This is a genomic window from Streptomyces sp. NPDC104307 (assembly GCF_055584045.1).
On the sequence record NZ_JBVJMU010000002.1, the window covers coordinates 513,627 to 569,514 of the forward strand.

54 protein-coding genes, 1 tRNA gene and 1 pseudogene (2 of these 56 only partly in view) are annotated in these 55,888 nt (G+C 70.0%); 18 read left to right on the forward strand and 38 right to left on the reverse strand.

Translation table 11 applies throughout. The features are described from left to right. Positions 1–415, forward strand: partial view of an MFS transporter gene (locus ACZ601_RS08925; protein WP_469534831.1) — the final stretch only. It extends 1,091 nt beyond the left edge of the window; only the last 415 of its 1,506 coding nucleotides appear in the window; its start codon lies off the left edge, out of view; the stop codon is at positions 413–415. Here the strand turns inward: ACZ601_RS08925 and ACZ601_RS08930 are convergent. From ACZ601_RS08930 to ACZ601_RS08945, 4 genes are all read right to left on the reverse strand, one after another. Next, positions 392–2,068, reverse strand: a complete 1,677-nt coding sequence (locus ACZ601_RS08930; RefSeq protein WP_469534834.1) for an AMP-binding protein — start codon at positions 2,066–2,068, stop codon at positions 392–394. The genes ACZ601_RS08925 and ACZ601_RS08930 overlap by 24 nt on opposite strands. A 26-nt stretch (positions 2,069–2,094) precedes the next feature. Then, complete coding sequence (locus ACZ601_RS08935) at positions 2,095–2,685, reverse strand: lytic polysaccharide monooxygenase auxiliary activity family 9 protein (RefSeq protein WP_469534837.1); 591 nt, start codon at positions 2,683–2,685, stop codon at positions 2,095–2,097. Positions 2,686–2,845: 160 nt separating this feature from the next. Then, positions 2,846–4,519 carry an SPFH domain-containing protein gene (locus ACZ601_RS08940; protein WP_469534840.1) on the reverse strand — a complete coding sequence of 558 codons (1,674 nt, stop codon included), beginning with the start codon at positions 4,517–4,519 and terminating at the stop codon, positions 2,846–2,848. Positions 4,520–4,544: 25 nt separating this feature from the next. Further along, the gene (locus ACZ601_RS08945) at positions 4,545–5,870 is read right to left on the reverse strand and encodes a peptidoglycan-binding protein (RefSeq protein WP_469534844.1); all 1,326 of its coding nucleotides are present in this window, start codon (positions 5,868–5,870) and stop codon (positions 4,545–4,547) included. A 183-nt stretch (positions 5,871–6,053) separates the two neighbouring features. Here ACZ601_RS08945 and ACZ601_RS08950 point away from each other — a divergent pair. From ACZ601_RS08950 to ACZ601_RS08960, 3 genes and pseudogenes are all read left to right on the forward strand, one after another. Then, positions 6,054–6,127: transfer RNA gene (locus tag ACZ601_RS08950), tRNA-Lys, on the forward strand. 245 nt (positions 6,128–6,372) lie between these two features. Next, positions 6,373–6,585: a hypothetical protein gene (locus ACZ601_RS08955; RefSeq protein WP_469534847.1), complete on the forward strand. Its 213-nt coding sequence runs from the start codon at positions 6,373–6,375 to the stop codon at positions 6,583–6,585. After that, positions 6,540–6,635, forward strand: a pseudogene (locus tag ACZ601_RS08960) (hypothetical protein); the annotation flags it as partial. The gene ACZ601_RS08955 and the pseudogene ACZ601_RS08960, both read left to right, overlap by 46 nt. Before the next feature lie 614 nt (positions 6,636–7,249). Here ACZ601_RS08960 and ACZ601_RS08965 read toward each other — a convergent pair. The 12 genes from ACZ601_RS08965 to ACZ601_RS09020 all read right to left on the reverse strand — a co-directional run bounded on the left by ACZ601_RS08965 (position 7,250) and on the right by ACZ601_RS09020 (position 17,922). Further along, complete coding sequence (locus ACZ601_RS08965; protein WP_469534850.1) at positions 7,250–7,960, reverse strand: class F sortase; 711 nt, start codon at positions 7,958–7,960, stop codon at positions 7,250–7,252. 1 nt (position 7,961) lies between these two features. Next, positions 7,962–8,525: a hypothetical protein gene (locus ACZ601_RS08970; RefSeq protein ID WP_469534852.1), complete on the reverse strand. Its 564-nt coding sequence runs from the start codon at positions 8,523–8,525 to the stop codon at positions 7,962–7,964. Positions 8,526–8,658: 133 nt separating this feature from the next. Then, positions 8,659–9,447: an HAD-IIA family hydrolase gene (locus tag ACZ601_RS08975; RefSeq protein ID WP_073738285.1), complete on the reverse strand. Its 789-nt coding sequence runs from the start codon at positions 9,445–9,447 to the stop codon at positions 8,659–8,661. A 117-nt stretch (positions 9,448–9,564) separates the two neighbouring features. Next, entirely contained in the window at positions 9,565–11,052 is a 1,488-nt protein-coding gene (locus ACZ601_RS08980) for an alkaline phosphatase family protein (protein WP_469535291.1), read from the reverse strand. Between the two features lie 162 nt (positions 11,053–11,214). After that, positions 11,215–12,276, reverse strand: coding sequence for a 2-aminoethylphosphonate ABC transporter substrate-binding protein (locus ACZ601_RS08985; protein WP_469534855.1), 1,062 nt, complete (start codon positions 12,274–12,276; stop codon positions 11,215–11,217). A 41-nt stretch (positions 12,277–12,317) separates the two neighbouring features. Then, on the reverse strand, positions 12,318–13,115 hold the full coding sequence (locus tag ACZ601_RS08990) for an ABC transporter permease (protein WP_440575379.1): 798 nt from the start codon (positions 13,113–13,115) through the stop codon (positions 12,318–12,320). Beyond that, positions 13,102–13,986: a 2-aminoethylphosphonate ABC transporter permease subunit gene (locus ACZ601_RS08995; RefSeq protein ID WP_469534859.1), complete on the reverse strand. Its 885-nt coding sequence runs from the start codon at positions 13,984–13,986 to the stop codon at positions 13,102–13,104. Before ACZ601_RS08995 ends, ACZ601_RS08990 begins: the two co-directional genes overlap by 14 nt. Beyond that, on the reverse strand, positions 13,979–15,064 hold the full coding sequence (locus ACZ601_RS09000) for an ABC transporter ATP-binding protein (RefSeq protein ID WP_440575381.1): 1,086 nt from the start codon (positions 15,062–15,064) through the stop codon (positions 13,979–13,981). Before ACZ601_RS09000 ends, ACZ601_RS08995 begins: the two co-directional genes overlap by 8 nt. Beyond that, on the reverse strand, positions 15,061–15,735 hold the full coding sequence (locus ACZ601_RS09005; RefSeq protein WP_469535294.1) for a phosphonatase-like hydrolase: 675 nt from the start codon (positions 15,733–15,735) through the stop codon (positions 15,061–15,063). The genes ACZ601_RS09000 and ACZ601_RS09005 overlap by 4 nt, the downstream gene beginning before the upstream one ends. A gap of 71 nt (positions 15,736–15,806) precedes the next feature. Continuing rightward, positions 15,807–16,931 carry a TIGR03364 family FAD-dependent oxidoreductase gene (locus ACZ601_RS09010; RefSeq protein WP_469534862.1) on the reverse strand — a complete coding sequence of 375 codons (1,125 nt, stop codon included), beginning with the start codon at positions 16,929–16,931 and terminating at the stop codon, positions 15,807–15,809. A 151-nt stretch (positions 16,932–17,082) separates the two neighbouring features. Beyond that, a complete protein-coding gene (locus ACZ601_RS09015; RefSeq protein WP_469534864.1) occupies positions 17,083–17,511 on the reverse strand; it encodes a DUF4267 domain-containing protein in 429 nt (142 codons plus the stop codon). A 60-nt stretch (positions 17,512–17,571) separates the two neighbouring features. Continuing rightward, positions 17,572–17,922, reverse strand: coding sequence for an antibiotic biosynthesis monooxygenase family protein (locus ACZ601_RS09020; RefSeq protein ID WP_469534867.1), 351 nt, complete (start codon positions 17,920–17,922; stop codon positions 17,572–17,574). 178 nt (positions 17,923–18,100) lie between these two features. Between ACZ601_RS09020 and ACZ601_RS09025 the strand changes: the two genes are divergently transcribed. Next, positions 18,101–18,682 (forward strand): TetR/AcrR family transcriptional regulator, encoded by a 582-nt coding sequence (locus tag ACZ601_RS09025; protein WP_440575386.1) that lies wholly within the window; start codon positions 18,101–18,103, stop codon positions 18,680–18,682. A gap of 105 nt (positions 18,683–18,787) precedes the next feature. On the opposite strand, the gene ACZ601_RS09030 is transcribed toward ACZ601_RS09025, so the two are convergent. From ACZ601_RS09030 to ACZ601_RS09040, 3 genes are all read right to left on the reverse strand, one after another. Continuing rightward, on the reverse strand, positions 18,788–19,552 hold the full coding sequence (locus tag ACZ601_RS09030) for a GntR family transcriptional regulator (protein ID WP_469534871.1): 765 nt from the start codon (positions 19,550–19,552) through the stop codon (positions 18,788–18,790). Positions 19,553–19,771: 219 nt separating this feature from the next. Beyond that, positions 19,772–21,010: a hypothetical protein gene (locus ACZ601_RS09035; protein WP_469534872.1), complete on the reverse strand. Its 1,239-nt coding sequence runs from the start codon at positions 21,008–21,010 to the stop codon at positions 19,772–19,774. A 304-nt stretch (positions 21,011–21,314) separates the two neighbouring features. Then, on the reverse strand, positions 21,315–22,481 hold the full coding sequence (locus ACZ601_RS09040; RefSeq protein WP_469534875.1) for an ROK family transcriptional regulator: 1,167 nt from the start codon (positions 22,479–22,481) through the stop codon (positions 21,315–21,317). Positions 22,482–22,537: 56 nt separating this feature from the next. On the opposite strand from ACZ601_RS09040, the gene ACZ601_RS09045 reads away from it, so the two are divergent. Then, positions 22,538–23,695 (forward strand): Gfo/Idh/MocA family oxidoreductase, encoded by a 1,158-nt coding sequence (locus ACZ601_RS09045; protein ID WP_469534877.1) that lies wholly within the window; start codon positions 22,538–22,540, stop codon positions 23,693–23,695. Then, on the forward strand, positions 23,692–24,171 hold the full coding sequence (locus ACZ601_RS09050; protein WP_440579543.1) for a heme-degrading domain-containing protein: 480 nt from the start codon (positions 23,692–23,694) through the stop codon (positions 24,169–24,171). Before ACZ601_RS09045 ends, ACZ601_RS09050 begins: the two co-directional genes overlap by 4 nt. Positions 24,172–24,415: 244 nt before the next feature. On the opposite strand, the gene ACZ601_RS09055 is transcribed toward ACZ601_RS09050, so the two are convergent. From ACZ601_RS09055 to ACZ601_RS09100, 10 genes are all read right to left on the reverse strand, one after another. Further along, positions 24,416–25,276 (reverse strand): fumarylacetoacetate hydrolase family protein, encoded by an 861-nt coding sequence (locus tag ACZ601_RS09055; RefSeq protein WP_469534879.1) that lies wholly within the window; start codon positions 25,274–25,276, stop codon positions 24,416–24,418. A 136-nt stretch (positions 25,277–25,412) separates the two neighbouring features. Then, positions 25,413–26,183: a YidC/Oxa1 family membrane protein insertase gene (locus tag ACZ601_RS09060; protein ID WP_469534882.1), complete on the reverse strand. Its 771-nt coding sequence runs from the start codon at positions 26,181–26,183 to the stop codon at positions 25,413–25,415. Positions 26,184–26,335: 152 nt separating this feature from the next. Then, positions 26,336–26,671: a DUF6412 domain-containing protein gene (locus tag ACZ601_RS09065; RefSeq protein WP_073738273.1), complete on the reverse strand. Its 336-nt coding sequence runs from the start codon at positions 26,669–26,671 to the stop codon at positions 26,336–26,338. Between the two features lie 62 nt (positions 26,672–26,733). Then, a complete protein-coding gene (locus ACZ601_RS09070; RefSeq protein WP_469534885.1) occupies positions 26,734–28,254 on the reverse strand; it encodes a sodium:solute symporter family protein in 1,521 nt (506 codons plus the stop codon). Next, the gene (locus ACZ601_RS09075) at positions 28,251–28,409 is read right to left on the reverse strand and encodes a DUF3311 domain-containing protein (protein WP_078617706.1); all 159 of its coding nucleotides are present in this window, start codon (positions 28,407–28,409) and stop codon (positions 28,251–28,253) included. The genes ACZ601_RS09070 and ACZ601_RS09075 overlap by 4 nt, the downstream gene beginning before the upstream one ends. Positions 28,410–28,515: 106 nt before the next feature. Then, entirely contained in the window at positions 28,516–29,220 is a 705-nt protein-coding gene (locus tag ACZ601_RS09080; RefSeq protein ID WP_469534886.1) for an ABC transporter, read from the reverse strand. Next, the gene (locus ACZ601_RS09085; protein ID WP_469534888.1) at positions 29,214–30,842 is read right to left on the reverse strand and encodes a hypothetical protein; all 1,629 of its coding nucleotides are present in this window, start codon (positions 30,840–30,842) and stop codon (positions 29,214–29,216) included. Before ACZ601_RS09085 ends, ACZ601_RS09080 begins: the two co-directional genes overlap by 7 nt. After that, positions 30,839–31,717, reverse strand: coding sequence for an ABC transporter ATP-binding protein (locus tag ACZ601_RS09090; protein ID WP_440577581.1), 879 nt, complete (start codon positions 31,715–31,717; stop codon positions 30,839–30,841). Before ACZ601_RS09090 ends, ACZ601_RS09085 begins: the two co-directional genes overlap by 4 nt. 85 nt (positions 31,718–31,802) lie before the next feature. After that, positions 31,803–32,765, reverse strand: coding sequence for a zf-HC2 domain-containing protein (locus ACZ601_RS09095; RefSeq protein ID WP_469534890.1), 963 nt, complete (start codon positions 32,763–32,765; stop codon positions 31,803–31,805). Beyond that, entirely contained in the window at positions 32,762–33,322 is a 561-nt protein-coding gene (locus ACZ601_RS09100; RefSeq protein WP_469534892.1) for an RNA polymerase sigma factor, read from the reverse strand. Before ACZ601_RS09100 ends, ACZ601_RS09095 begins: the two co-directional genes overlap by 4 nt. Positions 33,323–33,442: 120 nt before the next feature. On the opposite strand from ACZ601_RS09100, the gene ACZ601_RS09105 reads away from it, so the two are divergent. Further along, positions 33,443–33,628: a hypothetical protein gene (locus ACZ601_RS09105; protein ID WP_469534893.1), complete on the forward strand. Its 186-nt coding sequence runs from the start codon at positions 33,443–33,445 to the stop codon at positions 33,626–33,628. Positions 33,629–33,746: 118 nt separating this feature from the next. Here the strand turns inward: ACZ601_RS09105 and ACZ601_RS09110 are convergent, their stop codons facing one another. After that, on the reverse strand, positions 33,747–34,538 hold the full coding sequence (locus tag ACZ601_RS09110) for a class E sortase (RefSeq protein ID WP_469534895.1): 792 nt from the start codon (positions 34,536–34,538) through the stop codon (positions 33,747–33,749). 78 nt (positions 34,539–34,616) lie between these two features. Here ACZ601_RS09110 and ACZ601_RS09115 point away from each other — a divergent pair, with 78 nt between their 5' ends. The 6 genes from ACZ601_RS09115 (at position 34,617) to ACZ601_RS09140 (ending at position 42,282) form a co-directional block, all read left to right on the forward strand. Beyond that, positions 34,617–35,621: an SEC-C metal-binding domain-containing protein gene (locus ACZ601_RS09115; RefSeq protein WP_440577584.1), complete on the forward strand. Its 1,005-nt coding sequence runs from the start codon at positions 34,617–34,619 to the stop codon at positions 35,619–35,621. 80 nt (positions 35,622–35,701) lie between these two features. Continuing rightward, positions 35,702–36,190: a GNAT family N-acetyltransferase gene (locus tag ACZ601_RS09120; RefSeq protein ID WP_469534897.1), complete on the forward strand. Its 489-nt coding sequence runs from the start codon at positions 35,702–35,704 to the stop codon at positions 36,188–36,190. A gap of 121 nt (positions 36,191–36,311) precedes the next feature. Then, a complete protein-coding gene (locus ACZ601_RS09125; protein ID WP_469534899.1) occupies positions 36,312–37,178 on the forward strand; it encodes a methyltransferase domain-containing protein in 867 nt (288 codons plus the stop codon). Between the two features lie 118 nt (positions 37,179–37,296). Beyond that, on the forward strand, positions 37,297–38,826 hold the full coding sequence (locus tag ACZ601_RS09130) for an ATP-binding protein (protein ID WP_469534901.1): 1,530 nt from the start codon (positions 37,297–37,299) through the stop codon (positions 38,824–38,826). A gap of 44 nt (positions 38,827–38,870) precedes the next feature. Next, positions 38,871–41,804 (forward strand): Z1 domain-containing protein, encoded by a 2,934-nt coding sequence (locus ACZ601_RS09135; RefSeq protein WP_469534903.1) that lies wholly within the window; start codon positions 38,871–38,873, stop codon positions 41,802–41,804. A gap of 88 nt (positions 41,805–41,892) precedes the next feature. Further along, positions 41,893–42,282 (forward strand): very short patch repair endonuclease, encoded by a 390-nt coding sequence (locus tag ACZ601_RS09140; RefSeq protein WP_469534905.1) that lies wholly within the window; start codon positions 41,893–41,895, stop codon positions 42,280–42,282. Here the strand turns inward: ACZ601_RS09140 and ACZ601_RS09145 are convergent. The 5 genes from ACZ601_RS09145 to ACZ601_RS09165 form a co-directional block, all read right to left on the reverse strand. Then, positions 42,217–43,509, reverse strand: coding sequence for a DNA cytosine methyltransferase (locus tag ACZ601_RS09145; RefSeq protein ID WP_469534907.1), 1,293 nt, complete (start codon positions 43,507–43,509; stop codon positions 42,217–42,219). The two genes, ACZ601_RS09140 and ACZ601_RS09145, sit on opposite strands and share 66 nt — an antisense overlap. Positions 43,510–43,778: 269 nt before the next feature. Further along, complete coding sequence (locus ACZ601_RS09150) at positions 43,779–44,432, reverse strand: protein NO VEIN domain-containing protein (protein ID WP_469534908.1); 654 nt, start codon at positions 44,430–44,432, stop codon at positions 43,779–43,781. 151 nt (positions 44,433–44,583) lie between these two features. Beyond that, the gene (locus ACZ601_RS09155; RefSeq protein ID WP_469534911.1) at positions 44,584–46,410 is read right to left on the reverse strand and encodes a DEAD/DEAH box helicase; all 1,827 of its coding nucleotides are present in this window, start codon (positions 46,408–46,410) and stop codon (positions 44,584–44,586) included. Positions 46,411–46,412: 2 nt separating this feature from the next. Further along, the gene (locus ACZ601_RS09160) at positions 46,413–47,840 is read right to left on the reverse strand and encodes a ParB N-terminal domain-containing protein (protein ID WP_469534914.1); all 1,428 of its coding nucleotides are present in this window, start codon (positions 47,838–47,840) and stop codon (positions 46,413–46,415) included. Between the two features lie 92 nt (positions 47,841–47,932). Then, positions 47,933–48,616: a hypothetical protein gene (locus tag ACZ601_RS09165; RefSeq protein ID WP_469534916.1), complete on the reverse strand. Its 684-nt coding sequence runs from the start codon at positions 48,614–48,616 to the stop codon at positions 47,933–47,935. A 217-nt stretch (positions 48,617–48,833) separates the two neighbouring features. On the opposite strand from ACZ601_RS09165, the gene ACZ601_RS09170 reads away from it, so the two are divergent. Next, the gene (locus ACZ601_RS09170; protein ID WP_469534919.1) at positions 48,834–49,652 is read left to right on the forward strand and encodes a hypothetical protein; all 819 of its coding nucleotides are present in this window, start codon (positions 48,834–48,836) and stop codon (positions 49,650–49,652) included. A 248-nt stretch (positions 49,653–49,900) separates the two neighbouring features. Here ACZ601_RS09170 and ACZ601_RS09175 read toward each other — a convergent pair whose 3' ends face one another. Next, complete coding sequence (locus ACZ601_RS09175) at positions 49,901–50,632, reverse strand: DUF5919 domain-containing protein (protein ID WP_469534921.1); 732 nt, start codon at positions 50,630–50,632, stop codon at positions 49,901–49,903. A gap of 923 nt (positions 50,633–51,555) precedes the next feature. Here ACZ601_RS09175 and ACZ601_RS09180 point away from each other — a divergent pair. From ACZ601_RS09180 to ACZ601_RS09190, 3 genes are all read left to right on the forward strand, one after another. Next, entirely contained in the window at positions 51,556–51,825 is a 270-nt protein-coding gene (locus ACZ601_RS09180; RefSeq protein ID WP_469534924.1) for a hypothetical protein, read from the forward strand. Next, entirely contained in the window at positions 51,818–52,441 is a 624-nt protein-coding gene (locus ACZ601_RS09185; protein WP_469534926.1) for a DUF6879 family protein, read from the forward strand. Before ACZ601_RS09180 ends, ACZ601_RS09185 begins: the two co-directional genes overlap by 8 nt. Positions 52,442–52,523: 82 nt before the next feature. After that, positions 52,524–53,375 (forward strand): methionyl-tRNA formyltransferase, encoded by an 852-nt coding sequence (locus ACZ601_RS09190; RefSeq protein ID WP_469534929.1) that lies wholly within the window; start codon positions 52,524–52,526, stop codon positions 53,373–53,375. 22 nt (positions 53,376–53,397) lie between these two features. Here ACZ601_RS09190 and ACZ601_RS09195 read toward each other — a convergent pair whose 3' ends face one another. Both ACZ601_RS09195 and ACZ601_RS09200 read right to left on the reverse strand, forming a co-directional pair. Beyond that, the gene (locus ACZ601_RS09195; protein WP_469534932.1) at positions 53,398–55,554 is read right to left on the reverse strand and encodes a tetratricopeptide repeat protein; all 2,157 of its coding nucleotides are present in this window, start codon (positions 55,552–55,554) and stop codon (positions 53,398–53,400) included. Next, positions 55,551–55,888: the 3' portion of a hypothetical protein gene (locus ACZ601_RS09200; protein WP_469534934.1), read on the reverse strand. The gene runs 73 nt beyond the window's last position; the window shows 338 of its 411 coding nt (coding positions 74–411); its start codon lies beyond the right edge, outside the window — the gene reads right to left on this strand; it ends in the stop codon at positions 55,551–55,553. The genes ACZ601_RS09195 and ACZ601_RS09200 overlap by 4 nt, the downstream gene beginning before the upstream one ends.

Below are 55,888 nucleotides of genomic sequence, written 5' to 3' on the forward strand. Positions count from 1 at the left end.
GTGGGTGCTGCTCGGCGGATCGGCCGTGATGAGCAGCGGCATCGTGACCGTCATGGCGCTCGTATCGGACCTGGCGATGTCCACCAGCCCGCCGGAGAAGGCGAGCTCGGCCGCCTCCCTGCTGGAGACCGGGCAGGAGTTCGGCGGGGCGATGGGGATGGCGCTGCTGGGCGCGGTGGGGACCGCGGTGTACACCGCCCAGATGCCGGACTCGGCGCCCGCCGTGGCCCGCAAGACGCTGCCGGGGGCGCTGTCCACGGGCGACGGTTCGCTGATCTCGCTCGGCCGGGAGGCCTTCGTGCACAGCATGAGCTACGCGTCGGTGGCCGGGGCACTGCTCCTGCTGGTGGGGGCGGTCCTGGCGGTGACGCGGCTGCGGCAGGCGGCGCTCTCACGCCCGTCCGGCGTCCGATGACAGCAGACCGGCCCGGCCGTGCTCCTCGAACTCAGCCGTGAGAGAGATCAGTTGTTCCTCCCCGAACGGTACGTACGTGCCCTCCTGGTCCCGGTGCCACACAGCGGTCCCGGCCCGGAATCCCTCCCGGCGCAGCCCGGCCCGGTGCACCTTGTTCGTCGCGGTCACCGGCATCGTGGGCACGATCCGCACGAACCGGGGCGCCATCTTCGTGCCCAGGTCGGGCTGGTCCCGGAGGAAGGCGGCGAAGGCGGCCGGATCGAACCCGGCCCCTTCGCGCAGCGCCAGCGCGGCCATGACCTGGTCCCCCGCGACCGGGTCGGGCACCGCGTAGACCGCGACGGCGGCCGCGTCCGCCCAGCGGGCGAGGATGTTCTCGATCATCGCGGCGGCCAGGTTCTCGCTGTCGACCCGGAGCCGGTCCTCGGTGCGGCCGGCGAAGTAGAGGAAGCCGTCGGGGTCGCGGAAGAAGAGGTCGCCGGTCCAGTACCAGCCGTGACGCAGCCGGGCGGCGTCCGCCTCCTCGTTGCGCCAGTAGCCCTCGAACGGGGTCCGGCCCCGGTTGACCAGCTCCCCTATCGCGGCGGCGCCGTTGAGCAGCTTCCCGCCCTCGTCGAGGACGGCGGCGACCCGCTCGCGGCCCGTCTCGGGGTCGACGACCGCGAGGTCGTCGCGGTCCGCGGCCCGGCCGATCGCGCCGGGCGGGGTGTCCGGGGTCCGCTGGACCGCGGCGCCGCCCTCGGAGGAGCCGTAGCCCTCGACCAGCCGCACCCCGAACCGCTCGCGGAAGCGGGCCGCGTCCACCGCGCCCGCCTCGGTGCCGAAGCCGATCCGCAGCGGGTGGTCCCGGTCGTCGGGGCGCTCCGGGGTGGCCAGCAGGTACTGCACGGCACGGCCGACGTAGGTGAAGTAGGTGGCCCCGTGGGCGCGTACGTCGGAGAGGAATCCGGAGGCGGAGAAGCGGCGGCGCAGCGCCACGGCGGCGCCCCCGGCCAGCGCCGGGGCCCAGTCAGCGATCACCGCGTTGCCGTGGAACATCGGCATGCAGATGTAGTGGACGTCCTCGCGGCCGGTGCCGAAGTGCTCGACGAGCGAGTGACCGGCCGCGGCGAGGCGGCCCTGGGTGCAGAGCGCGGCCTTGGGGGCGCCGGTGGAGCCGGAGGTGAAGTAGAGCAGCATCCGGGTTCCGGGCCCTGGGCGGGCGATGACCGTGTCACCCGGCTCGGCCCCGGCGTAGGGGGCGAGCAGTGCGGCGTACGCCTCGGTGTCGGTGACCAGCACCCGGACGCCGGGCAGTTCCAGGCCGTCGAGCAGCGGCAGATGGGCGCGCTCGGTGATCAGCACCCGGCATTCGGTGTGCGTGATGTCGCGGGCCAGTTCGGCACCGCGACGGGTGGGGTTGAGGCCGGCGACGGCGGCCCCGGCCAGGGCCGCCGCGCTCAACCACAGCGGGAATTCAGGGGTGTTGTCGAGCAGCACCCCGAGGTGCGGTTCGCCGCCCGCCGGCAGCAGATCCGCCAGGAGCGCCGCCCGTGCGGCAGCGCCCGAGGCGGCCTGATGGTGGCTGAGAACAGTGTCCTCGTGCCGCAATCCCGGCCGGTGGTCGCCCCATTGGCGCTGTACGAGCTCCGCGACGGTGCCTGCGCTCCTCATGGCGCCGCACGGTAACTGACTACGCGTCAGAACTGAACATCGGAGCACGAGTAGAACGCGTTGGCCGTGTCCGCGATGTTCCAGACGCTCAGGATGATGTGCTTCCCGGTCTTCTGGGTGGGGATGGTGCCCTGCTGGGTCAGCGTGGCGGGGGGCTGCTGGTTGTTGTACGGCACCGTCATGAAGGGCTGCGCCTCCAGGTCGGACCGCTTGAGCGGCTTGGTGGGGTCCCAGCCGTTCTTGGTGATGTAGTAGCGGAAGTCCGTGGTGGCGTGCCGGGCGGTGAACTGCCAGCGGAAGCTGAAGCCCTGACCCGCGGTGACCTTGGTGGCGGGCCAGTTGCCGCCGCGCGGGTCGTCGAGCTGCGCGAACTCACCGTGACCGCCGGAACAGATCGCACCGTCGGCGGGGCCGGCCGCCGGGAAGCCCTTGGGACCCTCCACGCTCTGCGGCTCCCACTGGATGTTGCCGCAACCGGTGACCGTGCCGTTGGCGCACAGCTTCTGACGGCTGATGGGGTTGTCGGTGTAGCCGTGGCTGTTGGCACTGCTGGTCGCGAACATCGAGACGCCCGCCACTGCCAGGCCCACCAGGGCCGCACTTGTCTTCTTACGCATTGCTGACGCTCCTCGGAGTACGTGGGGGAGGTTCCATGAGCACTGCTGCGCGCGGTTCGTGCGGTCTAGACCAAGTCCTAGATTATTGACGGATCATGAACATGTCCAGACCAATGGGAGCTGGATTCCGGTGCACCTGACACCGGCCTCCCGGGCCGTTTCAGACACTGTCCGCACCACCGCGTCCGGTGTAGAAGGCCACGGTCAAGTCCTTCACCAGTGACTTCCGTTCGTAGTCGTCGAGCTCCACGAGCCCCCGGGCGGTCAGCCGGCTGACGGTGTCGTCCACCGCGTCCACCACCGAAGTCAGCACGCTGTCGCGGTGTTTGGCGTCGATGGCCGCGATCCGACGCCGCTGCATGGCCGCGGCCACCTCCGGGGCGTACTCGATCCCGGTCGGCTGCGCCGAGTACACCTCGATGCCGACCGGCTCGCAGTCCGCCTTCAGCATCCGGGTCAGCGCGTCGCCCACGGCCTCCGCGTTGCGCAGGGTGTGGGCGTCCTCGTGGAAGGCGTCGGCGGGCAGTTGCGAGAGGACCCGGGCCATCGCCGCCTCCACCTGCTCCCGCAGGTACTCCTCGTGGTCCGCGATGCCCAGCGTCGCCCGCACGGTGTCCTCGACCCGCCACACGACGAGGACGACGACCCGCAGCGCCGTGCCGTTCGCGTCCACCGCGGGCAGCGGCTCGCTGCGCCAGTGCCGCAGCCGGACGTCAACCCGGCGGCGCAGCAGCAGCGGGCTGACCCACATCAGTCCGGTGCGCCGCACGCTGCCCCGGTACTGGCCGAAGAGGGTGAGCACCCACGCGTACCCGACCCGGCCCCGGGTCAGCCCGCCGAGCGCGAAGAGCACCCCGGTCAGCAGCAGCGCGAGCGCCGCCCAGGCGCCGAGGCCGATGCCGTTGTACGGACGCGGGCCGAGCCCCAGCCGGGACAGCACCCCGCCCGGCAGCGCGCCCGCCCACCACAGCACCCCGCCCGCCGCGGCGAGTGAGCCGAGGGCGGCGAGCAGGGCCGCCCAGCCGGGCAGCGCGGGTCCGGGGCGCTCCTTCAGCCGGGGGTCCGCGACCGGCGCGGGCCGGGTGGAGGGCCGCACCTGCGGTGACCGGGGCAGCGGCGGCCGCCGGACACCGGCCGGCCGCTCGCTCCCGGCCGCCCCGCGGACGACGGTGGCGGGCAGTGCGACGGCGTCGGAGGCGACCTCGGGGTCGTCGCGGAAGAGCAGGTGCACCGGGATGGAAGCGGTGCGCTCGTTGGCGATGACCGAGTGATGGCGACCGGTATCCACCCGCACCTCGGTACGCAGCTCGGTGCGCGTCCCGGTACGGATCTCGCTCGCGTCGCCGTCGCCGAAGGACAGCGAGAGGGAGGGCCCGAGGTCCCGGCGGGCCGGGGCCAGCCCCGGCCCGGGGAGGAACGGACCCGCCGCCAGGGCCGGTTGCCCCGGATCACCCGCACCCTCGCGCCCCTCCGCGTCCGCGCGTACGAGCGGATCGACGGCCGCGTCCGCAGCCGGGGCCGTGCCCGGGACCGACACCGAGGCGGAGGTGGCGCCGAAGGCGGAGCCCCCGGGTTCGCCCGCGCCCGGCGTCAGATCGAGCACCAGGTCGACCACGGAGTCCGGCCCGGACCGAACCACCGGCCCGGCCCCCCGCTCCCCCGGCTCCGGCGCCGACCAGTCGTAGGGCCCGCCCGGACCCGGCGCCCGCTCCGGTGCGGCCCACTCCCGCACCGGGAGCGCCCCGTACCTCTCCTCGCCGTACCCCCGCTTGTCCGGGGCCCCGTTCTCCCCATTCTCCTGGTTCCCGGAGCTGTCCGGCACCGTGGATCGCATTCCCGCCTCCGTCATGTGCGTCGTGTCACGCGAAGAGTCGCCGCCAGGTCTCCGGACCCGGATAGCCGTCGGCCTCCGCACCCCGCCAGCCCTGGGCCTTCTGGAAGGCCTCGACATTGCGCCGGTCCGCCTCGGTCCACCGGGGGCCGGGGCCCGACAGGTAGTACTTGCCGTATCCCTTCTTCACCAACTGTTTCCCGAGCCTGTCGACATGGCTGTTGGACTGACCCGTCCGGAAATAGCCCCGCCCGGGGAAGGCCGGCACCGCCGTGGAGCCGCCCTGGCCGCTGTTTCCGCCGGCGGGGATGGCGCGGCCGGTGCCGCCGGTCAGCAGGCGCCAGGTGTCGGGGCCCGGGATGCCGTCGGCCTCCTTGCCCTTCCAGCCCTGGGCCTTCTGGAACGCCTCGGTCGCCTGCCGGTCGGCGCTGCCCCAGGCGGGTCCCGGGCCGACCTTGTAGAAGCGTTTGCCGCCGCGTGCGACGAGCAGTCTGCCGAGCTGGGTCACGTAGGCGTTGTTGGCGCCCGGACCGAATTTCCCGGCCCCCGGGAACGCCGTCGTCGAGCCGCTGCCGCCGGTTCCGGTGCTCAGCCCCTTGTAGCGGTAGGCGACGTAGCTGCCCGAGTTGGTCCAGTACGCCATGGGCGTCGTCTGCTTGCGGGTGTGCGGCGTGGTCTGCTCGTACGCTGTGTAGTGGGTGTGCGTGTAGTCCGTCCAGCCGCCGAAGATCGTGACGTGCGAGCCCTTCGAGGGGTCGGCCGGGTTGTGGAAGAGGAGGATGTCGCCGGGCTGGAGATCCTCCCGGGCGATCCGTGTCCCGTACGAGGCGAGGCTGCCGGTCCACTCGTTCTTGGGCAGGTTCCAGGCCATCGACACATAGCCGGAGCAGTCCTGCCGGTACCCGTCCGACCAGTACTTGCTCATGCTGTACGGGACCTGCGCGGTGATCCACTTCTTGGCGCGGTTGATGATGTCGGCCCGGCTGGTCGTGCGCAGCACGGGGGTGCCCGTCTGCGAGGCCGGCGGGCCGGAGCTCCCCGCACCCTGCAGCGGACCCGGCCCGCCCTGCGGACTCTCCGGTCCGGGGTCGGCCGGATCGGCCGCGTCCCCCGGATCGGCCGGATCGGTCACCGGGGCGGGGTCTGCCGCCGCCGTCGCCGCCTCCGCCAGACCGGCGCTCAGCACCACCCCGGCGGCGGTGACCAGCACCAGCGCGCGCCGCGCGCCGTGTGCGGCCGGATGTCCTCCCTGCCGCGTCGGCAGTGCCGCGGCTGCGGTCCGCCGTCGTACGGCGCACCCCGCACAGGTGCAGTCGATGGCGGGTACGTACTCCTCGAAGGCCGGCACAGTCATGCGATTCCCTCCGCAGTTGTCAAGATCTTTGGGAGCATCTGTACGGGCGTCAGTGTCTCAACTCTCCTGACATATCGCATTTTGACGGATAGAAGGGAAAAAACGACCATCCGACAGGCCGGGTCGGGTCGGAAATGGTCGGGACCACCGCCCCGGATCGGGTAGAGTTCTCCAGGTCAGCAGGCGCCGCTAGCTCAGTTGGTTAGAGCAGCTGACTCTTAATCAGCGGGTCCGGGGTTCGAGTCCCTGGCGGCGCACGCATAGTCAAGGCCCCCTCACCACGCGCGAGGGGGCCTTGACTGTTCTCCGGCCCACCCCCCGGCCCGCCCTCGGCGTCTCACACAGGTGTCGCACAGCGGATTCTTTGCTCACGCACAGTCTGCCCACGCCCGACGCACGGTAACCGGTTGGTCACCCGCAGGCGCGGACCCCGCCCCTTCGCGGGCGCCCCACGGCCCGTGTCGGCCGGCCTGCCCGGGAGTCGTCGGCGCCAACCACACCGATGGCCCGAGCAGTTGGAGCCACCGGAGGGGGCGAGGGCGACGTCACCAAGGACCCCGTACTGGTGGAGAAGGCCAAGAAGGTCTTCGACAAGAACACCGGCGCGTTCCTGCGCAACGACCCCGGACTCGGCCGGATCTACAGGAGATCAAGCGCGGCGGCACGGCGGTGTTCACCACCAACCAGGCCGAGGACATCAAGCCCGCGAAGCTGATGCGGCCGAGCGCGGTCACCCATGTCACGGACACGGACCAGCGCTCCGTGGCGCTGGACCCGAAGAAGACGGACGGCGGGATCTCGGTGACCGTGCCGGAGAACCGCACCAGCAGCGCCTCCCGGTCCGCCTTCTCGGCGGCCTTCGTGAAGCCCTTCGCCTCGGCCTCCGGGTTGTCCGGGCCGATCCACTCACCGACCGGCTGCCGCGCGATCTTCCGGAGGGACATCCGGCGAGCAGCAGCGCCGCGCCGATCACGGCCACGCCCGCTCCCGCATACCGAACCGGCCGTTGTGGCTGCCGTACATCCGCTCCCCCGCGTGCACGACGGCGGTGCACTGTCGCATCGCCGCCCGTCCTGGCACAGCGCCCGGGAGCGGCCCGGCTCCTCACCACTTCGCCGAAGGCCCGTTGCATCGGGTTCACCACACTCTGCCCGACTTGACCGGGAGCGGAGCGTGACTGGTTATCGACGTACCGTCAGAACTCAACTGTGCGGGGCGAGTTCGGCGTCCTACAGTGGGCGTGCGGCGGGCCGGACGCCAACGACCTCCCGTGTCCGGGCCGGGCCACTCCCGCGGCCCGCGCCCCGCGGTCGAGGACCGGCCCGGCCGGCGCCCGGAGAGCCCGGGCGGCCGGCCGGGCCGTGTACCACAGGGCCGGTCTACGCCGGCTTCGCGTCCTTCTCCGCCTTCTCGGCCGCCTTCTCCGCCGACTCCTCGCCGGTCAGGTAGGCCGAGACGACCACGTTCGCGGTGTACGAGTGCGAGGCGCGGTCGTACGTACCGCCGCAGGTGATCAGCCGGAGCTCGGCCCGGCCGTCCTTGCGGGGCCCGTACGCCTTCTGGGCGTTGAAGCGGGCCCGGGTGAAGACCTGGACGTCGTCGATGGTGAACTCCGCGACCGTGCCGTCGGTCCGGGTCACCTCGACCTTGGCGCCGGGGCGGGCCGCGCTGAGCCCGTAGAAGACGGCCGGTTTCGTCTCGGTGTCGACGTGGCCGACGAACAGGGCCGGGCCCTTGGCGCCGGGCTCGGTGCCGTCGCCGTACCAGCCGACCGTCTGGGGCGTGTCGAACGACGGGGGTGTGATCGCGCCTTCCGCGTCCAGGCCCCGGGAGACGACGGGGGCCCGGATGCCGATCGACGGGATCTCCACGCTCCTCGGCGTCACGCCCTTGATCGGCTCGTGCGCCGGGGGCAGCGGCACGCCGAGCGGGCGGCCGACGGCGGCGACGTCCCCGGTGGTCGGGGCGGAGCCGATGCCGGAGCCGTCGGTGATGCCCCGGCCCCAGAGCCACAGGCCCAGCAGGAGTACGGCCCAGGCCACTCCGGTGAGCAGCCTGCCGTGCCCCGTCGAGCGGTCTTCGGAGGACATGTCAGTCGAGGGCCGGACGGCGGCGGCGCGCGCTGCGGAAGGCGACCGCGACGGCGGCGACGGCGGCCAGGGCGAGGCCGACCACCGCGTGGATCGTGCCGGGGCCCTCCTGGTGGGCGTTCTGGTCCGCGAGCACGGCGGTGCCGCCGCCGCCCGCACGGACGGGGGCGACCGGCATGGGCCGGTTGCGGTGGACGACGGTGACGACGCCCGACACCTTGGTGTGCTTGTCGTCCTTGCACACCACCTGGATGTCGTAGTCGCCGGCCTCGGCGTCGGAGCGGATCCGGGCCTCAGCGAAGAGCGTCCGGTCCTCGCCGGGCGAGAAGCGCGCCTCGGAGACGAAGGCATCGGAGTTCCCCTTGGCCTCCTTGCCCCTGCAGCCGCCGACCTCCAGGTCGACCTCGCCGCCCGGTGCGATGGAGGACGGGGAGACCGAGAGGGTGGCCCGGGACCGCGAATCCTGGTCGTGGTCGGAGCCGGAGTTGGCCAGTGCGACGGAAGCGGGCATCAGGGTCGCCGCAGCCGCTGCGGCGGCACAGAAAGTGAGGGGTATTGAACGCATCGTGAACCTCCTTATGGAAGGTTCACGCGCGCGGCGCGTTTCCGCATCCGCAGGGCCCCGGGCACTGGGCCGGTGGAGTGGGCCGGTGGAGTGGGCGGGGAGGCGGTGCCGGAGCACCGTTCCCCGCCCCTTATCAGCCCAGGTCCACGAGGTCCACGAGGTCGGCGATGGAGTCGACGACGGTGGACGGCCGGAACGGGTACTTGTCGATGTCCTCGACCGTGGTGAGCCCGGTGAGCACCAGGAACGTCTGCATGCCCGCCTCCAGCCCGGCCAGCACGTCGGTGTCCATCCGGTCACCGATCATGGCGCTGGACTCGGAGTGGGCGCCGATCGCGTTGAGCCCGGTGCGCATCATCAGCGGGTTGGGCTTGCCCGCGAAGTACGGGGCCTTGCCGGTGGCCTTGGTGATGAGGGCGGCGACGGACCCGGTGGCGGGCAGCGGGCCCTCTGCGGACGGGCCGGTCTCGTCCGGGTTGGTGCAGATGAAGCGGGCGCCGCCGTTGATCAGCCGGATCGCCTTGGTGAGCGCTTCGAAGGAGTACGTGCGGGTCTCTCCGAGCACCACGTAGTCCGGCTCGTGGTCGGTGAGGACGTAGCCGATGTCGTGCAGCGCCGTGGTCAGCCCGGCCTCACCGATGACGTACGCCGTGCCGCCGGGCCGCTGGTCGTCCAGGAACTGGGCGGTGGCGAGCGCGGAGGTCCAGATGTTCTCGACGGGCACGTCGAGGCCCATCCGGTTGAGCCGGGCGTGCAGGTCGCGCGCGGTGTAGATGGAGTTGTTGGTGAGGACCAGGAAGGGCAGCCCGGACTCCCGCAGCCGCTTGATGAAGGCGTCGGCGCCGGGAATCGGGGTCCCCTCGTGGATGAGGACTCCGTCCATGTCGGTGAGCCAGGACGAGATCGGCTTGCGCTCTGCCATGCGGGACTCCTGATGTGCCGTACGCCGGGTGCGGGACGCCGGCGGCACCGCGTTGTGCAGCGCCGGCGTACCCGATTTTAGAGGGTCCTTCGTCAGGGGTCCGGTCCCGGCCGCGGATCAGCCGGACGTGACGCTCACGCCGTCGACCGTCCAGAACCAGTTGTTGCCCCCGGTGTACCGGAACCGGACCTGGGCGGTGGAGGCAGCGGCCGGGACCCTGAGGGCGATCGACTCGTTCACGGAGACGGTGTCGGAGCTGTACGTCTTGACGGAGACGGGTGCGGCGCCGTCGTAGGAGACGAGGACCTCGCCCTTCTGCGGGGACTCCTGACGGTAGTGGGTGGTGTAGGCGAGGGTGGCGGTGCGGCCGCCGGTGACCGGCCAGGCGGGGCTGATCAGGGTGGAGTCGAAGGTGCCGGTGTAGCTCTTGTCGGCCCATTCGTCGCCGTCCGCGACCGCGAAGACGTTCCGGGCCCGGACGTTGCTCTCGCGCCACTGGCCGCGCTCCGCGGCGGTCCAGAACTCGTCGGTGGTGAAGGCCCAGCCGCGCCATTCGGTGACGCCGCCGGTGCCCATCGCGCTGTTGTCGATGGTCCACCCGGCGGGCGGGGTGTGGGTGAAGCCGAGGACCGAGGCTCCGATGCCCGTCTCGTCCACGCGGGTCCGGAGCTTCGGGCGCAGCGTGTCGAAGGCGTCGGGCGTGGGCTGCTGGAGCGGGCGCCCGTCCAGGCCCCAGGCCGGGTCGACGGCTATGCCGAGGTGGGCGAGGGCGGAGACCGCGACGTCGGGCATCTTGATGTCGTAGCGGGTCGAGCCCGCGGTGATGCCACCGCCGGTCGCGATGAGGAACGTCTGCCGCTCCGCCGCGCTCGCCCCGCCGTGGCCGCCCGCGTCGGTGTGCCCGTGGTCGGCGGTGATCATGATGAGCCAGTCCTCCGAGCCGTAGGTGGACCGGCCCTTCACCGCCGCGACGAGTTGGCCGACCTGGGTGTCGACGCCGTGGATCGCGGCCAGGTACTGGCTGCTGGCGGCGCCGTAGCTGTGGCCCGCGTGGTCGACGTTGTCGAGGTGGACGAAGACCGCGTCCCGGGTGCCGCCGGCCAGCTCCGCGGCGGCCCGGCTGGTGGTGCCGGTGTCGTACTCGGCGTCCGGGGTGGAGACCCGCGTGTCGACCTTCGCGGAGAAGATCGTGTCGGTGACCGGGTTCCAGGAGGCCACGGCGTACGTCGAGAGCGCGGGCTTCGCCGTCTCGATCCGGGTGAGGAAGTCGGGGTAGCGCGCGAAGTCGTTGCCGGTGAACTCGTTGTTCTTGACGTGGTGTTTGTCGGGCCAGACGCCCGTGATGATCGTGGACCAGCCGGGGCCGGACAGTGTGGGTGCCATCGGGTCTGCGTAGAGCGGGCTGACGGAGGTGAGCCCGGCGGCCATCAGCGCGTCGAGGTGGGGCGCGTCCGCGTCCTTGATTCTGTTCAGCAGGGCGCCGTCCAGGCCGATGACCAGGACCTTGGGGGTACGGGCGGCCACCGCACCCGCGACGCCCGCGGCGGCGAGCGGTGCTGCGGCGGCGAGGGCGGCCGCGCTCATGAGGAGTGTGCGGCGGGACATGCCTGAGGTCACGAGATCCTCCGTCGGAGTGGTGGGGGCACACGGAAAACCCGTTCAACTCCCCGTTTTTCGACGAGGAGTTGAACTTGGGCCTAGACCTGTTATCTTTTCGCGATGATCTGTCGGAGGTCCAGACCCCTGCGGTGAATGGTCCGGCAACGGTCAGCTGCCGGTTGCCGACTTCCAGGCGTCCACGTACGAGTCGAGATTGGCCGCAATGTCCGACCAGTCCGGCTCGAAGACCTCGACCCCGTCCATCAACTTCTTCAGCGCGACGGCGTTGGGGTCGCTCGCCTCGATGTCCTCGCGGGCCGCGAAGCCGCCGCCGACCGCGCTGACGTCCTTCTGGGCCTGCTCGGCGAGCATGAAGTCGAGCAGCTTCTTGCCGTTGGCGCTGTGCGGGGCCTTGGTGACCAGGCCCGCCGCGTACGGCAGAGCGAAGGTGGTGGGCGCGGCACCGGCCTTCGCGGGGAACCAGATGCCCAGGTTCGGCATGTCCTTGGACTGGGCGTAGTTCATCTGGACGTCACCATTGGCGGCGAGGAGTTCGCCCTTGTCGACCTTGGGCGCGAGCTTGCCGGTGGAGGCGGACGGGCCGACGTTGTTGGCCTGGAGCTTCTTCAGGTAGGCCATCGCCTGCTCCTTGCCGCCGAAGTCGTGCATGGCCTTGATGAGTACGGCGGTGCCGTCGCCGGCGACGCCGGGGGTGGAGTACTGGACCTTCTCCTTGTACTTCCCGTCGAGCAGCTCCTCCCAGGTGGCGGGCGGGGTCTTCAGCTCCTTCGTGTTGTGGATGAAGCCGAAGTAGTTGTTCACGACCGAGGTCCACTTCGCGTCGGACGCCTTGTCGGCGCTCGCCACGTGGTCCGAGCCGGCCGGTTCGTACGCCTGGAGGAGCCCCTTGGAGTCGGCCTGCTGGATGAACGGAGGGAGGGTGATCAGTACGTCGGCCTGGGTGTTGGTCTTCTCCCGGACGGCGCGCTGCACCATCTCGCCGGAGCCGCCCTCCACGTACTTGACCTTGATGCCGGTCTTCTTCTCGAAGTCCTTGAAGACCTTGTCGTACCAGCCGTCGCCGTTCTCGCCCTTGAGGCCGTCGGCGCTGTAGACGGTGACGGCCTTCGCGTCGGAGGCAGCGGAGGAGCCGCCGCAGGCGGACAGCGGGGCGACGAGGGCGAGCGCGCCGGCAACGGCGGCTATGGGCCTGAGGTGGTTCTTGCGCATGGGATTCGTATCTCCTGGAAAACGTGTCGGAGCGGGGGAGGTCAGCGGTACGAGGCCCTGGTGCGGATGCGGGAGACCGCGAACAGCACGAGCAGCGTCGTCACCATCAGGACCACGGCGACGGCGGCCCCGGTGAAGAGCGAGCCCCGGTCGGTGGCCGCGAAGATCTGCACCGGAAGGGGCGTCCAGTCCGGCGGGTAGAGCATCATCGTGGCGCTCAGCTCGCCCATGGACAGGGCGAAGCAGAGCCCTGCGGCCGCGGTGAGCGACGGCAGCAGGAGCGGCAGTCTGATGCGCCACAGAACGTAGGAGGGCCGGGCGCCGAGGCTGGCGGCGGCCTGTTCGTACATCGGGTCGAGACGTACTGTGGCGGCCGAAACCGACGCATAGGCGAACGCCGTGACAAGAACGGTGTGCGCGAGGATCACGATCCAGCGCGTCCCGTTGAGCAGCACCGGCGGCCGGCTGAACGCGACGAGCACGGCGAGCCCGACGACGACGGACGGCACGGCCACCGGCAGCATGAACAGCGCGTCCAGGAACCGTTTCCCGCGCCGCCCCAGCGAGGCCGCGGCGAGCGCCGCCCAGGAGCCGACGAGTAGCGCGAGGAGGCTGGCGGTGACGGCGGTGACCAGGCTCGTGGTGAGCGCCTGGAGCGAGTCCCCCGCCGTTGCCGCGTCGTAGTGCTTCAGCGTCGGCCCCGAGGGGAACGCGCCGGACCAGTTCGTGGCGAAGGAAGCGGCGAGGACGACCAGCAGCGGCACCGCGAACAGCGGGACGAACAGCAGCAGGAAGACGGTCCAGGTGGCCCACTTCCCGGTACGGCTATGCACCAGCACGGCGGCTCACCACCCGGTACAGGCTGTAGAGGCCGACGGAGAGCGCGATGTTGACGACGGCCACGACGCAGGCGGCCGGGTAGTCGGATTCCAGGATCGCCTTGCCGTAGACGAGCATCGGCAGGGTGGTGACGCCTTTCGCCCCAGTGAACAGCACGATGCCGAACTCGTTGAGGCACATCACCAGGACGAGGCTGCCGCCCGCCGCGAGCGCCGGGAGCGCCTCGGGCAGGATCACCTGCCGCACGATCCGGGCGGGCCCTGCGCCCAGCGAGGACGCCACCTCCAGTTGCGCGGTGTCGAGCTGGGAGAAGGCGGCGAGCAGCGGGCGCATCACGAACGGGGTGAAGTAGGTGATCTCGGCCAGGAGTACGCCCCATGGCGTGGTGAGGAAGTGGAAGGGCCCGTCGGCCGCCCCGGTGGCCCCGGTCCAGAGGCCGTTGGCCATGCCGGAGTTGCCGTAGATGAACAGCAGGGCGAGCGTGATCAGGAAGGACGGGAAGGAGAGGAAGACGTCGACGAACCGGGCGACGGCCTTGCCGCCGGGGAACGGTACGAAGGCGATGACCATGGCGAGGACGAAGCCGAGGACGAGACACCCGACGGTCGCACCGGCCGCGAGCCACACGGTGGTGGTGAGCGCCGAGCGGAAGGAGGCGGAGGCGAAGACCTCGGTGTACGGAGCGAAGGAGGTACCGCCCTCGTCGGGGCTGAAGGACTGCCGGACGACGAGGAGAAGCGGGTAGAGGAACACGACGGCGAGCACGGCGACTGGGGGCAGCGCCCAGAGATTCCAGCCCGTCCGGCGTTTGAGGACGGACCCGGTGTCGGACGCGGCCGCCCTGACATCCCCGGTCACGGCGCTAGCCATGGGACACCCCCGCACCCGCGGGCAGCAGCACCGCGTCCGCCGCCGCGAAGTGCAGCGTCGCCCTGTCCCCCAGGACGGGCGTCTCCCGCAGCTCCCGGACGTCCGCCTTGATCCGGTGCCCGTCGACGTCGACGTACAGCCGGTGGGTGGAGCCGCGCCACTGGACCTCGGAGATCGTGCCGGTCAGCGCGTTGGGCCCGGCACCGAGCCCGACCAGGTGCGGCCGGACGCAGAGCGTGGCGGTGACGCCCTCGGCCACCTCGCCGGTGGGTACGGCGAGTGCGTGCCCGGCGAAGTCCACGGTGTCGCCGGTCTTCGCGACGGTGACCGGCAGCAGGTTGGCGTTGCCGACGAACGAGGCGGTGAACTCCGTGCGCGGGCGCCGGTACAGCTCCTGCGGGGTGTCGCAGTCCCGCAGCCGGGCCCGGTCCATGACGGCGATCCGGTCCGCGAGGGTGAGCGCCTCGACCTGGTCGTGGGTGACGTACAGGATGGAGACATCGGGCAGTTCCCGGTGCAGCCGGGCCAGTTCGGTGAGCATCCCGGAGCGCAGCTGGGCGTCGAGCGCGGAGAGCGGTTCGTCGAGCAGCAGGACGCCGGGGCGGATGGCGAGGGCGCGGGCGATGGCGACGCGCTGCTGCTGGCCGCCGGAGAGTTCGCGCGGGTAGCGGCGGGCGTACCCGGCCATGCCGACGAGTTCGAGCGCCTCCGCGACCCGGCCCGGGATCCCGGACCTGTCGGCCTTCTGGGCCTTCAGGCCGAAGGCGACGTTGTCCTGGACCCGCAGGTGCGGGAAGAGGGCGTAGCTCTGGACGACCATGCCGATGCCGCGCTTGTGCGGTGGCAGGGCGGTGACGTCGCGGTCACCGATGAACACCCGCCCGGAGGCCGGCCGGACGAACCCGGCGACGGCGCGCAGGGCGGTCGTCTTGCCGGATCCGGAGGGCCCGAGCAGGGCCATGACCTCGCCGGGTTCGACGGTGAGGTCGAGGCCGTCCAGAACGGTGTTCCCGCCGTACGCGACGCTGACCCGGTCGAACCTGATGCCGCTGCGGACGGCCGTGGCCCCGCCCGTCATGCCTCGGCCCGCGCGATCAGGTCGGGCAGTCCGGCCACGGAGCCCAGTACGTGGGTGGCGCCGCTGCGGACGAGCCGGTCCTTGTCGTGGGCGCCGGTGAGGACGCCCGCGACGATCCCGGCCCCGGAGCGTACGCCGCTGAGCATGTCGTACGAGGTGTCCCCCGCGACGACGGTGCGGCGGACGTCGTCCACCGCCCCGGTGCGCAGGAGCGCGGCGAGGACCATGTCCGGGTAGGGGCGGCCCCGGCCGCCCGCGTCGGCGGGGCAGAGGGTCAGCTCGACGAGGTCCTGCCAGCCGAGCGCGGCGAGGATCGCGTCCTGGGTGGTGCGGGCGAATCCGGTGGACAGGACCACGGTGCGGCCCTCGGTCCGGAGCCGCTCGATGGCTTCGGGGGCGCCGGGGACGGGGGCGATGAGGCCGCCGTCGACCAGGTCCCCGTACGCCTTCTCGAACGCGGTGTTGGCCTGCTGGGCGAGGGCCTCCTCGCCGAAGAGGTGCCGGAACACGGTGATCTTGGACTCGCCCATGGTGGCGCGGACGTAGTCGAGCTTCTCCGCGTGGTCCTCGGAGCCGGGCCGTACGCCGAGGTGTTCGGCGGCGGCGGAGAAGGCCCGCTCGACGAGGCCGCCGTCGGCGACGGTGGTGCCCGCCATGTCGAGGACGATCAGGTTGTGGTTGTTGTTGGTGGTCGACTTCTCGTTGTTCGTGGTCGACTTCTCGTTGGTCGTGGTCAACTTCTTCACCAGCCCAGTTCGTTGGCGGTCGTTTCCGCGATGGCGGGTGAGCAGGTCATGCCGCGGCCGCCCGGCCCGGTGACCAGCCAGACGCCGTCCCGTACCTGCTGGCGGTGGACGACGCGGCCGGTATCGGTGCACTGGGCGTAGACCCCGGCCCAGCGGTGGCGGATGCGCGGCAGCGGGCGGCCGAGGAAGGACTCGACGACCGCGGTGAGGTGCTCGTACGGCTCCTCGACGGTGTCGAAGGCGAAGGGGTGCTCGTACTCGTGGGTGTCACCGATGGTCAGTCCGCCGTCGCGGCGCTGCACCATCAGGAGCTGCATCCGGTGCTCGGCGGCGGTGGCGTCCTGGGGCTGTCCGGCGTTGAGGGCGTCGAGCGCCTCGCCCCGGTAGGCGGGGTAGTAGCGGAAGCTGTCGGCGTCCGCGACGGACGTGGTGAGCTTCTCCCCGAGCGCGTCGGTCTGCATCATCTGGAGGCGGACCCGGCGCACCGGCAGTTCGGGACCGGCCAGTTCGCGGACGAGCCCGCCGAGCCAGGCACCGGTGGCCAGGACGACGGCGTCGCCGGTGTGCACGTCGCCGTGGTCGTCGCGGACGGACGCGGCGGCGACCACCTCGCGCACCTCGCGGCCCCCGAGGTAGGTGTACCGGCCGGAGGCCAGCAGCTCCCGCTTCAGGGCGAGCTGGGCGATGCGCGGCTCCACGGCCGCGTCCCGCTCGCACCACAGGGCGGCGCGGAAGTCGCCGCGCAGCGCCGGGTTGACCGCGCGGGCCGCCGCGGCGGTGAGCAGCTGGTAGCCGCGGGCCGCCGCGTCGGGGCGGGCGACGGCCGCCTCGGCCACGGCGGTCTCCCGTTCGGTCCGCAGCGGGGTGAGCGAGCCGCAGGCGCGGAAGCCCAGGTCCGGTACCCGCTCCCCGATGGACTCCCACAGCTCACGGGCGCGGAGCGCGGTCTCCAGCTCCTCGCCGCCGGCCCGGCCGCTGACCCATATCTGTCCGAAATTGCGGAGTGACGCTCCGCGCGCCTCGCTCTCGCGCTCGATCTGTACGACCTCGTGGCCGCGGCTGACTGCGTGCCAGGCGTGCATGGTTCCCACCACGCCGGCTCCTACGACGATGACTCTCACGAGGGCAACGCTCCTCGGGACGGGTGACCCGCACGGATCGGTACGGCAACGAGAGGGTGAACTGAGCCCCAAGCTTGGACTAGACCCGTTACATTTCCGTAACCGGACTCGCCCGCGCGAGTCCGGTTACGGGCCACTTGGACCGAGGGGGTCAGGCGGCCCGCGGGATCCGGGAGGCCGCCGGCGCGACGACGGTCTCCCGGGTCTCGCGCATCACCATGAGGCCGTTGACCACCATCAGCGTCGCGGTCAGGCAGTGGACGCCGAACGCGATGGCCACGGAGCCGTGATGGGCCAGCACGTTGGCCATGTCGCCGTACGCGGCGAAGGCCTCCACCAGCAGCGCCCAGCCCAGCGCCCGGCGGTGTCCCGTCACCAGCAGGACGCCCAGGACCAGAGCCAGGACGATGTCCCGGACCCCCTTGACGACCAGGAAGCCGGCGCCGTCACCGGACAGCCGGCCCGGCAGGCCGAAGCCCTGCACCGCCGTCTCCGGGCTCAGGACGAACTCCGTCCCGAACCAGAGGATGAAGAGGATGAAGGCAGCGGCCAGGACGGTGTTGATCTTCTTCAGCGACATCGTTCGTCTCCCTGCGAGTCAGAGTGAACCAGGCAAGCCGTAAGCCGTAGGCCGTACGGCTCATACGTCGATCCGCTCGAAGATGTGCGGGTACGACACGACGCCGTCGGGGAACTCGGCCGCCATGCGCTGGAACTCCGGATCGCCGAACGCCCCGGCGAGCGCCTCGGTCGACTCCCAGACCGCGATGTTCATCAGCAGCCGGCTGCCCGCCGTCCCCTTGTGCATCCGCAGGGACACGAATCCCGGCTGAGCCCGCATGAACTCCGCCTGCCGCCGGAAGCGGTCCAGGAACGCCTCGGTGCCGTCCTCCGGGACGACGAAAGTGTTGACCAGGACGATGGGCCCGGTCGCCTCCTTGAACTGCGCGAACAACGGCGTACTCGGGTCCAGGCTCCGCAGCTCGGTCATCTTCGGTACTTCCTCTCGCTGTCGGTTGCCCCGCGGCACCGCAGCCGGTTCAACGATCGCCGGATCACCGGCACCCATCGGCTCACGTTGCGGGTCAACGCTTGTTGGCAAACGCTTGTTGGCAAACATAGAGTCGCACTTCTGTACTGTCAACACGCGTTGGCATATGTTGGTCGGCATGACCGGCACCACGGAGAACCAGCAGGCCGCACGGCGTTCCGACGCCACCCGCGCCGCGATCCTCGCCTCGGCTCGCCAGCGGTTCGCGGCGGACGGCTACGAGAAGGCGACCATCCGGGCCATCGCGCGCGACGCGAAGATCGACCCATCGATGGTGATGCGCTACTACGGCAACAAGGCGGGCCTGTTCGCGGAAGCCGTCGCGATCGACCCCGGGCTGCCGGACCTGCCCGTCGATCCGGGCGAGACGATCGGCCGCACCCTGGTGCGCCACTTCCTCACCCTGTGGGAGGAGAACGGGGAGCTCACCGCGCTGATGCGGGTCGGCGCCACCGACCCGGCCGCCGCCGAACGCATGCAGAGCGTGTTGCGCGAACAGCTGATCCCGCTGGCACAACGGCTGGGCCCCGAGCCGGACCAGGCGCCGTCACGGGCGGCACTGTGCGCCTCGACCATGCTGGGGCTCGCGCTGACGCGCTACGTGCTGCGGTTCCCGGCGAGCATGGCGCTCGGCCGGGAGGAGATCGTGGACTGGCTCGGACCCACGATCCAGCGGTATCTCACCGCACCCACTCCCTGAAGGACACACCGTCCCGCGCGGTGCGGTGGACGACGCCGCCTGCCCGCCGCGGTCTGGGGCCGGCGGGGGACGGGCTCAGCCGCGTCCGCCGCCGGGGGGACGGGCTCAGCCGCGTCCGCTCAGGTGGGCGGTGAAGGAGAACCGGTCGCCCCGGAACAGGGTCCGCACCCGCTCCAGCGGCTGCCCGCCCGCGTCCCGCGAGACCCGGTGGATCAGCAGCATGGGCAGCGCGGGCGGCGTGCCGATGAGCAGCGCCTCGCGCGGGGTGGCGAGCACGGTCTCGATGCGCTCGTCCGCGTCCCCGAAGGAGATCCCGAGCCGGTCGTGGAGATAGGCGTAGAACGACGAGTCGGGGTCGAACTTCTCGGCCAGGTCCGGCACCCGGGCCACGCTGACGTACGTACTCTCCAGGCCGACCCGGTCGTCGTCGGCGAGCAGCACCCGCTCCAGGTGCCAGACCGGCTCCCCGTGCTCCGCCCCGATCTCGGCGGCGAGCGCCTCGGTGCAGGGGAAGCGTTCCAGTCCGATGAGATGGCGCCCCGGGGTGCGGCCCTGCCGGCGTACGCCCTCCGTGTAGCTGGCGAGGGAGAGCGGCTGCTCCAGCTTGGGGCCGGCGACCACCGTGCCCCGGCCCTGCCGGGCGAGGCGCCCCTCCAGGAGCAGTTCACGCAGTGCCTGCCGCACGGTCTCGCGCGACACCGCGTAGCGCAGGGCGAGATCGCGCTCCGGCGGGAGCATGCCGCCCTCACCCAACTCCTCGATGAGAGCGGAGACATGGGCCTTCACGGCGTAGTACTTGGGAATACGGCCGTGCTCCGGGATGCCGGAGCGGATCGGTGCGCCAGGTGCCTGGTCGTGCGGGTAGTCCACGGCCCGATGGTGGCAGACGGACATGAACACCGGTGGACGCTCCGGCACTCGACGGCCGGAAGTCGGCGCTGATCGTCAGCGGGCGGGACGCGTCAAACGGCCGGGCGTCGGTCGCGGGACGTCAGCGGCCGGACGTCAGCCGCGAGACGTCAATGGCTGGACGTCAGCCGCCGGACGTCAGCCGCGAGACGCCAATAGCTGGACGTCAACGGCCGGACGTCAGCGCCTGGCGCGGCGCGTCCGGCGCGACCAGGCCACCATCGCTCCGCCGCCGATCAGGAATCCGGAGACGGTGAGGGCGGGCCGGGGCAACGCCACGGGGATACCGGTCCTGGCCAGCTCCGGCACTCCTGCCGGGTCCCGGCCGGGTGCGACGGGGCGCGGGGTGCCGGTGGCGGCGCCGCTGGGGCGCGGGCTGGGCCGGGCGCCGTCGGGGAGGCGGCCGGGCTCCTCGGCCGTGCCGTCGGTCTTCCGGCCGGTGCCCCCGGTCTCGTGGCCCTTGCCGACCTCGCCGGTACCTTCGTTCTCCCGGCCGGTCCCGTCGTTCTCCCGGCTGGTCCCGTCGCTGTCCACGCCCGCCCCGCCGCCGTCCTCGACCACGGTGAACACGTAGTCCTCGGATTCGCCGACCCACTCCCCGTCGCTGCCCTCGGGCGCCGTACCGGTGTCGCCCGTGCCGCTTTCGCTCCTGCCGCCCGCCGGGTGCTTGCGCTGGACGATCGCGGCGTTGGCGGTGATCCGGCCGGGGCCGGTGTCGGAGGTGAACGCGAGCCGGACCTGGACGGTGACGGTCCGGCCGGCGGGCACGGTGAAGCCCTCGAAGGCCTCGTCGCCTGCGCCGCCGAAGACGCCGATGTGCTCGTCCCGGTCGGTCGTCTCCCAGGTGACACGGTGTTCCACGTCCGGATGGGCGCGCTCGGAGAACTTCAGCTGGATCTGGTCGGAGGTCAGCTTGCGGTCCTCGTCGGTGAGGACCAGGACCGGGTGGATGGAGCGGCAGGCCCGGGACGTGGTGTTGGTCAGGTCCAGGAACCAGGTGCCGTAGCCGCCGCCGGACGCGTACGTGTCCGGGCCGCCGTGGATCCGGGTGTCGATCGGGAAGTCGGCCGCCTCCGGATCACCGCAGGCGGGCTGCTGCTCCGCGACGGCGGTGACGGCAGCCGGTGCGCCGGCCGCAGCAGCGGCAGCGGCAGCGGCAGCGGCAGAAACAGACGCCGGAGCCGGCCCAGAGGCCGACGCCGCCAAGGCCGGGGTCAGCGGCGTGGCCGGGGTCGCGGCCGGATTGCGCTGCGGCGCCGCGGACGCGTTCGCCGCCCCGCCGAGCACGACGGCGGGGACGACACTGGCCGCGGCCAGCCCGAGCACCAGCCCGTGCCGGGGCCGCCCGGTGGGTGCAGACGGGGGCGGCGGCGCGGGGTGCTCCGGGGGTGTGGCGGGCGGGGGCGGTGTGGGGGGCATGAGGGCGGCCTTCACTGCTGGCGGAATCGGTCGGCTCGCCCCGGGCCCGGAGTTCACCGGCATGGACCCGCGACGCTGCCACGCGCCCCGGGGCGCTCCCGCGCAGACATGCCGGGGGTCCGCCCGAGCGGCGGCGCGGAACCCCTCGATCAGCCGAGCCGCGACGGCTCCACCCCCGTTCGGATCCCTCCGCCCCGTTCGGGCTCCCCCCGCCGCCCTCGGACTCCCCCGCCGCCCTCGGGTTCCCCGCCCCCGTTCGGACTTCCCCACCGCCCTCGGACTCCCCGGCCCCCCTCGGGTTCTCTCACCCGTCCCGCTCCGCGTGGTTGCCGCCGACGCGGCCGAACAGCGGGGCCAGGACCAGTTGCGCGGCCCCCTCTGCCACCGGCCGGTCGCCTCCGCCTGCGGTGACGTCCGGTACCGTCGCCCCGCCCACGCCGCCTCCGCGCCGGGCGCGCTCGTCGAGCACCGCGCGCACGCCTCGTACGTACGCGTCGGGGTCGGCCGCGACGGTGCGTCCGCCCAGCACCACCCGGTCGATGTCGAGCAGCGCGACCAGATTCGCGGCGCCGGTACCGAGCACCCGCGCCGCCTCCGCCACATCGCCTCTGGCCACCGCCGCCAGGCAGAGCGCCTCGATACAGCCGCGCCCGCCGCAACCGCACCGGACCCCGTCCAGCTGAACGGTCTGATGGCCGAACTCACCGGCTCCGGTACGGGCCCCCCGGTGCAGCGCCCCGCCGAGGACCAGCCCCGCGCCGAGCCCGGTCCCGAGGTGGAGGTAGGCGAAGTCGGCCGGACCCGGTGCCTGGAGGGCGAGCCCGAGAGCGGCGGCGTTGGTGTCCTTGTCGATGACGACGGGCAGCCCGGTCCGCGCGGTGAGCGCGTCCCCGAGCCGGTAGCCGTCCCACTGCGGGAATCCGGTGACGCGGTGCAGCACCCCGTCCCGGTGGTCGAGCGGCCCCGGCACCGCCGCGCCCACGCCGAGCACCGGCCTGGCGCCGTCCCCGCGCACCGGCCGAACGCCGCCCCCGCCTACCGGCCGAACGCCGTCCCCGCGTACCTCCGCCACCGCCCCGGCGGCCGCCGCAACCACCTCATCGGCCGGGGCGCCGAAGTCCAGCGGAGCCGTACGGCTCGTGACCACGGTGCCCGCGAGGTCGACGAGCACCACGGTCAGCCCGTCGCGGTCCAGGTGCAGACCCACCGCGTGGCCGGCGTCCGGCACCAGCCGCAGCACGGTCCGGGGCTTGCCGCCCGTGGAGGCGCGGTGACCCGCCTCCGTGGCCAGCCCCTCGGCCCGCAGCCGTGCGGTGATCTTGCTGACGGCCTGCGGGGTGAGCCCCGTCCGCTCGGCCAGTTCGAGCCGGCTGATCCCGCGCTCGCCCGCGACCCGCAGCAGGTCCAGCACGAGCGCCGCGTTGTGGCCGCGCAGCGTCGGCAGATTGGCGCCGCTATTACTCCTGTTCACAGACCCATTGTCGCTGCCGCTTGCACTTTGGCAACAGCGTTGCCAAAGTGGAACGCATGACTGCCCACGCGACTCACGAGACCTCCGGCACGTCCGGGACCCCCCTGCGCGTCGGACTCGTCGGCTACGGCCTGGCGGGTTCCGTCTTCCACGCCCCGCTGATCGCCGCGACCGACGGCCTCGCCCTGGACACGGTCGTCACGTCCAACGAGGAACGGCGGGAGCAGGCCCGCGCCGAATTCCCCGGCGTACGGTTCGCCGCCTCGCCGGACGAGCTCTGGCAGCGGGCGGACGAGCTCGACCTGATCGTGATCGCGTCGCCGAACAAGACGCACGTCCCGATCGCCGCCGCCGCGATCAGGGCCGGTCTGCCGGTGGTCGTGGACAAGCCGGTCGCCGGCTCTGCCGCCCAGGCGCGGGAGCTGGCGGCCCTGGCCGAGGAACACGGGGTGCTGCTCTCGGTCTTCCAGAACCGCCGCTGGGACAACGACTTCCTCACTCTGCGCTCACTGCTCGCGGACGGCGCGCTGGGCGAGGTGCAGCGCTTCGAGTCCCGCTTCGAGCGGTGGCGGCCGCAGCCGAGGGGCGGCTGGCGCGAGTCGGGCGACCCGCAGGAGATCGGCGGGCTGCTCTTCGACCTGGGCAGCCACGTCGTCGACCAGGCGCTGGCCCTGTTCGGCCCGGCGGTGCGGGTGTACGCGGAGTCGGACGTGCGCCGCCCGGGTGCGGCGGCCGACGACGACACGTTCGTGGCGATCACCCATGCGAACGGGGTCCGCTCGCACCTGTACGTCAGCGCGATGACGGCGCAGCTCGGCCCGCGTTTCCGGGTGCTCGGTTCCACCGCCGGCTATGTGAAGTACGGCCTCGACCCCCAGGAGGCGGCCCTGCGCGAGGGCGCCCGCCCGTCGGCGGACGAGCCGTGGGGCGAGGAGGCCGAAGAGCTGTGGGGCCGGCTCGGCTCCGGCGAGTCCCCGCTCACGGGCGGCGGCGCCCCGGTCCGTACGCTGCCGGGCGACTACCCCGCGTACTACGCGGCGGTCACCGACGCGCTGCGCGGAAAGGGCGAGAATCCGGTGACCGCGCTCCAGGCCGCCGCGGCGCTGGACGTCCTGGAGGCCGCCCGCCGCTCGGCCCGCGAGGGCGTCACGGTCACCCTGCCCACGACCCCCTCCCCCGCCTCCGACCCCGTCACAGAGGAGCAGCCCGCATGAACCCCACCGCTCCGACCATCTCCGAGCTGATCGCGCAGGAGCGCAGGCTGACGCTGCCGCATTTCGGCTACGACGACGCGTACGCGCTCGGCGGACTGCTCGTCGCCCTGGCCCGGGAGCGGCACGCACCGGTCGCGATCGACATCCGGCGCGGGGCGCAGCAGCTGTTCCACGCGGCCCTGCCGGGTTCGAGCGCGGACAACGACGCCTGGATCGACCGCAAGCGCAGGGTCGTCGAGCGCTACGGAGAGAGCTCCTACCTGGTCGGAACCCGGTTCCGGGCCAAAGGGACGACGTTCGACGACGCCTCGCGGCTGAACCCGGCCACGTACGCCGCGCACGGCGGCTCGTTCCCGATCTCGGTCGAGGGCGCGGGCGTCATCGGCTCGGTCACGGTCTCCGGCCTGCCCCAGGCGGAGGACCACGCACTGGTGGTCGAGGCCCTGGAACAGTTCGCGACAACGATCAGCGGCTAACCGTCCGGAGGGGTGGGGGCTACCGCTGGCAGCCCCCACCCCTCCGACCTTTAACAAGCCGAGCCCGGCAAAATCAACCATCCCGCACCACCGGGCAACCATCCCGCACAATCAAGCCGAGCCCGGCAAAATCAAGCCCGTCCGGCGATTGAGGACGTCTTTCCAGCCCGTCCGGCGCTTGAGGACAAAGCGGCCCCCGGCCGCACCCGGGCCCGGAAGCCGAGCCCGAACCCCCTACCGTCCCCTACGCCCCCTTCAACTCCTGCCGCTGCCGCCCCAGCCCCGCGATCTCCAGCTCCACGACATCCCCCGCCCGGAGATACGGCTTGGGCTCCGGCTGCCCCATGGCCACCCCGGCCGGCGTCCCGGTGTTGATCACGTCGCCCGGGTACAGCGTCATGAAGTGGCTGAGGTAGCGCACGACCTCACCGACCGGGAAGATCTGCTCGGCCGTCGTGCCGTCCTGCTTCAGCTCGCCGTTGACCCAGAGTTTCAGCGGCAGCGCCTGCGGGTCCGCCACCTCGTCGGCCGTCACGAGCCACGGGCCCAGCGGGTTGAACGTCTCGCAGTTCTTGCCCTTGTCCCAGGTGCCGCCGCGCTCGATCTGGAACTCGCGCTCGGAGACGTCGTGCGCGACCGCGTACCCGGCGACGTGGGCGAGGCCCTCCTCGGCGGAGTCCAGGTAGCGGGCGGTGCGGCCGATGACGACCGCGAGCTCGACCTCCCAGTCGGTCTTCACGCTGCCGCGCGGCACCAGCACCGTGTCCTCGGGACCGACGACGGTGTCCGGCGCCTTGAAGAACAGGATCGGCTCGGCCGGTATCTGCGCACCGGTCTCCGTGGCGTGGTCGTGGTAGTTCAGCCCGATGCACACGATCTTGCCGATCCGGGCGAGCGGCGGACCCACCCGCAGCCCCTCGGCGTCGAGCACCGGCAGCTCGCCGGGCGCGGCCGCGGCCGCCCGGACCCTGGCCAGCGCGTCCTCGTCCGCGAGCAGCGCGCTGTCGATGTCGGTGACGACTCCTGACAGGTCACGCAGGGTGCCGTCCTCATCCAGCAGCGCCGGTCGTTCCGCGCCTGCCGTACCCACACGAAGCAGCTTCAACGGTCTGTCTCCCCTTGGTCGAGATCGGGCCCGTCGGATGGGTTGCGGCCATCGCAGGCTTGTCCGATCCTCCAAGACATCCGATCACTCCGCAAGACCCTGTTCACACACTGGACCGGCGCACTCGCGTCCGCGACTACGCCGCGGTGGCCATGGCGGCACCGGCGGCCGGCATGTCGCGGTACAGGTAGGCCCGCTCGATCGCGGTCCAGGTGGTGCTGGTGACGACGTACAGCGCGGCGGCCAGCGGCACGAAGGCGACGGTGAAGAGGGTGAAGAAGGACATCAGCGGCATCACCTTCGTCATGGCGCCCATGCCCGGAACCGGCTGTCCGTCGGGCCCGGTGGCCGGGGTGGTGGGGTTGGCCGCCATCTGCCGCTTCGTCCGGCCGTAGTTGAACGTGGCGACGGCGGCGACGATCACGAACAGTCCCAGGTACACGAGCCCGTGGGCGCCGAACACCCCGCCGTCCGCGAGCGCGTCGTGCCAGCGCTCGCCCAGCGGGGCGCCGAAGAGCTGGTGGCCGAGGAGCTGGTTGGCGTCGCCGCCGATCTTCTGGCTGGAGAAGAGGTGGTAGAGCAGGAAGAAGGCCGGCATCTGGAGCAGGCTGGGCAGGCAGCCGGAGAGCGGCGAGACCTTCTCCTCCTTGTGCAGCTCCATGATCGCCTTCTGCATCCGCTCGGGGTTCTTCTTGTGCTTCTTGCGGAGTTCCGCGATCTGCGGCTGGAGCCGGCGCTGCGCCCGCTGCCCGCGCGCGGCGGCCCGCGACAGGGGGTGCACGGCGAGCCGTACGAGCGCGGTGAACAGCACGATCGCGGCTGCGGTGGAGGCGGTCTGGAAGAAGGGGTGCAGCAGATCGGCGAAGGCGCCGACCAGGCTGGCGAACGCGGACATGAAGGCGGACATGGATGAGCCCTCCGGGGGTCTCGTCGTGCCGGGAAGTGGATCAGCTTTAGATCAGCTGTGGATCAGCTTCGGCATGACGATCCGCGCGGGGCGCCCGCGCGTACGCACACGGCGTACGCACCTGGACGAAGGAGGGAGGGGAAGCGGGAGCCCTACGCGGCCGTCAGGAGGACACGGCCGGGGGCTCGGGGGCGTCGGCGCCCCTTGGCGTCGGGGTCTCGTTGCGGGAGGAACGCGGTGCGTTTCTCCCGGTCGCGCATGGCGGTACGGACCCGGGTGCGGGGCACCGGCACGGCGCAGCGGGCGCTGATGACCGAGCAGGCGACGAGTGCAGTACCGGCGGCCGCGGTGGCGGCGAGCGCGACGGCGGCGGAGAGGCTGCCGCCCTCCGCGAGCAGGACCTCGGTGAGGAAGAAGAGCAGCAGCCCGGCGGGGCGGAGCAGCCGGGCGAGGCCACCGCGCAAGCGGTTCATGGCCGTTGCGTCCATGGGTCCTCCCCCTCTCGCGCTCCTGCGGCCGCAGCGTAATGCGGCACTTCAACCTTTAACCGTTATACACGATGGCCCTCGCCAGCCCCCATGCCCGATACGCGTTCCTCCATCTCGTCGCGCGCCAGCACTTCCTCGTCCGGCCGTTCGTCGCGCTCGCGCGGACCCGCGTACGTGACCGCCAGCGCGACGGCCAGATTCGCGCCGAGCGCGATGATTCCGGCGTTCACGCCCCACACCGGATCGTTCTCCGTGAAGACGAACCCGCACACCACACCCACCCCCACGACCAGCCCGCTCATCGCCCCGAGCAGCGTCAGCCGCCGCCACATCAGCCCCAGCAACACCATGGGGAGCAGCTGCGCCATCCCCTCGTACGAGATCAGCGACAGCCGTACGAGGGTGTTGGGCGCGGTGTACGTGAGCAGCAGGGCCAGGCTCCCCGCGATGACGACGACGAACTGGGCCGCACCCTTCTGCCGCTGCTTCCAGCGCGGTACGAGGGAGAGCACGCTGCGTCCCCACATCGTGCCGATGACCAGCATGAAGACGGCCATCGGCACGATCGAGGAGAGTGCGGCCGCGACCCCGATGACCCCGACCGACCAGGCCGGCAGCGAGTCCACGACCAGCTTGAAGAGGGCCAGGTTGGATTCGGCCCCGACCAGCCCCGGGACGACGAACAGGGCCGCCATGCCGAGCAGCATCGGCACGAACAGCAGCACGTTGTAGGCGGGCAGCCACATGGCGTTGCGCCGCAGCACGTCGGCGTTCCTGGCGCCGAGGTAACCAGCGACGGTCGTCGGGAAGATCACGACGGTCAGCGAGTTGAGGAACGAGGTGGTGATGAACCAGGCCTGCCCCATCCCGCTGTTCCCGTGCCCGGGGAAGGTCAGCCACTCGCTCTTCTCGGTGACGAGCCGGTCGAGGAAGGGCCCGTAACCGTCGAAGTAGTGCATCGGTACGTAGACGGCGAGGAAGCCGAGCGTGGCGATCACCATGACGTCCTTCAGCACGGACACCCACGCGCTGCCGCGCAGCCCGCTGACGACGACGAAGCCGGTGGTGACGGCGAAGGCGATGAAGTAGGCCCAGTTCAGGCTGATGGCGCCGTAGGAGATCGTCGAGACGACCACGCCCATGCCGGTGATCTGGAGCTGGATGTACGGGAGCAGGAAGACGGTCGCGAGGACGGCGGTGAGCGCCCCGAGCCAGGGCCGCCCGAAGCGGTGGGCCACCATGTCGGTGATCCCGACGAGTCCGTGCTTGCGCGCGTACGCCCAGAGCATCGGCCCGACGACGTAGCCGACGGCGTAGCCGCAGGACATGTACGCGACCACATACAGAACGGGCGCCCCGTAGTTGTAGCCCCAGCCGGCGGCGCCGAGGTAGCTGAAGCTGGTGTAGCCCTCACCGGCCATGAGCACCCAGATGAAGACGGTCCCGAGGCTGCGCCCGCCCACCGACCACTCGGCGAGCCCACCGCCCTTCGCCCCGCGCCGCCCGCGCACGGCGAACAGTCCGAGGGCCACCGTGGCGACCATGAAGACCCCGAAGACGGAGGTCGCGACGGCGGCGTTCACCGGCGGTCCCCCCGCCGGGTCAGCCAGACGGCGACGGGGGTCAGCACGGTCGCCCCCAGCAGCCAGAAGAAGAGGAACGGCAGCCCGAGAACGACGGGACGGACCCGGTTCACGAACGGCAGCGCCCCCAGGTAGAGCACGTAGGGAACCAGCAACCACAGCAACTGCGGACGTCGTCTCAGCACGTCGGAGAAGCTTACGGCGTGCTGCGCGACAGGCAGTGGACTCCCTGTCGCGCAGCACACAGTACGAGGGGCCCGGTCACCTTCTGGTCCGCCGTGCCGAGTCCGCACCACCGGCCAGGAGTGCGCCCCCGGCCAGTGCGGCGGGCAGGAGGCCCGCCCAGACCCGGTGCACGGCCGCCCAGGAGGTGTGCCCGGGTGGCAGGAACAGCGCCGCCCCATCCGGTAGCAGCGCCACGGTGATCACCAGCAGCAGGATTCCCGGTGCGGCGACCAGCGAGCCCCGCTCGCCTTCGGTGAACCGCAGCCCCACCGCGGCAAGCGCCAGCGAGATCGCCACGAGCGCCGCGGCCTCGGCCGCCAGTCCGCCCCAGGGAAAGAGGGGGCGGGTGTCCTGCGGCAGGGTCGTGCGGGCCGCCGCCGCTGCCACGACCCACATGGCCATCGCCAGGACGAGGGCGGGAACCGCCCGTACGGCCCGCTGCGTCATGCGGCTCACCGGTACGACCGCGGTGGTCCTGGCGGCGGGATCGTCGAGGACGAATCCGGCCCCCAGGGCCACGGCCACGGCGGCCACTCTGCTCAGCATGGCCGCATCGGGGAGTCCCAGGCCGGCATGGAGGAGGGCGGGTGCGGCCGTGGTCAGCAGTCCGACGAGTCCCCCGAGCGCGAGCGGGGTCTTCGGCATGGCGCGGAGCGACGACCGGAACAGGACGGTGAGGTGCCGGGCTCGTCCCGGGCCGGTGAGTACGCGGGCGTCCGGCGGCACGGCTGGACTCAGCATCCCGCCACCTGTCCCGAAGCGGGGATCGGCGGCGGAGCCTTGACGCCGAGCAGATGGGCGGCTCGGTCGACCGTGGTGGCCGGTGCCGTCAGTTCGGCCCAGTTCTTCTTGATCACCGTCGCGTTGTCCTTGGACGGGTGATCGATGAGGTCGAAGGCGAAGTCGGCGGCGCGGGGCTCGAAGGAGATCCCCGCACCCGAGTTGAGCAGGGGCAGGCTGATCCCGCCGCCGAAGGTGCGGTCCCGGGTGGAGCGCAGCGCCTCCTGGCTGCCGGGGGTGGCCCTGCCGGCCAGCCACAGCACCAGCGTGGCCCGTGCGCCGCACACCATGGTCAGCCGCGGCTGCCTGGGGATGTCGCCGGTCACGGTGCGGTAGGCGAATCCCGTCGAGAACTCGACGACGGCGTCGCTCCTGCGGTCGCCCCCGGCCGCGCCGTCGCTCCAGTCCGTGCCGACCGTCACCGCCTTCGGGGTGCCGGCCCGCGCGTCGTCGTCGGCCCATGCCGTCAGCGGCGGGGGCTTTCCGTTGCTGCTCGCGCCTCCCGGCGGGAAGATCCTCTGCCGGATCGTGTACGGCGCACCGGCCACCTCGCCGGGCGCGTACGCGAGGACGCCCCTGGCGACCTTCGCCCACTGCGACGTCCACGGGGCGAACTCGGGAAACGCGCAGATGGTGAGGCCCTTCTCCGTCGTGCACCGTTGGTGCGCGGCCGGATGGTCGGTGTACGCGCCCACCTGGTCCGTGTCCGCGGCGGAGAGCCCGCGGGTCTGGGTGAACGCGGCGACGAGTGCTGCCACCAGTGCCAGAGCGGTCGCCGCCCTGAGCACCGTTCCGCGTCCACCGGCCCGCAACACGGCGGTCGCGCCGAGCAGCACCACGAGCGCCGCCAACCAGGCCAGATGGGCGATGGAGGGACGATGCACCAGGGCTGCCGGGAGCGGTGCGGCGTTCTCGTTCTCGAAGGCCAGAAGTCCGAACCATCGCCAGGTGGCACTCGTGTTGACCGCTCCCGCGAAGGTCAGCATGCCGAGCCCGACCAGTGCCATCGGGGCAACGGCCGCCGATGTGGCCAGCGTCGACAGCATCACGCCGACCACGCCTGCCAGGAGTACGCAGACAGGGCCGGCCATGAGGTCCCAGGGGCGCATCTCGCCCACCGCGCCGGAACGCGCTGCCAGGTAGCCGATCCGACCCGCTGTGAGCAGGAGCGCGAGCAACGCGGCAGGCAGCAGCGACAACAGGTGCGCACAGACCCGCCGGGGCCGGCCGACGACCAGCACGTCGTACATCGGCTCGGTCAGGTTGCGGTGCGAGCGCAGGGCCCCCTGGTTGGCGGCCAACAGCACCCCGGCGGCCGGCAACAGGAGCGGAAGGTGGACGGACCAGGACTCGTCCTGGAGCACGGGGTAGGCGTGGGCGGCGTCCCCCGGGACCAGGTCGTAGATCCAGAACGCCGCATAGAGCGCAACGGCCGCCAGGAACGCCGGGTGCCGCAGCAGAAGCCTGCACTCGGTCCCGGCCAGTACCAGAACAGCCGGCCGGCCACGCGCTGCCCGTCCCGCGGCGGGCGACGACGTGCCCGTCCGGCGGGTGTCGTCGTCCGTGGTGGTCGAGAAGGTCATCGCCGGACTCCCTGATCCGTCATGAGCGTGCCGTCGAGCAGCAGAAGGTATCCGTCCTCCAGGGCGGGCGGGATCGGTTCCGCCCCCGGGGGCGGGCTGCCGATGTTCCGGAAGGTGCCCTCGCCCGTCCGCCAGCCGGCGAGAGCGCTGGTGTCCTTCTCGCTGCTCAGCCAGACCCGGCCGGCGGCGACCGCGATCAGGTCCGAGGGCGCTCCCTCGAACTTCACCACGCCCTTGTCGAGCACGATCACCCGCTGGCAGAGGGCGGAGACGTCTTCCGTCTGGTGGGTCGAGAGCAGGACCGTCCGGCCCTCGCCGAGATCAGCGATGACCTCCCGGAACCTCAGGCGCTGCTCCGGATCCAGGCCGACCGTGGGCTCGTCGAGGATGAGCAGCTCGGGGTCACCGATGAGCGCGGCGGCCAGCGCGACTCGCTGGCGCATGCCACCGGACAGTGCCTTGATGCGTTTGCCGCGCTGGTCCGAGAGCCCGACCGCTTCCAGAACCCTGAGTACTTCGCCGCGCCTGGCCCTGGTGTCCGTCACCTCCTTGAGGATCGCGACGTAGTCGACGAAGTCCAGTGCCGTGAACTGGGGGTGGAATCCCGGGTCCTGCGGCAGATAGCCGAGACGCCGGCGGGCCGCGAGCTTTCCCGCCGCCGTCGCCGGGTCCTCACCGAGGACGGACAGCTCTCCCCGGTCGGCGGGGATGGCGGTGGCCAGTACCCGCAGAAGCGTCGTCTTGCCCGCTCCGTTCGGTCCCAGGAGACCCGTCACGCCCGGACGCAACCGGAACGACGCGCGGTCGAGGGCCGGCCGGCCCCGGTAACTCACCGAGACGTCACGGACGTCCACCGGGCTTGGCTGCTCAGACATCTGTCTCCTGCTTCGTCCTGCTTCGTAGGTGATCGAAAAAGGGGCTGTCGGGGCTGTCGGGTGGAACACCGCGAGGTGGCCCGGCTCACAGGGCCGGCCGGTCCGGCCGCCGCCCTCGCACGGCGTGCTCGAACCGGTGCCGCTGAGCGGCGATGAACACGGCACAGGCCAGGGCCAGGAATGCGATCACGGTCTGCCCCGGAACGGTCAGGAGTGCGGAATGCCTGACGCCGTCCTCCGCGGCCAGGACCGACACCACGAACCACCCGATGCCCGTCGCTCGGGCGGCGACGAGTGGGTCGAAGAAGGCGGACAGCGCGAGCGTCAGCGAGGTCACCGCGAGTGACGGGGCCAGCCAGCCGAAGACGGCCGCTCCCTGCTCCGGCAGCGCGAGGGTGACCAGGGCGCTGACGGCAGTGCTCGCGAGCAGCACGGTGGTACTGCGGAACAGGACCAGCCGCAGGGCCTGGGTAGGCATGACAAGACCCAGCTCGTACATCGGGTCGAAGGCGGGACCGTACGACACCGCCACGCCGGCTGCCGGGATCAGCGGCGCCACCATGAGGAGGAGGACCGCGGAGGCACTGGGAGAGAGCCGCGCCGCGGCCACGGTGAAGAGCAGCGTCACCAACGACGCACCGATCCAGGACCGACGCAGGACCGGCGTCGCCATCGCCAGCCGCGCCAGGTGCTCGGGAACCCCGAGACGCACGATGACGCGTTCCGCGAGGCTCTGAGAGGGGACGTCCACGGCGAACGAGAGGCGCTGCCAGCCGGCTTCCGTGGTGTCGGGCGGTGTCGCCGCGCCAATCGCCACCCGGCAGCCCGCGCAGCGGTCGAGGTGCCGTTCGACGGGGGCACGCCGCTCCACCGGCAGCGTTCCCTGGACATATGACGCGACAAGGCCCGGTTCGAGGTGGACACCCTCGGGCCCGACCTGCGTCTCCGGCGTGTCTGGCGTGTCCGGCGTGTCCGGTCCTGCTCCGGGGGTCGGGCGCGGAGAGGGGGGTGGATACGGAGGAGGGTTCGTCGGATACGAAGCACTCATGCCAGTTCCTCCCGCAGCCGCCTACGCGCCCGGCTGGCCCGTGTCTTGACCGTTCCCTCCGGGATCTGCAACACCGCCGACGCCTCCCTTGTTGTCAGGCCTTCGAGCACCGTGACGGCGAGAACCTCCCGCAGCTCGGTCGGCAGCCGGCCGATCGCCGCGCCGAGGTCACCGTGTGCGACACCGTCGAGCACCACTTCCTCGGCCGACGGTGCCCGACCGCCCCGCATGCCCATGCGCGCGAGCAGGGCCTGAAGCCGCTGCCGTGATCCGCTCCCCCGCCCGGCGTCCGCCAGTCGGCGGCTGCAGATCCTCCACAGCCAGCCGGCCACGTCCGCGTCCTCGTGATGCCGGAAGCGGGACGCTCCTCGCCAGACGCTGACGAACGTCTCCTGCACGACGTCCTGCACCAACTCCGCGTCGGCACAGCGATACCGCAGCCTGGCCGTCAGCCAGGGCGCGTAGTGACGGTAGAGCGACTCGAACGCCGCCCGGTCGCCGTCCGCCACGGCACGCAGCAGAAGCGCGTGCTCGTCGGCCCGTTCCCTCTCACTCACCACACCCCTTGGATCGTCACCACACCCTTCAACGGTTCACTCACAGGCCGAATATTTACTGCGAGTTCCTTAACCGCACTCGGGCCGGCACTTCTCGGCCACGATCGGGATATACGGAAGGTGATCTTTCATTTGTGCGCCCATGTCGCCCAATTCGCCTATCGACGCAAACGCCCCTCACTCGTCTCGTTCAAGAGCACCAGCAGCTGGGCCACCCACACCACGCGAGCGACCAACATCTGCTCCTCCAGCGTGCGGATCCGGTTCAACTGGTCGAACCACACCGGCTCCCCCGCGGGGGAGTGAGCGGGCCACCACCCCCAAAGGGCGCACCCGTGCCCCCTTCGACGTCCATTGGCATGTCCGCAACGAGATGTGGGGTAGCCGAGGAGCAAGATCCTCGGCTACCCCACCGGCGTCGGTGTCAGCGCCCCCGCACGCCCGTCAGCTTCCCCCACACCACCAGCCGGTAGCGGGAGGTGAACTCGGGCGTGCACGTCGTCAACGTCACATAGGACCCGGCCGCCCGGTACCCGACGTACGGCTTCACGTTGCTGCGGGGGACGGCGGCCACCACCCCGCCGTCCCCCGCACCGGTCTGCGGGAGGGTCTTGTCGACGGTGTAGGTGTAGACGGCGTCCCGGGTCTCCACGGTGACGCGGTCGCCCCGGCGCAGCCGGTTGATGTAGCGGAACGGTTCGCCGTGGGTGTTGCGGTGGGCGGCGAGCGCGAAGTTCCCGGAGGCGCCGGGCTGCGCGGTGCCCGGGTAGTGGCCGACGTACCCCTTGTCGAGGACGGCGCTCCTGCTGATGCCCTGGGCGACGGGGGCGGTGAGCCCGATGCGCGGGATCCGGATGACGGCGTAGGCCTGGGACCGGCGGGGCGCGGGAGCGGCGGCCGGGGCCGTGCTGCCCGCCTCGGCTTCCCCCTCCCCCGTCGACACGGCGGGACTGTCGTCCGCGGGCCGCTCCGGAGTCGCCGACGGTGCGGGCGCCGGGTCCTGCGCCCAGTCCCGCTGGAGGGCATGCACGGTGTCCGCGGCGCCCGCGCGGGCCTGCCGGTTGGTCCACCACAGCTGATGGGCGACGAGCAGCAGCAGGACAACGCCGAGGGTCACCACCACCTCGGCACTCGTCCACAGCCCGCGCACAGCGACCCGCCGCCCCCGCGAGTTCCGCTGCACCACCACCGGTATCCGCTTGACCACGGCCCGCACGATAGGGCCAAGCCCCTTAACTCTCCAGAGCCCGAACAACTCTCCGCCCCGCGGCTCCACCGCAGTACGGTGTGGTTCATGCGCCCCGACACGCCTGCCGACCACATCACCGAAGCCGAGCGCCTGCTGCGCACCGCGGCACGGTACCCGGAGGACCACGAGCCGCTGCTGCTCCAGGCCGCCGCCCATCTGGAGCTGGCCGGCGAGCGCGCCCGCGCCACGACGCTCTACGACGAACTGCTCAGCGCTCCCGGCACCGAGCACCCGCACCTGGTCAAGGCGCTCAACGCCGCCAACCTGTGGGAGTACGGCCACGAGGCCGAGGCCCGCGCGATCATCGACGGCATCCGCGCGGCGGGCCCGCTGGAGGCGGCTCCCTGGGAGATCGCGGCGGAGACCCTGGAGGCCCACGACGAGCTGGAGTCGGCCCACGACTACTTCTCCACGGCCCTCACCCTGCTCATCGCGCCGGGCGAGGAGGTCCCGTACGCCACTCAGTCGCTGCTGACCGGCCGGCACCGGGTCCGCCGGCTGATGGGCGTCCGGCACGACGCCTGGGACGAGCTGGCCGACACCCTGCACACGGCGGCCGTCCCGCTGGACGAGCTGCACGACCCGAAGCGCCTGTGGGCCCTGGGCTCCTCCGACCCGGGCGAGCTGCGCGCCGAGATCACCCGCCTGCGCGCCGAGCTCGGCACCTACCGCACCGCGCTCTCCCGCCCCTTCCCGGTGGCGGTGCTGCACTGGCCACAGGCCGAACTGGACGAGCTCCTCACCGCGTACCCGAGCCTCGGCAGCGAGTACGCCTCCCACCCGGACCACCTGGCCCGCCTGGAGTCGGCCCTGCGCGACCTCCATGCGACGGGCACCCCGAACCTCGGCATCGTGACGGGTACGGTCCCGTCGTACGAGGCGTTCGCCGCCTCGGAGGCCGCCTCCCCGGCGGACCCGGACCTGCTCCCCCAGTACGCCACCACCCTGGCGGCCCGGGGCCGTGCGGTCCCGTGGCCCCCGGCGAGGAGCGCGGCCTGCTGGTGCGGCACGGGGCGGTCGTACCGCGACTGCCATGGGGGCGCGCTGTAGGGGGCGGGCCCCGGGGGCAGCAGCACGATCGCGTCGATATCCGGATGCCGGGGCGCGCACCGACTGGGTACGGTCCCGCCATGCCTGAACTCCAGCGGCTGCGCGCCGACCACGCCCCGGCCCTCCTCACGTTCGAGCGGGAGAACCGCGCCTTCTTCGCCGTCTCGATCTCGGACCGCGGCGACGACTACTTCGCCGACTTCGCCGCCCGCCACGAGGCGCTGCTGGCCGCGCAGGCGGCCGGCACCGACCACTTCCACCTCCTGATGGCAAAGGACGGCGAGGTGCTGGGCCGCTTCAACCTGATGGACGTGGCGGACGGCGCCGCGGACCTGGGCTTCCGCCTGGCCGAGCGGGCGACGGGCCGCGGCCTGGCCACGTCGGCGGTCCGCGACCTCTTCACCCTGTGCACGACCACGTACGAACTGACCACGCTCCGCGCCTCGGCCGCCGTCGCCAACGCCCCCTCCCGCGCGGTCCTGACCCGGACGGGCTTCGTCCCCACGGGCGAGGAGGTGCTGCTGAGCGGAAAGCGGGGCCTGGCGTACGTACGGGCACTGCCGACGTAGCTGCACCACGAACCAGTAGGCAGCGCAAGCGAGTTGACGCGCATGGACGCAGCTCGACGAGTCCCGGTCGAACCTGTCCAACGGACCGAAACGGCCACCGGGTTGCCGTAAGAATGGGGCAATGGCATCACCTGAGGCGATGACGACGGCCGACTACGTCCACGGGTACTCCGACCGCGAGGCGACCCGGCTCGGCGACCAGGCGGACACCCTGGCGGCACTCCTGCACGCGGGCACGGCCTACCCTCCCGGCAGCCGGGTGCTGGAGATCGGCTGCGGAGTCGGCGCCCAGACGGTCCACCTGGCCCAGGCCGCCCCGGAGGCCCGGATCACCGCGGTGGACCACTCCGCCGAATCCCTCTCCCAGGCCCGCGCCCGGGTCGCGGACCACGCACCGGGGGCGGACGTGGAGTGGCACCACGCCGACCTGTTCGACCTCCCCTTCGCCCCCGCGGAGTTCGACCACGTCTTCGTCTGCTTCGTCCTGGAACACCTCCCGGACCCCGGCCGGGCCCTGGCCGTACTGCGTCGCGTACTGCGGCCCGAGGGCACCATCACCGTGGTCGAAGGGGACCACGGCTCCGCACTCTTCCACCCCACCAGCGCCCTGGCCCGAGCAGTGATCGACTGCCAGGTCCAACTCCAGTCGGCCGCCGGCGGAGACGCGCTGATCGGCCGGCGGCTACATCCACTGCTGGCCCGCGCCGGATACGACGACATCGTGGTCCGCCCCCGCACGGTCTACGCCGACCAGACCCGCCCCACCCTGGTCGACGGCTTCACCCGCAACACGTTCATCGCCATGGTCGAAGCGGTCCGGGACGAGGCCCTGGCCGCCAACCTCATGCCGGAGGCCGACTGGGACCAGGGCATCACAGACCTGCACCGCACCGCCCTGACCGACGGAACCTTCCACTACACGTTCTTCAAGGCGGTCGCGGTGAACCCGGCGGGCACGGGTGCCGGTCTCGCCCGGGACCAACGCTGAACGACGAATCCGCGCGCTTCACCTTCTATCTTTGCAATATCATCACATCCAGAATATTCGTCTCCAGGGCCGCACCTCCCCCACGCAGGTCTCAGCTCTGTGTGCGGGAGGACCCTTCATGCCGCCCTATCAGCACTCTGCCGACTGGCAGTTCGAGGTACCGACCACCGGGACCAAGCGGCTTCCGCCCGCCGCCCGGTACGTCGAATCACTGACCCATCAGGGGTACGGCTTCGAGGCGGCCATAGCCGACCTGGTCGACAACTCCATCGACGCGGGCGCCCGCAACGTCGTCATCAGCTTCCTGCGCGATGACGACCGTCTCGTCAGCCTGCTCGTCATCGACGACGGCCACGGCATGGGAGACGACGCCCTGGACACAGCTATGACGGTCGGCGGCCGCGAAGGGTACGACGAGTCCGCCCTCGGCCACTTCGGTTCCGGCCTCAAGGCCGCATCCCTCTCGCACGCCGATTCGCTGACGGTGATCAGTCGTACCAAGCGCAGCCCGTCCACGGGCCGTCGCTGGCTGACATCACGCGCCCAAGTAGATTTCGCCTGCGACATCGTGGACCCCGGCTATTGCCAGGAACTCGTCGACCGATACGACGGTCTCATCGAATGGCAAGGCACGATCGTCCGCTGGGACAAGGTCCGCGCCTTCGACACCATCACCACGGGCCAGGCCGACCGCTATCTCAACGACGCGATCGAGAAGCTGGAGACCCACCTCGGCCTCTACCTCCACCGGTTCCTCGCCCGCGAGGACTTCAACATAGACATCGTCGTCGAGGACGTACGGACCACGGAGGAGCTGGACCACCGGGGCGTCGAACCGATCGACCCGTTCGGCTACCGGGTGCCTGGCCGGACCGGCTTCCCGCGTACCTACACCGCACCGGTCGAGGGCGTCGGCGAGGTCGCTCTCACCGCCCACATCTGGCCGCCGAAGTCGCCCCTGGTGAGCTATCGCGGGATCGGTCCGCTCGCAGAACGCCAGGGCTTTTACATCTACCGGAACAACCGGCTCGTCCAGGCGGGCGGCTGGAACAGCACCCGCAGCCCGGAAGGCCACCTCGCCCTCGCACGGATCGCCTTGGACCTGCCGACCAGGCCGAATGACGTCTTCAGCCTCACCGTGAAAAAGGACGGTGTCACCGTCACGCCCGCGTTCGCACGCGGCCTGGAACAGGCGGTGGACAGTACGGGCCATACCTTCGGCGCGTACGTCCAGGAGGCGGCAGTCACGTACAGGGAGGCGGCCAGGCGCGCCACCGAACCCCAGCGCAAGGCTGTCCTGCCGGCCGGAAAAGGCCTGGACCCCAAGCTGCGACGGACGCTGCGCGATGAGCTGCCGGAGCTGGAGGGCGAGGACCCGATCGCCTTCCGCTGGGACAGCCTGCCTTCGGACGTGTTCTTCGAACTCGACCGCGAGCAGCGGGAGGTCCGGCTCAACAAGGAATACCGGCAGGTGCTGAACGGGGGCCGCCGGGGCGGCTTGAACGACGCCCCGGTGGTGAAGAGCATGCTGTATCTCATGGTCAACGAGATCTTCCAGAAGGAGCGGGTCCGGGCCGTCCACACCGACAACGTGGCGCTGTGGAACAGCGTCCTGGTAACTGCGGCGCGCTGCGAGCTCGAACGCTGAACCACCACTCGCCGCATCCGCTCCGACCGGAGGAATCCGCAGACATGACCGATCACCTGCTCACCCTGCACGGCGACGTGCTGGCCGCGATGCGACGGGGCCCCAAACCCTTCGCCAAGCTCGCCTTCGTGCTCTCGGAGGCCGAGGAGCCGGCCGACACCACGCTCGGTCACCTCCGGGACCGGATCGCGGGAGCGGGCCCCGGCGACGCCCTCGTCACGCTCTGGCACCGCACCCTGACCACCTGGGATCTCGCGGAGCAGGCTGACTGGTCAGCGGCTGCGGCCCGCACCGACACCCGCCGCGCGGACACTTACGACCGGCTGGGCTTCGGCGCCGATCTCCGCAAGGCGCTCGACGGAGCGGTCCCGGTGTTCAAGGAGCCCGGCCCCGCAGTGATCAGCAAGGAGTTCACGTCCTGGTACTCGCGGGACGTCGCGGCCGCACGGTCCTTCTACTGGAATTCCTACGAGGAGCTCCTGCGGCGCAAGGGCTGGTCCGACGCGGCGGTTGCCAGCCTCGACGAGGCGAGCCACGCCGTGGTCGAGCGGCTCTCCGATCCGGCCAGGACCGAGGCGTACGGGGCACGCGGCCTCGTCGTGGGCTATGTCCAGTCGGGCAAGACAGCGAACTTCACGGGTGTCACGGCCAAGGCCATCGATGCCGGATACCGCCTGGTCATCGTGCTCGGCGGCACCCTGAACCTGCTCCGCGGCCAGACACAGCGCCGGCTGGACATGGAGCTGATCGGCAGGGAGAACATCCTGCGCGGCGCTGACCCGGCTGATCCGGACGCGCTGGTCGGCATCGACTACCAGGACGACGAGGACTGGCCGACGAAGTTCGTCAGCCACGGCGGCCGCCCCTCCGCCCTGGGCGCCTTCGACATCGAGCGCCTGACCACTCGCGACGACGACTACAAGAGCCTGGAGAACGGCATCCGGGCCCTTGATATCGAGAAGCAGGCCCGCACCCTGCCCCTCCACGACCCGGCCAATCTGCACCACGCGGCAGCCCGCGTCATGGTCGTGAAGAAGAACAAGTCCGTGCTGGACAAGCTGATCAAGGACCTCAAGAAGATCGGTCCGATCCTCTCCGAGATCCCCGCGCTGATCATCGACGACGAGTCGGACCAGGCTTCGGTGAACACCACGGACCCGAAGAAGTGGGAGGACGGCAAGGTGGCCCGTACGGCCATCAACAGCCAGATCTCTCAGCTGCTCACCCTGCTGCCACGCGCCCAGTACGTCGGCTACACCGCGACGCCGTTCGCCAACGTCTTCGTCGACCCGGGCGACGGGGAGGACATCTTCCCGCGTGACTTCCTCATCTCGCTGCCCCGCCCCACCGGCTACATGGGCGTCCAGGACTTCCACGACCTCGAATCAGCGGAGGGCACGGCTGAGGAGACGCACATCCGCGGCGTCTACAAGGACTCGGGCGACCGCCTCCAGGAAGCACTGGACGCCTTCGTCCTGACCGGTGCGCTCAAGCTCTACCGCGCGGACCGTGGCGTGGATGAGGGCCCGTTCCGCCACCACACGATGCTCGTCCACGAGTCGGTACGCATGGCCGAGCACGCGGCCCTCGCCCTGCGCATCAACTCCATGTGGCACCAGGCGGCGTACACCGGTCAGGAGGGCCACGATCGCCTGGCCGCCCTGCTGGCCTCCGACTTCCAACGCTTCGCGGACGACGGTCTGCCGACACCGCAGTCGTATGCCGTCCTGAAGGGCTACGTGTCGCGCGCCCGCCAGCTGATCAACGCAGGCGGTACACCCGTACTCGTGGTCAACGGCGACACGGAACGCGACTACGCCCAGCCCGAACTCGACTTCGACCGCACCCCGCACGTGTGGAAGATCCTGGTCGGCGGCACCAAGCTCTCCCGCGGCTTCACGGTCGAGGGCCTCACGGTGACGTACTACCGCCGCACGACCCAGCAGGCCGACACGCTGATGCAGATGGGCCGCTGGTTCGGCTTCCGCCCCGGCTACCGCGACCTGGTCCGCCTCTACATCGGCCGCGAGGAAGCGGTGGGAAAGTCGAAGACGGTCGACCTGTACGAAGCCTTCGAAGCCATCTGCCGCGACGAAGAAACGTTCCGGACCCAGCTCACCCGGTACGCCGCCCTGGTGGACGGCAAACCCCAGGTCACCCCGGCCCAGATCCCTCCACTGGTCTCCCAGCACCTCTCCTGGCTCAGGCCTGCGGCCCGCAACAAGATGTTCAACGCGGAGCTGGTGGAGATCCGGTCGCCGGGGCAGTGGGTGGAGCCGACTGCTTACCCGACGGGGGTGGAGGAGCTGCGGCACAACGCCGACATCTGGCGGCCAGCTCTTGAGGCCCTAGGCCAGGACCTTTCTGTCTTCGTCACTCTCTCCGGCGATGACCGTGGCGGCTACACCCGCTATCCAGCCAAGACAGCGATCCTCAGCCACACTCAGCTTCTCGGCATCATGAGCGGTCTCGCCTGGGGCCGCCCGGACCTCTTCGCTCCCCACCTGACGTATCTCAAGGACGCCAGTGACACGGGCTGCGCTACCGACGACTGGACACTGATCCTTCCCCAGACCTCCGGACCGACAAGCGTGGCAGCGAGCATCCTCGGAACCCCGCCCGTCACACTCGTACAGCGCAAGCGGAACGCCCGAGGCATGTTCAACCGCATCTCTGGTGTATCCCACCGCCAGTCTGCTGAGCGGATCGCGGGCCTGCGCCCGCTCAGAGATGACGACCCCTTCGCGTCCCAGTTGCACAGGCCGCGCCGTGGGGCTGTGCTCCTCTATCCGGTAGTCGACCCTGATCTCGGCAACCCCTCAGGGCTCGTGACTGGCGGCAGTATCGATCCGGCCAAGGTGGTACTGGCAGCCGCACTCATCCCGGCCGCCAGTGCCTCAGGAGACTCGGTACCCTACGTTCGCTTCCGCGCGGTCGACTCGTCCCGACTCGATGAAGCCACTATTGAAGTGCCATGACAACTCTGGAGTGACTGCGGTGCCTGATCCCACAGACTGGACCCCGCCAGACGGTTCGTGGGCTTCTTCTGCGGCACGCAGGAGGAACATGCAAGCGATCCGCAGCCGTGACACGCAGCCGGAGCGGCTTATCCGCCGACTCGTGCACGCAAATGGGCTGCGGTACCGGGTCGCCGCCAGACCCTTGCCAGACCTTCGCCGGACGGCAGACCTGGTCTTCCGTCCGGCGAAGGTGGCCGTGTTCATCGACGGCTGCTACTGGCATGGCTGCCCCGAGCACTACGTCGCTCCCAAGACCAATCCTGGCTACTGGTCAGACAAAGTGGCCCGGAACGTGGCCCGGGACCGCGACACCGACGAGCGGCTGACCGACGCCGGCTGGCTGGTCCTGCGGTTCTGGGAGCACCAGGACTCAGACGCGTGCGCCCTCAGGATCGTCAGCACGGTCCGGGAGCGGCGACGCCGCTTGTCCGGGTAGTCCGGCAAGAGAGTCCGCCGCGAGGCGGTCACGTTGGTGAGCCGCGCGCAGTACGTCGGCGATAGCCTGGCCCACCGCAGCCGCGACGGGCGGCGGAAAAGCGTTGCCGACCTGCCGGTAGCGCGCGGTCTTCCCGCCGTGGAATTCCCAGTTCTCCGGAAATCCCTGGATGATCGCAGCCTGTTCAACAGTCAGCATCGGACCTTCAGGCCTGAAAAGATCCCGCTCGTGACTGTTCTTTTCAACGCTTTCCTTATAAGCGTTGGCGACACCAACACCAGAGACTCCCATGGCGTTCCATGCAGCCTTCGCGCGACTGGGTCCGAGATCTGCACCACCGTGCTTCTTTGATCCGCCGACCAGAGTGGGGGCCACACCGAAGTCTTTCCGGCTCTCCGCACTCTGCGCCATTTCTTTCCACCGGCCCAGGCATTTCTTCGCAAGGCAAGCGACCTCTCCGCCCTGCTTCAGGTACGGCGCGTACCTGAGTTCCATGGATTTCTCCAGCGCCTGGAAGACACTCCTGGGAGCTCCTGTGGCCGTCGGCCATACAAACTTGAGGTCCCCCAGCACATCCGTGCGGATGGCCACCAGCACAGCCCTGGGGCGCAACTGCGGAACACCGAAGTCGCTGGCCTCCAGGACTTCCCACTCGCAGACCTGATATCCAAGACCTGCGAATTTCTCGGTGACTCCGGTAACAGGGTGCTTAGCCGTTCCGCTCTCAAGGCGCGCCTTGATGTAGGCGCGGTACTCGTCGAACTTCGCGTCCTTGATTCCGCGCACGTTCTCGATCATCACCGCTTCAGGACGAAGCTCGTCGGTGAGATCAAGGATGCGCGGGAAAAGGTCACGCTCGTCATCCTTACCAAGCTGCTTTCCCGCATGCGAGAAGGGCGGGCACGGAACTCCGCCCGCCAGGAGGTGAAGATCGCCCTTGGCTAGCGGCTTCCCCAGGTACCCCTGAGCCTTCTTCACATCTGTTTGATTTTTTTCGGAAGACAGCGGGGAGAAGTCGTTGACGTCACCGGAGATAACGTCGCAGTACTTCTTCTCCCAGCGCCACTCCGCCAGCCTGCCGATGTTAAGCCGGAGTGTCTTCGAGGCATGTGAGTCAATCTCCACGAGCGCCAGGTGCTTGAAACCCGCCTCGTGGAGGCCGATGGCCTGCCCGCCCGCCCCCGCGCAGATCTCAATCGAGGTCAGGACGTCGTCGCTGGGCGCCATCGGGCCCTCCTGGTGCGGCTGGAGGCCCATCGGCTCCGGTCTCCTCTTGTACGTACGGATGGGCAGCGAGGACCTCCGCGTCGCGACAGGTCCTCGCGGGCCACACGGCCGAGTCTGTCGGCCAGCCCCTTCGGGCCAAAGTTGAAACGCGATACAGACAGAGCCTACCGGGCCAGAGGCGTGGAGATCCCTAGACGGCACGGCAGGCCCCTGGGCGGCACCTCACAGCTCACGGCAGATGCAAAGAGGACTGTAATCGAACGCGCAAGCTAATTCGGGCTGAAGTGGAGTTCCTGCCGAGCCGCCCATCCGCCACGCTCGACACCACTCGCCGCCGGCGGACAGTCCCAGACAGGGCACACAGGCAGCACACCGCCCGGCAGTGGCTGCCATGTCTGCGTCTTCAGCCCCGGAGTAAGCGCATGGGCCGGCACATCGAGGCGCACCGACTCCCAGCGGCCGCGCGTTGTCTGGTCAGCGGGAACAGCCGAGTGAAGCCAATGGCTGCTGACCGTGGCCACGTTCACCGCGCTCCCGTCCTTGCCGACAAGGACAGCGGCGAGGCACCAGTCTTCGTCACGCGACATCACCTCGTACTCGTGCCTCGACAGATGAATCACCAAACGGGTCGGGTCGGTGGTCGACTTCACCTCAATGTGAGCCCGCTCCGACACAGACCTCGCGGCCTGGATGTCGTACCCGTAGGCATCGGACTCTGCGGCCACATGTCTGACATGCGATATCCCGTTATCGCGAATCAGCCGGAGCAGCGCCTGTTCACCTGCGGCCCCGACGGCTCGCCTCGCGTCCTCCGCCTCCTGGCTCCGCAGAACGCGGGGAACCGATTCCTGCTCTCCGTCATCCATCACCCCACAGTCCCCCAGATCCCCATCCACGACAGGCAGGCCTGCGGCGGTCACCATGCCAGCCCGCCTGAGCCAGGCAAGGCCTTCGGCGTACTGGGCCGGCGTGAGATCCGCATAACAGGGGTGGTGCGTGAAGAGCGCCCGCACCCGTGGAACCCCAGCCACGCGCGGTTCAACCAGCCAGCGAAGCGCCGCCCGGCGCGTCGCCTCAGTGGGCAGCGACGGCACCGACGTGTTCCAACAGTGCGCGGACGTCCGCCATATCCATGCCGGCGGCGCCGGAGGGCTCATCCACCAGGTCGCCGAGCTGCTGCACGGCAGGGTCGTCGAGGATCCGGCCCATGAACTCAAGCTTCTCCTCAAGCCTCATGGCCACCACCTCGTCAATCGTGCCCTCGACCGCCAGAACGGTGACACGCGTCTGGGTGTCAGGGGCCAGCCCAAGCCGGTGAATCCGGTCCAGGCTCTGCAGGAATCGCCCCGCCATGAAGTCGCGGTCGACATAGACGGCGTCATGGCAGACGTGATGCAGGCTGATCCCCTCACCAAGGGTGGCCGGGTTGGACAGGAGGACGTGGCAGTCGGGGTCCTCACGGAACCGCCTGATCTGTTCCTCCCGGTTGGGTGTTGCGCCGTAGACAACCGCCGGCCGGTACGCCGCGAACAGACTCTCCATCGTGGTGATGCTGCGCACGAAGGTCGTCCACACAAGGGTCTTGCGCCCCATCGCCGCGTTTGCCGCGACGATACTGAGTGCTTCCTTGTACTTCGGAGACAGCTCATGCGCGGGCAGGTTCTTCATGAGCGCGTACAGTGATTCACCTTCCGGCACCTCAAGGGGCGGCACATGGAAGGTCAGCGGTTCGTGACCCCGCTCGCCTTCGAGAAGCAACGCAGGGCTCGTAGCCGCCATCAGCAAGCGCAGCATGGATTTACCCAGGGCGTCGAAGTCATCCCGCGACGCCTCGGCCCGTGCGGTGAACCGTCCCACGAGCGCGTCGTACACCTCACGGTGCAGCTGCGGCATCTTCAGACGCCGGATCCGTGTTTCGAAGGGCGGCAGGCCCAGTTCCTTCTTCGTCGTACGCGTGAACAGGGGCCGCAGCACTGAGCTCGCGTACGCGAGATCGCCGCCAGCCACCGCCTGGGTAACCACTCTGCGTCCATGGCCGGGCCACACGAACGACAGGAGATTCTCAAGGTCCCGGGCCCCGTTCGGGGCGGGCGTCCCGGTGAGAATGAGGCGTCGCCGGGTAAGGGGGCCCAGCGCCATGCAGGCGCTGCCGTACGTCCCCCGGGCCCCGAGCTTCATCCGGTGCGCCTCATCCAGAATGATCATGGATGGTGCGCTCCTCAGCCAGTCTGCCAGCGCGGCCAACGACCGGTCCAGGCGTTCGTAGTTGACGATCATGATTTCGGCTCTGACGTCAGGGGTCTTGTCCATCACAACCGTGTGTGGCGGCTGCTTGAAACAGGACTCGCTCTCCGAAAGCCACGACTCATACGCTGATTTAGGGCTGACCACCAGAAGCCGACGCACCTCACCGCGTTCACGCATAGCGGCGTACACCGCCAGGCCCACACGGGTCTTTCCGGCACCGGGAACACTGAAGTTGGCACCGTGCCGCAGCGACAGCAGACGCGCGACATCCCGTCGCTGGAACTCCGTGAGACCAGCGCACCAGCCGGAGCCAAGCGCCGCTTCCACAGCACTGTCGTCCCAGTCCTCGGCCGGGCTGGCCGCGCGGAGCTGCTCCTCAGCCCGCTCAGCATCGTCGAGGACCTCCCCGACCAGGGAGCCGAGTTCGTCGGACCAGACCACGGAGTCGGGGTGTGGCCAGTCCGCGAGCACGTCGATGCCCACGAGGAAGTCATCGAGTTCCATCTCCAGTGCGAGACGGCCGCGCGGACTGCCGCCAGGAAACCGGGCAGCGAGCCGTGTCAGGTCGGAGCGGAAGGGCTCGCCGACCCGCAGGACGGCCTTGGTCCTCGTTACATCCAGGCCGATCTGCAGGGACGATTCATCAGACGCCATAATCACGACAGGTCCTGCTGTACCGCGTCACGAAGCCACTCAACGCCATCGCCAGGCACCTGGATGGTCCGGGCAGTGGCCTGGGCCAGCCTCGTCAAGGTCGTCCTCAGCTTGAGAACGGCCTCGTCCAGGGCTTCCTCATCGAGATTGTTCGCCGCACTGGCCAGAACCATGTCAGTGATGCACTGATCGATGTCCTCGCAGGCGTCATTGAGGCGGTCGGGGGCAGCCTGCTTCCGCTTGCGGACACGGGCGTCCTTGCCAGCCGGATCCAGCGCTCGCTCAACCGCGCTGTGCGCGGCGTCGAAGAGGGCTGACGCCTCCTCCTGCTGGGCCGCAGGGACCTTGCCCGCCTTCGCCCTGACCAAGGCCTTCGCCCGGAGAACCGAGTCGGTGAACGCACGGGCCGCCACCACCTGGGGTACCTCAGCTCTCACCGCGCGGTTGAGTCCGGGGATCACCCGCTCCGGAACCGCTGCCGGCGCCGGCTTCAGCGCCTCAGGCAGACGGGTCTCCAGGTAGCGGTCCCGGAAGTCCGGCTCGATAAGACGAAGGTCGGTCTTGGAGAAGTTCATCACGATGGCGGCGAGGCGGTTCTCCTTCAGGAGTTCCGCCCTCTCAGTGTTTTTCTTGGATTCCTTGGCATAAGCGCGATGCACCTCACGCAGCCTCTCCTGGGCATCCTCGAAGTCAAGCAGCCGGAGCTGCACGCCGTTTGAGGTTGACCTCTCCTTCAGGTCCCGAAGGCAGTTAAGTACCCACAGGTCCTGCTCAGCCGTCGATTCCCTGATACGGAAGTCCCGTGCTACCTCCTTCAACGGGCGGCCAGCCTCCACCTGCTCGTCGATCGTGAGCAACCGGTTGATGTACGAGTACGGGCGCCGGGTGTCGTGGCGCAGCTGCAAGGACAGCTCAACGCGATTGATGTCCGCCCACGTGCAGGATTCCGGCAGGACAGCCACCCGGATCTCGGCCACCCCAAGCTCCCTCAGGGCCGCGGCCCTGGTGTTGCCGTTGACGAGAATGCCCTCGCGGGTAATCAGCCCCGGTTCGTTCTGCCGGAATTCCTTGAGGCTCTGCTGAAGCGCATCGAAGTCCTTGTCCCGCTTAGAAGGATCGGAAGGTTCGGCCTTCAGGAGGCTGTCAAGATAGTCCTGGCTCTCGTCGCTCCACGGATCTTCGTCGAGCCGGCGGTCCAGCCGGGGGTCGTAACTCCGCTGCGCCTGGATCCTGTGCGTTCCGGGGTTGTAGTAGAGCGAGTCCACCGGCATGTCGATAACCTGCACCACCTCCGGCTTCGTACGCCACTCGATCGTCAGGGTTTCCTGGAGGCCGCTGCCGGCGGCCGCGTCCAGAAGACGCCCCTCGACGGTCACCTTGTTCTTGGCGGCGTGCGGCGGCAGGCCGAAGTCCCTGGCGTTCTCAGTCACGGTCCGTTCTCTCCTCATACTCAAAGGGTTCATCTCAACTCATGGCGAGGCCGCCCGTTCACAGCGGCCCCGCCACGAGCCGACGCCGGGCGTCAGACAGGCGGAAGCCCGAGGGCCTTGCGGACTTCGTCACGCGACTCCGCCGGCAGCGTGCGAATGTCAGACCAGAGCCGCTCCACGACGCTGAACTCGCGCTCATCGGCGGCAACCCAGCCTGCGATGGTCTGCCGGTTCAGACCGCTGAGCTTGGAAATGCCGTCCAGTACAGCTTCCAGATCGGCTTCCAGGAAGCGCCCGCCCACACGGCAGCGGTTGCACTCAGCGATGTGCTGCACGCCAGTGGATCCGTCAGGCAGCTTGACGCTCCGCCGGGCGATGTCGATCTGGGCGGTCTCGAAAGTACCGGCGTACGTCTGGCCGGGCGTAATCCCGCACGACCGGCAGCGGTGACCGTCACGGGCCAGGACCTTCCGGCGCTGGGTTTCCGTCAGAGACGGACTGACCCTGGTTCCCTTGCCACGGATCCAGACAGGCTGCCCCTGTGCGACGAAACGCTGCTCGTGCTGCCCCAGAAGAGCGTCCTCGCGGTGGGTATCGATCTTCCAGCCGTGGTCCCGAAGCTCACGGACCCGGCGATCCACCTGGCTGACGCCAGGGAGCGCGTTCTTGAGCTCCTCCTTGGTGAAGATGCTGCCCTCCCCTACAACAGTCACCAGCCAGAGCGCTGCGCGCTTCATCGTTCCGAGGTTTTCGTCCTGCCAGGACGGCAGAGTCATCCAGAGGCCCTTCGCTTCAGGTACATGGCAATCCCCGAGAGCCAGGTGACTGGCCCTTCACGGACATCACCACTGTGAGCCCTGACGTCCCATCACGCCAGGTCCCGCAAGGTTTCGAGGCAGTACGGAAAACTTCCACGCGCTTCCGAAGAACTCCTAATTCCGACAGAATTAGCATCTGTTCCGCACCGTAAAGTGAAACGGAAGGCCTGCCTGCGTGACCGTGAACCGCAGAAACTGGAAAGAGCTGCCGCCTCACATCAGCGCCGCCCAAAGCGCCCTGGCGAAGGCACTGCGTGAGATCCGGGAATGCAGCCCGCGTACCCAGGCACAGATCGCGAAGGACGCCTGCCAGGAGCCGACGACCCTCTCAAACCACCTCAATGCTGGGCGTATCCCCGACGAATCGCTGCTGCGGGACTTCTACACGACGGTGGAGAAGGACGCCGCCACGACCGGAAGCGGGCCCCTGCCCCATGCCCTGGACGAACTTCTGGCCCTCCGCCTCGATGCCAAGACGAAGCACTGCGGGTGCTGCGCCGTCGGCTATCCGGCAGCTGCCGAGCAGCCTGAGAAGCCCGCCCAGCAGCCGGCCTCCCCCATCGTCTCGAATCCCGGGCTGGCACGGGCGCGACGCCTGCGCCGCCGTTCCCGGCGACGGGAAATCTCAGTGCCACAGGAACACACTGGGGCGCCGGTCCCCCTCAGCGAGGGGGACCGGCGCCCCACAGAATCGGCAGAGCTCACTTGGCCGGAAACGGGGTTGGTGGCCAGATACCTGGCCGATGGCCAGAACCACGAAGCCGGCTTCCTCCTGTGGCAGGCGGGCGCCTCCTACTCTGCCCCCGGCATCGTCGAGGCCGTCACCTCCTGTCGTGTGGCGGGACTGGACGACGCAGCCGAGGCGATACTGGTCAGCGTCACCGAACGAGCAGACAGACAAGCCGTCCTGAACATCGCGGCGGCACTGAACGACGCCGGCCGGCACGGCGACGTCACGTTCATGCTCACGGCAGCCACGCGGTCTGCGGGCTGACCGCGTCGATCACGCTACTGAGCTTGGTCTACGGACTGATGCGCGAAACAAGAAGCCCACGCAATCCGGGCATACCTCCGGACCTGGACACCTCGCACCTTCGCGCGCCCCGTCTGCCAGCCGGGCGTCGACCATCTCCAAGTAGTACTGACTCTCCAAGGGCACATCGATCGCGCCAGCCACGCTCATCAGCGCCTGACGTCTGGACCGGCAGGATGCCAGTGCCTCCTTTGGCCAACAGCCAGGACTCATACGGGTACCGGCAAGCCACGGCTCCATAGCTCCTCGGCGTGTTCAGCGAACCGGTCAAACATCCCGCCGTCACCCTGACGTCGAAGATGGAGCAACGGCGAATCGTGTCCGACAAGCCGCGCAAGGTGCGGAGTGACCAGGGCCTGCTGATCGAATCGGAACACGGACAGAGACACGTGGTTGACAGCGTCTTCCTGACTGCTGAACCGGGCCTCCGCACGGCCCGCAGCACTGAGGCGCTCCAGGTGTTCGAGGGTGATCCGGACTCGCGTGGAGACGGTCAGGGCGACATCCTCGACCATCTCGCGCTGACGAGTTACCTCACCGTCCGGATCCCCCAGCAGGAACCTGACGCGGCAACCCGCATCGATCTTCCTGCGCAGGGTGTCGACGAAGGCCGGCTGCTCAAGCCAGAAGAAGTAGTTCGTGTATCCGGCCAGGTAAATCTGCTCCGTAGCCCCTTCGGTCAAATCCCTCCATACGGTCGACGGGCACGCGGAACGGTACGGGTAGGCCTGAACGAGCTCCCGGTCATGACCAGACTTCACCCGGTCCTGCACAGCCCTCGGCCAGATCATCTGTTCATCCACCTTCAGTGCCTGACAGGCGTCAGTACGGTTTCTTGCGTGCGGCATCAGCTCGGCGTCGGCCAGCCACCGCTCTACAGTCTTAGGCGCGACACCAATGCGAGCCGCAAGTCTGCGAGGCGAGAGCCGGGCGTCCGACATAGCCGACCGTAGAGCGACGTTCAAGACTTCCCCCTGCGACGTTTGGGCCTTCTTGGACCCTAGCGGCAGCCCGCCCGACTGTCCCTGACGTTCGCGTAGATACGTCCCATGCGGGCAGTCATCCTTGCCGCCATGAAGACCCTGAGGCCGGCGACCGCCCGGCCCTTCGAGCTCCCCATTCCCCCTGCACCCCCGGAACCGGCCGACAACTGCACCATCTGCTCCGACTTGGCCGAGCAACGGCGAGCAGCCAGACGTGCGGGTGACTACTCACGCGCTACGGACGCTTCCGTAGAGATCCGCAGGCACCCTCATGGAGCCCGGGGTATCCAGTGACCGATGTCGGCCTCCCCCAGTGGCGAGAGAGCTACGCAGCGGCCCTGGCGGCAAGCGAAGGGTTGAGGGCAGCTCTCGCGGAGCTGGGCGTCCCTGAACGCAGTTACCGCGGAATCCGGCCGGCGACGACCTCTACCGGCAGACCGTACGTCTACGTCGGAATCTTGAACGCGGGAGCCGTCGAGGCAATCACTGCTGTCCTGCTGCGCGAACTTGCCGACCGCGGCTTCCCCGAGGAGCAGGGCGCTGTCACCGCCGCCCGGCCGGCTCGGCGATCACGGCCGCTGCCCGGCACCACCTCCCCGACGTCCACTTCGCAAGGCAGTCGCGCACAAGGGGATGCGCCCCCTACACCGGTCGAGCAGTAGTTCACCGGCCGGCGTCTACACATGCATGTGACGCTGTCACGATCCCCCCGGCGCGAGTCCGGTCGTTGCTGCCGGCCGGCCTCGGGCCCGCGGTCTGCCCGCCGTATCCGGTTGATGCAGCGGGACGAGCTGTTGTGTTCGGGTGGCCGGAAGTCGTTGCCTGACATTGTGCCGGGTGTGATCTCCGTTACCTTCGGGGGGACTGAATGGAGAGCCGTGATGAATCGGGGCTGGGAAGCCGATCCTTCTTCGCCGCTGGTGCGCCGCTTGGGCGGATCCCCCGCCGAGCTCGGGACCACGGGCGGCGAGCAGGGATGCCCGGACATCTGGGAACTGGAGAACGGGGACATCGCCGTCGTTGGCCGTGACCTCACCGATTCCTACCTGCCTAGCCTTCCCCCGGGGCTCGTCGTCGCCCCGGACGAACGGATCGTCGTCATCCCCCGCAGGACAGCAGCTGCCGCGAAGGCGGACCTTCCTGATGCTTAGCCCACAGTCCGGCGGATCCGGGCTGCGCCTGGGACTTGACGACTACTCCGAGGACTTCAGCCGTCACTTCTGGCGTTCCGGCTCCGAAGGGTTCTGGAAGCTCGAACGTCAGCAGAGCTTTCAGGAGCCCGGGGTGGAGAGCTGGGAGGCCTTCCGCAAGGGGCACTGGGACGAGTCCGTGGCGCTGATCGAGGCGCAACGGGGCCACTACGAGGAGTACTTCCAGCAAATCACCGAAAGCGGATTCGCCCTCCACCGTGTGCGCTGTGCGGAGGAGCCCATCTCTCCGTACCTTCAGTGGGAACTCCATCTGCTGCACCTGAAGGCCCAGTGCGGGGAGGACACGAGGGTCCTCGGTCGGGACGGCGTTCTCCGGTACGAAGCGCAGCGCCCGCTTCCGGAGATCGTGATCCTCGGCTCCTCAGTCATGTACGAGGTGCTGTATGACGGCGGCGGAAAACTCGCGGGCGGGATCCGTTTCGACGATCCGCGCACCATCTCCCGGTGGCGGAAAGCTATCCAGGAAATGCACCGGGCCGGCGAGCCGTTGGACGACTTCTTCACCCGCCGGGTCGCACCGCTGCCTCCGCCGACCGTGACCGAGGAACTTGGCTGAATATCCTGCCCGGGACTCGGCGGAGAGACCGGAACAGGCATGAAGTTGCGGTCGAATTTCAGTCGTACCGTAAGGGCTACATATGCGCATTATCTTGATCTCGTACTCTGCACAGGGATTCGCCCTCCTCCACAGCGTGTGCGAGCAGGCCGGGCACACGCCCGTCGCATACCTGCATGCTCGATCACTACGGCCGGGCGAACCGACGCGACGCGGGGCGGGCGACGTCGTGGGCGAGATCGTCGATGCGCTGCCGCCCGGGATGGATCTACTGATTCCGGGTCGGAAGAATATGCTGCCGCACATGGTCGCGGGGTACCAGGCCGATCTCATCGTCTGCTACGGATTCCCCTGGAAGTTGCCGCCGGCTGCACTTCGGTCGACCAATTTGGGTGCCATCAACGTGCATACATCGATGCTGCCACAATATCGAGGCCCCATTCCGGTCAATTGGGCGATCAGGAATGGTGACAAGGAAATCGGCATCAGCATCCACTGGATGGAGAGCGAATTTGACTCCGGCGGGATCCTGGCTCAAGAGGCAGGGATCGCGTTGGGCGACGATGTCGCCCCCCAGCTGTTGTGGGAAGAGGTCGACCGATACATCGAGCGGCTTCTGCCCCGCGCGCTCTCGCTGGCCGCAGCCGGTTCGCCCGGTACGCCGCAGCAGGAGGGCTCTGCCACCTACGCGGGGTGGATGGAACCCGAGTTCTCGCAGATCGACTGGAGCGCCGCCAGGGAGGTCATCCACAACCAGGTGCGCGCCATCAGGTTCGGCAGTTCGGGAAGATCCGGCCCGGTGGCTATGGTGGCTGACCATCGTCTGCGGGTTCTGCGCACATCGTTGCAGACGGCGGACGGAGTCAAGGTGATGTGTGGGGATGGCCCCGTGTGGATCACGGAGTCCGTACCGGTGGCGGACTCCGGCTCCTGAGCCGGCACCGAAGCGCCGCGTGTCAGTGCGGGTCCGGTGACGTTGCCTCCGCCAGGGAGCGCCGGTACCGCCTCAACTTGTCCCGGATCCCTCTCGTCCACGGGTGCTCCGGACCGAGTACCCGCTCACGCCATTCCCTGACGACTTCGGCCTGTTCAATGGCCTCCCGGTGCTCTCCGACCGTGTTCAGGACGTTGCTGAGCAGGCTTCGTGCCGCCAGCGTGATCGGGTAGTCGGCTCCAAACCGGCGTTCGTGAGCCGCCAGCGCACGGCGGGCCGACAGCAGTGCTTCGTCATGCATTCCGGCACCGAGCAGCGCCCCCGCGCAGTTGAGGTCGGCCGCCAGCGTGATCGGGTGGTCCGGGCCCAGCTCACGAAGACAGTCGGCGACCAAATCCGTTCCTGCCAATGCCTCACGGTCCAGGTGCGGCCCAGGAGGCAGTTCGAGCAGACACGCCCTCGCCTCCAGCGTCAGTGGGTGCCACGGACCGAGCAGTGTGGCTCGCCCGGCAACCGCCCGGTGCATCAACTGCACGGCTTCCGTCACTTGATCGAGCCAGACCAGCGGGCGGGACAGATGGAGGCAGGTGGTCAGGGTGTCCAGCGCCTCGGGGCCGCAGACCCGTTCGAGGTCGTCGAGCAGCTCGCGGTGGAGATTGGCTGCCTCCTCAAGGCGCCCCAGACGATCGGTAGCCTTCCCTGTCCGCTGTCGCAGGCGCAGGACGAGGACGTGATCGTTTCCGAGCCGTCGTTGCACGAGAGCCGTCGCCTGCTCGGCCGTGGCCAGCGCAGATGCGTAGTCGCCGGAGCGATGCTGGGCCGTCGCCAGGCGCAGGGCACAAGTGGCTGCGGACTCGGCGGTGCCGGTTGTGGTCTCGGGCCAGGTGTTGACGCGGCGAAGCAACGCCAGGACATGCGGGGTGAGGGGCGTGAGCAGGCTGTCACGCAAGCCGCGTTCCGGGGACGCGGGCAGGGAGTGCAGAAGAAGTCCGGCCGCCGCGGCAGCGAGGTGGTCGCGCTCACCGGCCGGAGTGACGCGCGCGACGCTGTCGAGGAGAACTCCGTGCGTGCGCAAGCAGCGGATGTCGCCGGAAACGAGTTCGGTGAGTGAGTGGTCAAGCAGCCCCCGAAGCGCCAGTTCCACCCGGTCGGCGGGCAGGGGCAGATCGAGCCGGACGTCGGCCAGCAGCGACACGGGTAGCGGGTCGTTCGACCAGCAGGCCAGAAGGCGCAGCAGGGCGACAGCCTCGGGCAGGTTCTGCCCGGCCAGGGAGTTCAGCGAAAGCTGCCACGTTCCGCTGACCAGGTGACGCGAGTCGTTGCCTGCCTCGACGGCGCCCCGGTCGATCAGTTCGATGGGGTCCTGACGCTCCCGCAGGCGACGCCCGTACTCCTCCATCGTCCAGGGTGCGATCACCTGGTGGGCCAGAAAACCACCGGCCAGAGTCAGGGCGAGCGGCAGGCGGCCGAGGCTGTCGGCAATGGCGGCCGCGTCCTCGGCAGAACCCGTGCCGGGAGCAAGGTCGCGCAGGACCTGGGCCGCCTCCTCACGCGGCAGGACATCCACGTACAGCAGCTCGGCGGCGGGCCACCAGTGGCCGGCTGCCTGCCGTGTGGTCACGAGGACGGTTCCGCGGGGGCTGGTGCGCAGCCATCCGCCGTCCCGTAGCACTGCTGGGTCGTCGGCGTTGTCCAGCACCAGCAGCCATGGCACGTCGGACTGGTCGAGATGGTCCCAGACCAAGTCCGCGGCCGCGCGCAGGCCGTTGCGCGCGGCCATCAGCTTTCCGTCGCCGGCGCCGCGATCGGCGGCCACAGCGAGCATCCCGGCCCGCAGGGATGCCTGATCGGAGGCGTTGACCCACAGGCCCAGGCGTCCGCGTTCCCGGGTGGCGTGTTCGAAGAGTGCGCACGCCACTGCCGTCTTTCCACACCCTCCCAGGCCGTGCAGGACGAACACGGTGCTTCCGGCGTCCTCGGCGACCGCCTCCCTCAGGTGTCCGATGAGTTCGCCACGATCCCTCAGGATCGCCGGTGCTCGGCCGACGGGCGGATGCCGCACCGAGTCCGGGCCACCCCAGGCGGCGCCGTGATGATGGTGCTCGGTGATGTGCTGGTCACCGGAGGCCTGGTACACGCGTCCCTGATCGGTGGCCCGGCCGTCGTTGCGGCCGGTCACCGCTGGTCGACGTTCAGGTCACGGCCGGCCTGGTAAATGCGCGAACTGCCGGATGCCGTCGCGCGTTGGGTGACGGCCGGGATGACGGGTGCGCCGGGGTCGAGTTCGGTCAGCAAGGAGCGTAGTTCCGCCACCAATTCGGGGTGTGCGACGAGGAGACGGCGAATGCGGCCCTGCCACTCCGCCGCGATCTCCCGCTCGGTCTCCTCGTCACCGCTGCTCCGCGAGCCCAGGAGATCCTGGCGCGACGTGTCGAGCTGGGCGGCGATCTGCTCCTCGTGGTCCGGCCGGGCACGTCTCCACAGCGTGATCAGGCCGTTCCGCACGCCGTTCC

Excerpts from the sequence above, each read along its gene's own strand:
- ACZ601_RS08930 (WP_469534834.1), bottom strand. The coding sequence starts at position 2,068 with ATGAGGAGCGCAGGCACCGTCGCGGAGCTCGTACAGCGCCAATGGGGC.
- ACZ601_RS08935 (WP_469534837.1), bottom strand. The coding sequence starts at position 2,685 with ATGCGTAAGAAGACAAGTGCGGCCCTGGTGGGCCTGGCAGTGGCGGGC.
- ACZ601_RS08940 (WP_469534840.1), bottom strand. The coding sequence starts at position 4,519 with ATGCGATCCACGGTGCCGGACAGCTCCGGGAACCAGGAGAATGGGGAG.
- ACZ601_RS08945 (WP_469534844.1), bottom strand. The coding sequence starts at position 5,870 with ATGACTGTGCCGGCCTTCGAGGAGTACGTACCCGCCATCGACTGCACC.
- ACZ601_RS08955 (WP_469534847.1), top strand. The coding sequence starts at position 6,373 with ATGGCCCGAGCAGTTGGAGCCACCGGAGGGGGCGAGGGCGACGTCACC.
- ACZ601_RS08965 (WP_469534850.1), bottom strand. The coding sequence starts at position 7,960 with ATGTCCTCCGAAGACCGCTCGACGGGGCACGGCAGGCTGCTCACCGGA.
- ACZ601_RS08970 (WP_469534852.1), bottom strand. The coding sequence starts at position 8,525 with ATGCGTTCAATACCCCTCACTTTCTGTGCCGCCGCAGCGGCTGCGGCG.
- ACZ601_RS08975 (WP_073738285.1), bottom strand. The coding sequence starts at position 9,447 with ATGGCAGAGCGCAAGCCGATCTCGTCCTGGCTCACCGACATGGACGGA.
- ACZ601_RS08980 (WP_469535291.1), bottom strand. The coding sequence starts at position 11,052 with ATGTCCCGCCGCACACTCCTCATGAGCGCGGCCGCCCTCGCCGCCGCA.
- ACZ601_RS08985 (WP_469534855.1), bottom strand. The coding sequence starts at position 12,276 with ATGCGCAAGAACCACCTCAGGCCCATAGCCGCCGTTGCCGGCGCGCTC.
- ACZ601_RS08995 (WP_469534859.1), bottom strand. The coding sequence starts at position 13,986 with ATGGCTAGCGCCGTGACCGGGGATGTCAGGGCGGCCGCGTCCGACACC.
- ACZ601_RS09000 (WP_440575381.1), bottom strand. The coding sequence starts at position 15,064 with ATGACGGGCGGGGCCACGGCCGTCCGCAGCGGCATCAGGTTCGACCGG.
- ACZ601_RS09015 (WP_469534864.1), bottom strand. The coding sequence starts at position 17,511 with ATGTCGCTGAAGAAGATCAACACCGTCCTGGCCGCTGCCTTCATCCTC.
- ACZ601_RS09020 (WP_469534867.1), bottom strand. The coding sequence starts at position 17,922 with ATGACCGAGCTGCGGAGCCTGGACCCGAGTACGCCGTTGTTCGCGCAG.
- ACZ601_RS09025 (WP_440575386.1), top strand. The coding sequence starts at position 18,101 with ATGACCGGCACCACGGAGAACCAGCAGGCCGCACGGCGTTCCGACGCC.
- ACZ601_RS09035 (WP_469534872.1), bottom strand. The coding sequence starts at position 21,010 with ATGCCCCCCACACCGCCCCCGCCCGCCACACCCCCGGAGCACCCCGCG.
- ACZ601_RS09045 (WP_469534877.1), top strand. The coding sequence starts at position 22,538 with ATGACTGCCCACGCGACTCACGAGACCTCCGGCACGTCCGGGACCCCC.
- ACZ601_RS09050 (WP_440579543.1), top strand. The coding sequence starts at position 23,692 with ATGAACCCCACCGCTCCGACCATCTCCGAGCTGATCGCGCAGGAGCGC.
- ACZ601_RS09060 (WP_469534882.1), bottom strand. The coding sequence starts at position 26,183 with ATGTCCGCCTTCATGTCCGCGTTCGCCAGCCTGGTCGGCGCCTTCGCC.
- ACZ601_RS09065 (WP_073738273.1), bottom strand. The coding sequence starts at position 26,671 with ATGGACGCAACGGCCATGAACCGCTTGCGCGGTGGCCTCGCCCGGCTG.
- ACZ601_RS09080 (WP_469534886.1), bottom strand. The coding sequence starts at position 29,220 with ATGCTGAGTCCAGCCGTGCCGCCGGACGCCCGCGTACTCACCGGCCCG.
- ACZ601_RS09085 (WP_469534888.1), bottom strand. The coding sequence starts at position 30,842 with ATGACCTTCTCGACCACCACGGACGACGACACCCGCCGGACGGGCACG.
- ACZ601_RS09090 (WP_440577581.1), bottom strand. The coding sequence starts at position 31,717 with ATGTCTGAGCAGCCAAGCCCGGTGGACGTCCGTGACGTCTCGGTGAGT.
- ACZ601_RS09095 (WP_469534890.1), bottom strand. The coding sequence starts at position 32,765 with ATGAGTGCTTCGTATCCGACGAACCCTCCTCCGTATCCACCCCCCTCT.
- ACZ601_RS09115 (WP_440577584.1), top strand. The coding sequence starts at position 34,617 with ATGCGCCCCGACACGCCTGCCGACCACATCACCGAAGCCGAGCGCCTG.
- ACZ601_RS09120 (WP_469534897.1), top strand. The coding sequence starts at position 35,702 with ATGCCTGAACTCCAGCGGCTGCGCGCCGACCACGCCCCGGCCCTCCTC.
- ACZ601_RS09125 (WP_469534899.1), top strand. The coding sequence starts at position 36,312 with ATGGCATCACCTGAGGCGATGACGACGGCCGACTACGTCCACGGGTAC.
- ACZ601_RS09130 (WP_469534901.1), top strand. The coding sequence starts at position 37,297 with ATGCCGCCCTATCAGCACTCTGCCGACTGGCAGTTCGAGGTACCGACC.
- ACZ601_RS09135 (WP_469534903.1), top strand. The coding sequence starts at position 38,871 with ATGACCGATCACCTGCTCACCCTGCACGGCGACGTGCTGGCCGCGATG.
- ACZ601_RS09140 (WP_469534905.1), top strand. The coding sequence starts at position 41,893 with ATGCAAGCGATCCGCAGCCGTGACACGCAGCCGGAGCGGCTTATCCGC.
- ACZ601_RS09145 (WP_469534907.1), bottom strand. The coding sequence starts at position 43,509 with ATGGCGCCCAGCGACGACGTCCTGACCTCGATTGAGATCTGCGCGGGG.
- ACZ601_RS09150 (WP_469534908.1), bottom strand. The coding sequence starts at position 44,432 with ATGGTGACCGCCGCAGGCCTGCCTGTCGTGGATGGGGATCTGGGGGAC.
- ACZ601_RS09155 (WP_469534911.1), bottom strand. The coding sequence starts at position 46,410 with ATGGCGTCTGATGAATCGTCCCTGCAGATCGGCCTGGATGTAACGAGG.
- ACZ601_RS09165 (WP_469534916.1), bottom strand. The coding sequence starts at position 48,616 with ATGACTCTGCCGTCCTGGCAGGACGAAAACCTCGGAACGATGAAGCGC.
- ACZ601_RS09175 (WP_469534921.1), bottom strand. The coding sequence starts at position 50,632 with ATGTCGGACGCCCGGCTCTCGCCTCGCAGACTTGCGGCTCGCATTGGT.
- ACZ601_RS09180 (WP_469534924.1), top strand. The coding sequence starts at position 51,556 with ATGAATCGGGGCTGGGAAGCCGATCCTTCTTCGCCGCTGGTGCGCCGC.
- ACZ601_RS09185 (WP_469534926.1), top strand. The coding sequence starts at position 51,818 with ATGCTTAGCCCACAGTCCGGCGGATCCGGGCTGCGCCTGGGACTTGAC.
- ACZ601_RS09190 (WP_469534929.1), top strand. The coding sequence starts at position 52,524 with ATGCGCATTATCTTGATCTCGTACTCTGCACAGGGATTCGCCCTCCTC.